Genomic DNA, 57,671 nt, shown 5'->3' with positions numbered 1-57,671 from the left:
ATCGACCGTCCCCTCGACGCGGCAGTCGCGGAACCAGGCCAGCGTGCCGGCCTTGCGCAGGTACAGCGTGTCCTGGTGTCCGAGCAGGTGCACGTCGCGGAACGAGGCCCGGGTGCCGTCGACGACCAGCGCCACCGCCTGGCCGACCGGCCCGGCATCGTTGGCGATGGTCAGTCGCTCGGCGTGGAAATCGTCGGCGCGCACGAACATCGTCGCCGAGCCGTAGGTACCGAAGGGTTGGCCACTGCGCGGATCGATCCGGCTGGCGTAATGGTCGTGGACGATGCGGGTCTGCGTCGCGCCGGCACCGATGAAGCGGAGCGCGGGTGCGTCCGGCGGCACGTCGACCACCCCGCGCCACGTCCCCGCAGCGATGCGGATGGTCGCGGCCTCGCCGCCCGCCGTGGCCGCATCGACGGCGGCCTGGACGCTTGCGAACGCGCCACTGTCATGGCCGACCTCCAGAACGCGATCGGCCATCGCCGCCGGGCTGAAGGCCAGCGACGACAGCATGCCCAGGACACGCCCCCACCCCCGCCGCCGGAGCGGCGGGAGCGGGCGACGCGGGGAGGCCTCAGAAGCGATAGCGGGCACCGACGTAGTACTGGCGTCCGGTCACCGTGTAGCGATCGGGCAGCATCAGGTCCGAATCGACATAACGACGGTCCGGCGTGTCGAGCAGGTTGATCGCCTCGAACGTCAGGCTGAGCTTGTCGTTGACCTTGAACGAGGTGTTGAAGTCGACGTTGCGCACGCTGTGCTTGCCGGTGACGTCGGCGGTGGCCAGCTGGTTGCCGTCGAGGTCGAACACGTTCTCGCGGCTCAGCACCTCGCCGATGTAGCCGTCACGGTAGCTGGTCGAGACGCGGGCGCTGAACTTGCCGTCGTCGTAGTAGAGCGTCGCGTTGTACGAGTTCGGCGACAGGTTCACCAGCTGGTTCTCGGTGATCTGGGTGACGATCGCGCTGTTGCTGCTGGCGGCCGTGCTGAACATGTACTCGATGTCGGAATCGACGTGCGTGTAGTTCATCTGCACGCCGAAGTTGCTCCAGAAGCCCGGCAGGAAGGTGAAGGGCTGCTGGTAGGTCAGCTCCCAGCCCTTCAGCGGACCGCCCGGGGTGTTGTAGTAGCTCTGCACGTTGAACACCGTGTCGGCGGTGAAGCCGGGCGGCAGCAGATCCAGCGAATAGCCCAGGTCCGACCACGTCGTCAGCAGGCGCGTGCGCTGCACGTAGCTTTCGATGTCCTTGTAGAACACCGCCGCCGACAGCAGGCCGCCTTCGGCGAAGTACCACTCGGCGCTGAGGTCGTAGTTGGTCGAGCGGAACGGATCGAGCTTGGGATTGCCCAGGTTGATCGAGTAGAAGCGGCCGTCGTCGAAGAAGTTCGTCGGTCCACCGCTGACGCTCGGCGACATGTAGGCCAGCGTCGGGCGGGCCATGGTCTTGGCTGCGCCGAAGCGCAGGATGAAGCTCTCGGTCAGGTCCCAGGACAGGTTCAACGAAGGCAGGACATCGGTGTAGCTGTGGCCGACGCTGGTCGGCAGCACGTAGCGCTCACCGGCATCGGCGGTCGCGCTGGCGACGCCGAAGACGCTGGTGCAGTTGGCCTCACCGCCGGTCGGGCAAGGCGCCCAGCCATTGGCTTCGATCTGCGTCTTGACCAGGCGCGCGCCCACGTTGCCGCGCAGCGCGCGACCGAACAGGTCGGTGTTGAAGTCGAGCTGGGCGTAGGTCGCCAGGCTGCGCTCGCTCACGTCGAAGTTGTTGTTCGACGAACCGAAGTGACCGATACCGGCGAGGCGGTAGTCGCCGCCCGGCACGCCGCTGTCGGCGTTGCTGTAGATGTCGAGCAGGCCGGCGATGCGGTCGAAGTCGGGAATCAGCCATGAGCCCGGCATGTTGCCCGAGAGGTTGTTGCCGAAGCCGTCGAGCGTGGTGCTCAGCTCACCGACCGTCACCCCATCCGGCAGCGCCTGCGGCAGGCGCCCGTAGCTGATGTGCCGGTACTCCTCGCTGCGCATCTCGTAGTCCTTGAACGCCAGACCGGTGCGGAACGTCAGGCTCGGGTTGATATCGAACGAGAGGTCCACCTTCGCGGAATCGAAGGCATTGCGCACGTAGCTCGGGTTCAGTCGCGCCTCGCTGATGTTGGCGCCGCGCGCGGTGCCGTTGCTGTTGACCGGAACCGCGCCGTAGCCGAGCCATTGCCAGGAGTCGGCGCTGCTGGTGTCGAAGGGGAAGGTCATGCTCGGCATTTCGGGATCGCCGCGCAGATCGAGCACGAAGCCGTCGAGGTTCGCATTGTCGAAGCTGACCATCGAGAACACCGGCCGCGCGTAGTCCGACGTCGAGGTGCCGACGGTGGCGTCGAGGCGCACGGCATCGTTGAAACGATGCTCGAGCTGCATGCTGAACTGCTTGAACTCGGTCGATTCCTCGATCTGGCTCGATTCGGTGCGGAAGTCGACGTTGTCGAACACGCCGTAACGCAGCCGGTTGCGCTCATCCACCTCGACCTCACGCACGACGATCTGGGTCTTGCCACCGAGGTTGGCCGCGCGGTGCAGGTTGGCGCCGAGCGAATCCTCGCGCTGATCCTTCTCCAGCTTGGAATACAGCGCATCGACGCTCAGCAGCGTGTCGTCGCTGATGCGGAACTGGAACGCGCCGGTGACACCGAGGCGCTCGATGTCGTGCTGGGTGCGGATGTAGCGCGGATAGCGCGGCAGCCAGGCATTGGTCGCGGTCTCGTAGGCGGCGATGTTCTCGGGCGTCGCGGCCGGACGCGCCAGGCCGGTGCCGCAGTTGTTGGCATCGATGCCATAGCTGCCCCAGCCGTTGTTGCGGTCCTGGTTGGCCTGGCTGCCGGTACCGGCAGGCGTCTCGTTGGAGAGCGGATTGCGCGGCGTCTGCGGGTCGTATCCGACCGGCGAACAGAAGCCGTAGGTGCCGTTGTTGCTGGCGTTGGACTGGTTGGAGTTGCGGTGGTTGCCGTGTTCCCAGCGGACCGGGTTGTAGCCTTCCTCGAAGATCGTGCGCTGGCTGTAGGACGCCGAAAGCAGCGCGCCGACACGGCCGTCGGCCCAGGTGTTGCTGATCAGGCCGGAGACGCGCGGATCGTTCTCTTCCGACAGTTCGTTGTAGCCGAGCTGGGCGCTGGCCGATGCGCGGAAGCCCTTGAAGTCGAACGGGCGCGAACCGCGCAGATCGACGGTGGAGCCGAGCGAGCCTTCGTCCATCTGCGCAGACTGGGTCTTGTTGACCTTGACCTGGCTGAAGAGTTCCGAGGCGAACGTGTTGAAGTCGAAGCCGCGCGAACGGTTGACGCCGGCGCTGCCGCTGCCGGCGGTCGCCAGTGCCTCGAGCCCGTTGAGACGCACGCGGGTGAAGTCCGAACCCAGGCCACGCACCGAAATGCGCTGGCCCTCGCCGCCTTCGCGGTCGATCGAGATACCGGCGATGCGCTGCAGCGATTCGGCCAGGTTCTGGTCCGGGAACTTGCCGATGTCCTCGGCGAAGATCGCATCGACCTGTTCAACGCTGTAGCGCTTTTCGTCGAGCGACTTCTGCAGGCTCTCGCGATAGCCGGTGACGGTCACCGCCTCCATGTCCACCGCGCGATCCGGGGCAGGCGCCGTCTGCGCCGCGACCGGCGCAGCGAGCGCCATGGCGATCGCGGTGGCAAGAATGGTAACCGGTGTCTTTTCCGCCCGTGGTGCAAACTTCATGCGTTCTTCTCCGAGGGTCGACCTGCGCGCCAGTACGGCGCCGATAGTGTGTAGGGACCACTCGGCGGACGCCGAAGGCCAATGACACCGATGGTCATTAAATTTCGAGCGCAAAAATAACAGCGACGTCACGCCCGGGCATCTTGCACTGCAGCACACACCCTTCGCGCCTGGCGGACATGGTGCTGTTCGGGCGCCGTCGGCGCGTCCTCAGGGCAGCCCTCTACACGCGCCGGCGCTGTACGCAGTCGTGCATCCGCACCGCGTATCGCACGGGTCTGGGCTCCCGGGGGTGTCGTTTTCATTGTCGACCGGCGCAAAAAAAAACGGGACGGCAGCTGCCGTCCCGTTCCGGACCCAAGGCGCTCTGCAATCAGAACTTGTAGCGCAGGCCCAGCAGGTACTGGCGACCGGTTTCGCTGTAGTCCAGCGGCAGTCGCGAGTTGGCACCGACCCACGACGCCGAGGGCTCGTTGGTCAGGTTGATGCCTTCCAGGCTGAGCTCGATCTGGTCGCTGATGCGGTAGCGCAGCGAAGCGTCGATCGTGGTGGTCCCGTCCTGGCCGTGCACGTCCTCGTTGAAGCCCTGCTCGGTGCCGGGCACCTGCAGCAGATAGTCGTCGCGGTTGGTCGCGGAGATACGACCCGAGAACGCGGTGCCTTCGTAGTACAGCGTCGCGTTCCACGCGTGCTTGGAGAGGCCGACCAGATCGGTTTCCAGCGAGCTTGCGCCCGAAGGGAGCACGTATTGGATCTGCGAGTCCACGTAGGTGTAGTTGAGCTGCGCGCCGAAGTTGCTCCAGATGCCCGACAAGAACGTGAAGGGCTGCGTGTAGTTGGCTTCGAAGCCCTTGAGCTCACCGCCCGGCGTGTTGAGCGGCACACTGAACACGAAGTCGTCATTGACCGTGGCGCCGGTGCCTTCGAGCAGGCTCGCCGGGAGGCCGCTCGATGCATAGCTGCGGACCTCGCGCGTGGTCTGCACGAAGGTCTCGATGTCCTTCCAGAACAGCCCCAGCCCCAGCATCGCGCCTTCGTCGAAATACCACTCGAAGCCCAGGTCCACGGTGTTGGCACGGATCGGATCCAGCGCCGGGTTGCCGCCGCTGACGGTGCGTGCGCCGCCGCTGACATTGACCGTGACACCGGGCGTCAGGAAGCCGAGGCCCGGACGCGACATGACCTTCGCCGCACCGAGGCGGACCAGGAAATCCGGAGACACTTCCGCGACCAGGTTCATCGACGGCAGTGTGTCGCTGTACTCGCGCGTCACGGTGGAGACCACCGGGCTGCCGCTGGCCGTCGCCGTACCGGTCGACGTCTGCTTGGTCTGCACGTAGCGCACGCCGAAGTTGCCGGAGAACGGAATCGCGCCGAGATCGGTCGAGAACTCGCCTTGCAGGTAGACGCCGCGATCTTCTTCCTCGACGCTACGGCTGTTGAGCGCACGTTCGCTGAGCGCGAAGGGGCCGGTACCGCTGTAGATGTCGTAGTAGTCGGCGATCCGGTCGTAGCTGGGGATGACCCAGGTACCCGGAGAGCCATTGATGCCGCTGAGGCTGGCTGGCGCGGTCAGGTCGGTCGGCACGATGTAGCCGCCGTTCGCGAAGGTCGGCACGCCGGTCAGGGCTTCGGTAGAACGGCGCAGTTCGCGGGTCGAGAACGTGTAGTCCTTGGCCTGCACGCCGCCCTTGAGGCGGAAGCCCGGGCTGATGTACCAGTTGAAATCGAGCTGCGCGGTGTCGAACTCGTTCTCGACGTACTGCGGACGGATGCGGATTTCCGCCAGCGTCCAGCCGGTCGGGTCGGTCGGATCGATGCCGTAGTTGAGGACCGGCCGGTAGTAGTCGCCACGGTAGTCGTAGCTGAAACCGTCGACGTTCGCCTTGTCCATGATGATCGTCGTCTGGATCGGATTCTCGTGCTCCGAAGACGACGTCCCGACCTTGCCCGAGATCGTGAAGTCCTCGGTCAGCTCGAACTTGCCGTCCAGCGTGAGCTGCTTGAATACCGTATTCCACTCGTCGTGGCGGCTTTCGGAGCGGATGTCGACATCGTCGAACAGGCCGTAGACCAGCGCGCCATGACTGTCGATCGCACCATCGCGCACGATCGTCTGCGGCTTGCCGGTGCCGCTGCGGCTGAACGAGATCGCCTCGATGTACTTCTCGTCGCGGATCGCGTCGATCTTCGAATAGAGACCGTCGAGCGAGAACTCCATCCGGTCGGTGGGCCTGAACTGCAGCGAGGCGGTGACGCCGGTGCGCTTCTGGTCGTGTTCCATCAGGGTGTAGCGCGGAAAGCGCGGATGGAAAGTGTCCGCCGACAGCGCAGGCGTATACGGAGACGCCGCATTGAAGCCGCCGTTGCTCGGTCCGTTGGCCCAGCGGCCGCTTCCCGAGCCTTCCTCGAGCGTCTGGCGCTCGGTGTATGCGACCGAGACCAGCGCACCGAAGCGCCCATCGGCCCAGGTGTTGGAGAGCAGGCCGGCGACGCGCGGATCGGCTTTCCCGGCCATATCGCTGTAGCTCGCCTGGCCACTGGCGACCACGGTCAGGCCGTCATAGTCGAAAGGACGCGCCGTGCGCAGATCGACGGTCGCACCAAGCGAACCTTCCTCGACTTCCGCCGAAGCGGTCTTGCGCACGATGAGCTGCGAGAACAGGTCGGAGGCGAAGACATTGAAGTCGAAGCCACGGCCGCGATTGGACCCGCCGCTCTGGTCCGATGCGCCGACGGTGGTCAGCGCTTCCATGCCGTTGATGCGCACGCGGGTGAAATCCGGGCCAAGGCCGCGGACCGAAATCGCGCGGCCCTCGCCGGCGTCGCGCGTGATCACCACGCCCGGGATGCGCTGCAGCGACTCGGCAAGATTGAGGTCGGGGAACTTGCCGATGTCCTCGGCCACGATCGCGTCGACCACGCCAGCCTCGCCACGCTTGATGTCGAGCGCGCGCTCGACACTGGCGCGGTAGCCGACCACGCTCACCGTCTCGAGCTGCGTGGCATCGGCGGCCGGCGCCGCGTCTTCTGATCCCTCGCTCGCGGCGGTCGATTGCGCGAGGACCGGCATGGCGACGGCCTGCAGCGCGATCGCGATGCTCATGGCCAGCAAGGTAACCGGTGTCTTTTTTGTACGGAGCAACAGCGTCATGCTCTCCCCTCCCAGGGTGCAAAGCGATCTTGGCGCGTCTTGACTGCCTCGGCGCGCTTGTTATGGTGTTGGACGGTGTCCGATGACACCGCGGGCCAAACGCTAGCAGAGCGGATTCTGCAACGCATGTTGCGCCGCCGCATCGCTGCCTGGCGCCGGCCCGGGCTTCCACTTCCCAAGGCATCGCAATGGGCAAACGTATCCTCTGTTTCGGCGAGCTCCTGCTTCGCCTCGGCGCGCCAGGGCGCGAATTTCTGCTGCAGTCGCGGCATCTGGACGTGCATGTCGGCGGGGCCGAAGCGAATGTCGCGGTGTCGCTCGCCCGGTTCGGCCACGAGGTGGCCATGGCCGGAACGGTTGCGTCGAATGCGCTGGGCGACGGCGCGATCGGCGAGTTGCGCCGGCATGGCGTCGACGTGTCGCGCATCGCGCGCGCAGCCGGGCGCATGGGCCTTTACTTCTTCGCGGCCGGTGCAGGCCTGCGGCCCAGCGATGTGGTCTACGATCGCGCCGAGTCCGCGTTTGCCCAGGCTCCCGCAGCCAGCTACCGCTGGCCGGAGATCCTGGACGGTGCCGAGTGTCTCCACGTTTCAGGCGTCACGCCAGCGGTCGGCCCCCGCGCGGCCGAAGCGGCACTGGCCGCGGTGCGGGCCGCGCGCGCGCAGGGCACGACCGTTTCGTTCGACGGCAATTTCCGCCCCAAGCTGTGGGCGGCCTGGAACGACGCACCTGCACCGCTGCTGCGAAGCCTGCTGGCCGAGGCCGACATCGCGTTCATCGATCACCGTGACATCGATCTGGTGCTTGGCACGGAGGACGGGGAAGCAGGGGAATATGCCAGCGCCGAGCGCACCCTGCAGGCATCCGCACGCGCATTCGCCGCGTTTCCGCATCTGCAGCGCATCGCATGCACGCAGCGCACCGTGCACAGCGTCGACCGGCATTCACTGGGTGCGCTGATGGTGCGTCGCGGCGGCGAGGTGCAGCGCATCGACCCCCTGCCCGTCGACGGCATCGTCGACCGTATCGGCGGTGGCGACGCGTTCGCGGCCGGGCTGCTGCACGGCGTGCTGTCGGGAATGGACGATGCACGGACGCTGGCATTCGGCCTGGCGGCGGCGCGGCTGAAGCACAGCGTGCCTGGCGACTTCAACCTGGTCGGGGCGGCAGATGTCGAAGCGCTCGTCGACAGCGGCCGGCTCGACGTGCGCCGCTGAGCGACGCGCGGCGCGCAGGCTCCCGGCACCAACGAAACGGCCCGCCAATGGCGGGCCGTTCGCGTTCTGCGGATCCGGTGGCTCAGAACTCGCAGAAGCAGTACGCGACCGCCTTGACCGGGCGGCCGGGCTGCGGCGAGATCACGCTCTCGAGCAGCTGCAAATCCTGTTCGGCGCGCGGCACCACCCGCGCCAGCAGTCCACGGGCGATGTCGCTGTGGCCGACCAGGGCGCCGCCCAGGCGGCCACTCACGAAGCCCGTCAGGAAGCGGCCGAACGGGGTCGCGGATTTTTCGATGTAGCGCACGCGCCAACCGTCACTCTCCAGACCACCGAGTTCGGCGGCCTTGGCGATCGCCACGCGCAGGCCGCCGAGTTCGTCGACCAGCCCGCGCGCGAGTGCCTGATCGCCGCTCCACACGCGCCCCCGCGCCACCAGATCGATCTCTTCCGCGCTGCGGCCGCGCGCGTCCGCCACCTTGTCGATGAAGTTGCCGTAGCCGCGATCGATGATCGCCTGGATCGCCTGTCCGGCTCCGGGCTGCAGGGGACGGGTGAGGTCGAACGCTCCGGCGATGGGCGTGGTGCCGACGCCGTCGGTGTGCACGCCGATCTTGGCCAGGGTCCGCGGGAAAGTCGGAACCACCGCGAAGATGCCGATCGAGCCGGTGATCGTCGACGCATCGGCGTAGATGCGATCGGCGTCCATGCTGATCCAGTAACCACCGGATGCGGCGACATCACCCATCGACACCACCACGGGCTTGCCGGCGGCCTTGAGCGCAACGACCTCGCGGCGGATCTGCTCGGAGGCGAACACTTCGCCACCGCCCGAATCCACCCGCAGCACCACCGACCTCACGTGCTTGTCCTCGCGCGCCTCGCGCAGCAGCGCGGAGGTGGACTCGCCACCGATCGCGCCCGGAGGCTGGTCGCCGCCGGTGATGTTGCCTTCGGCGACGACCACCGCCACCTGGGCGCGCCGGTCGACACCGGTGACCGGCGCCACCTGGGCGAGAAAATCGTCCATCGACACCTGGCGGAAGCCACCATTGGCGTCGTCATCGGCCACGCCGCGCTCGACCAGCAGCTGCTCCACTTCCTCGCGCGTCTTCAGGCCATCCACGAGCCGCTGCGACAACGCGTAGCGGGCCAGATCGCCCTGCGCCGCGACGATGCCCTGCGGCAGGGTGTCGATGCCCGCATTGAGCACCTCGGGCGCGATGCCGCGCACCCGGCCGATGTCGGCCACGAACCGCTGCCAGATATCGTTCATCCAGTAGAGGTCGGCCTCCTTCGCTTCGGGCGAAGCCCCGTCGAGGATGTAGGGTTCGGCCGCGGACTTGTATTCGCCCACCTTGAACAGGTGCACATCCACGCCGAGCTTGTCGGCCAGCGCCTCGTGGTAGTACTGGCGATAGCCGCTGATGCCCTCGAGCATCATCCCGCCTTCGGGATCGAGATAGACCTCGTCGGCCTGCGCGGCGAGCAGGTACTGCTGCTGGCCGAAGTATTCACCGAACGCGACCACCTGCTTGCCGGCCGCGCGCACCTCGGCAATCGCGTCGGCGACTTCGCGCATCGAGGCATAGCCGGAGAACGTCATGCGGTCGGTGCGCAGCAGCACCCGCTCGATGTGGTCGTTGGTCTTCGCCGCTTCCAGCGCGCGCAGCACGTCGCGCAGCTGCACCTCGCCGACGCCGCTGCCGCTGCTCTGCGCCAGCGCGCGCATGAAGGGATCGGTGCGGTACTGCTCGACCAGCAGTCCTTCCGGGGCGACGACCAGCGTGGTGCGTTCGAGCAGCGGCGCCTGGCGCCCGCCGCCGCCGACGATTGCGATCAGCACCAGCAATCCGACGAGCAGCACCAGCCCGAAGAACAGCAGGTTGAGGGTCAGCCGGCGGATGAAGTTCATCCCGTCCCAGATGCCGACGATGAAGCGCGTCAGCGGCGCGCGCGGGGGCTGCACAGTACTCATGGGTAGAACGACTCCATCGGAAGAAAGGCTGGCTGCAACTGCGGACAGCAGCGGTCAATGACCCGTCCGGACCGGCAGACTACCCGGGCCGGCGGTACGGCGCATGCGCAGGTCGTCATCGTGACGGCTGGACCGTGTACACGGCGGGCACGCGGTGGCTGCTGCGCAGGAAACGCCCCCCAAGCAGCACCGCGGCAACGGTGAGCCCGGCGATCAGGCCCACCCACATGCCCTTCGGTCCCCAGCCCAGTCCCAGGCCGAGCGTGGCGCCGAGACTCATGCCCACGCCCCAGTACGCGGCGGCGGCGAGAAACATCGGCACGCGGGTGTCCTTGAGCCCGCGCAGCGCGCCGGCCGACAGGGCCTGGATGCCGTCGGGAAACTGGAAGGCCGCGGCATAGAGCAGCAGTGCGCCGGCGAGCGCGGCCACCGCCGCATCGTCCGTGTAGATGCGCACCACGTGCTCGTGCCCGAGCAGCAGGGCGATGCCGGAGAGGGTTTGCGTCACCAGCACCAGGACCAGACCCGCGAAACCGGCGCGGCGGACCCCGGCGCTACCCAGGCCGCGCCCGATCGCGTTGCCCACCCGCACGGTGGTGGCCTCGGCCAGTCCGAACGGCACCATGAAGCAGAGTGCGGCCACGTTGATCGCGATCTGGTGCGCGGCCGCCTCGATTTCGCCGAGCCGCCCGATCAGCAAGGCGGTCACGACGAACAGGCTGCCCTCCATCGTCACGGTGACCCCGATCGGCAGGCCGGTGCGCAGCAGCGAGCGGATCTCGGGCCAGCGCGGCGGGTCGAACCGGGTGAACAGCGCATAGCGCGCAAACCGCTTCGAGAACGCCAGGTACACCGCGAATGCGGCCGACTGCATCCACATCATGATGGCCGAGGCCAGGCCCAAGCCCCCCGCGCCGCCTTCGGGAAACGGCCCCCAGCCGAACGCCAGCGCGTAACCCATCGGCACCAGCACGACGAGGCCCCCGAAGCCAAACATCATCGTCGGCAGCGTCCAGTGCAGGCCGTCGCTGAGGTAGCGCATGCAGAAGTACAGCGTCAGCGCCGGCACGCCCCAGCGGATGCCATGCAGGAAGGCGGTGGCGCCGGGCACGATATCCGCCGCTATCCCGAACGGACCGAGCGCCGCCGCCAGCAGGGTCAGCAGACCGAACAGCGCGATGCCCAGGCCGGCCGCCAGCCACAGCGCCTGGCGGAACAGCGGTCCCACTTCGGCATGGCGGCCCTGGCCGTCGAGCTGGGAGACCGCGGGCGGGACCGCCATCAGCGTGCCCATCGGCACCATCAGCGGCAGCCAGAAGATCGCCGTGCCCACCGCCACGGCGGCCAGCGTGGCGGTGCCGTGGTGGCCGGCAATGACGGAATCGACGAAGCCGATCAGGCCGGTGGCGACGTGACCTGCGACCAGCGGAGCGGCCAGAACGGCGGTACGCCGCACCTCGTGACCCAGGGGCGGCAGCGTGACAGCGGAAGACATGCGGGGGCTCGGGCGACTTCGGCCGCGCGGACGACGGATGCGTGCGCTGGCACCGGGGCGCGAAGAGCGTGCATTCTAGCGGCAGGCCGCACACGGGGCGTGACCCGCGGCCTCCCACTTCATCCCTTGTTCCCGGGTCCGCGGCCGTCGGGCCGCGCCTCTGTCAGGAATTCCGTCCGCGTATGTCTCGACCCTCCCTGCCTGCCGACGAGTTGCCGCGCAGCTGCGAAAACTGCGGCACCCTGCTCCAGGGCCATTACTGCCATGCCTGCGGCCAGTCCACGCACAGCCCCGTGCGGCATGTCGGCCACGCGGTGGAGGAAGTGTTCGAGTCGTTCTGGCATCTCGACGGCCGGATATTCCGGACGGTGCGCGACCTGTTCGTGCCTGGTCGCATCGCAAACCGCTATCTCGACGGCCAGCGTGTGCGTTACGTCGCGCCGATGCGGCTGTTGGTGATCCTGACGCTGCTGACGTTCTTCGTCGCGAAGTTCGTGATCCAGGACGCGATGCAGGATGTCGGGCCCGGTCAGCTGCGAACCGACCGGGTTGCGGTCGAGTTGGACCATGCACGGAGCGCCGACGAAGTGCGGCGCCTGCGCGGCGAGGCGCTCGCCGGCATCGCCGACACGCGCCGCACCGTGGGCGCCTGGCCTGGCGCGTCGCCGCAGCTCGACGTCGCCGAGGCGGAGGTGCGCGCCCATGCGGAGAGCCGGATCGCGGAACTCGGGGCCGAAGGCGCGGCCGCGGCCGAGGGCAATGCGGAGACGCCCGCCGAGGGCCGGGCAGCAGCGGCGGGGCCTGCGTCGGACGCCCCCGGCATCCGCACTGGAGCACCCGCCCCGCCGACCATCGGCGGCCCGATCGGCGAGCGCATCGAGCGCAACGTCGTGCGCCTGGGCGATGAGCCGCAACTCTTTGTGCGCGCGGTCCTCGGTGTTGCGCCGACCGCACTGTTCATCCTGGTGCCGCTGTTCGCGGTGCTGCTCAAGCTGCTCTACCTGTTCCAGCGCAGGCTCTATCTGGAGCATGTGGTGGTCGGCCTCTACAGCCACGCAGCGCTGATGCTTGGCCTGCTGCTGGTGTTCTGCGGCGCCCTCGCGGCGCCCTGGCTTGCGGCGCGTGCGCCTTGGGCCGCCGGCACCGTCCACGTCGTACAGACCGCCCTGCTGTGGGCGATGCCGGTCTATCTGCTGCTGATGCAGAAGCGCGTGTACGGCCAGTCGTGGCCGCGGACACTGCTCAAGTTCGCGGTCCTGGGCCTGCTGTACTTCGCGCTGTTTCTCAGTGTGGCGATCCCGATGGCCGGATATGCCCTCTATGCGTTGTAGCGCGGCCCCGATCCGCTCGACCTCGGCCGGCGGATCCGGCTTCCGGCAAACGCACACCTCTCGCTGGAAGCAGCGAGGGCACGCAGCCCGGCACAGCTTTGGCGCGTAGACGGCTTCTGCGGCAGCGGCCGCTCCGCTGCACGGTGCAATCCGCCGAGCCGTGACGACTCGCGGAACGCCGGGCGTCAGCTGCCGACGGTCCCCGGCGTGCCAGGGAACTCGATCATGGCGTCCCCGCCACCCGGGCACGCAGCCAGGCGTCTCGCGACTCGACCGGTACCGCCAGCCATGCACTGCGCAAGGCTGCGCGCTCGTGCGGCGGTGTGCGCTGGGCCAGGGCCGCCAGGTCCGCGCGTGCCTGCGGCGAGGTCGCGCGCAGGGCCAGCAATGCCGGCATGCGCTCGGCCTCGGGAATCGCCGAGAACAGCGGATGCAGGCCCGGCCAGTCCAGGCCCAGGACCGGCCCCAGCAACCAGCCGCGACGCAGCCCCTGGTCGAGCTGTTCGAATTCCAGTCGCAGGTTGCGCTGCTCAGCCTCGGGCAGCGCCGCGAAGTGGGTCGCGGCCTGCTGCAGACGCACGCGCTCGGCATGCGGCAGTGTCGCGGCTGCCTCATGGGCAATGCGGCGGCGTTGGCGCTCGGCCGCCGGCAGCGCCTGCCAGGCGGCGACGCGAGCGGAAAGTCTGGCGCGCTCGTCGGGCGTCATCCGGGCAAGCCGCGCGGCGCGCGCTTCGAGCTGCTCGCGCTCGGCGGCGGGGAGCCCGGCGGTCTGCAGGGCCGGCGGCAGCGCAGCCCACGCTGGCGGCATCGCCAGCAGCAGGCCGAGAACCGCCGCCACGCAGCGGATCCTGCGCTCAGAGCCCGGCATCGGCGGTCTCCAATCCAGCCTCGGGGGATTCCTGCACGCTGTCGAGATGGGCATCCCGGGTGTCGTCGATCGGACTCTCCAGGCGAGTCGACAGCCAGGCATAGAACGCCGGGTCGTAGCGCCAGACCGCGGTATCGGGTTCGGCCAGCAGGTCGAAGTCCGGCTCGATCAGCAGCGCGTCCGCGTCGTCGTAGGTGGCGGCGGGCGATTGCGCCGGCAGGGCCTCGATCCGGATCGGCGTGTCGTCGTCCACCCCGCCGTTCCCGGACCAGGCGTCGCGCCAGGTCATCGCCAGCGCAGCGGCGGTCGCCACCAGCACCAGGATCAGGGCCGGCCACATCCAGCGCGCCGGTGTCCGGTGCGTCGGCGCCTCGCTGACAGGGGCCTGTGCTTGCGCCTGGGCCTGCAACGGGAACCGGCGGAGCGGCGGCACCTGTCCGCGGAGCGCGGCTTCGCGCAGCCCGGCCAGTCGCGCAAGTCGATCGGGCGGCAGCTGACGGATCGCAGTCTGGGCAGCCTCGGCAATCCGCCTCCAGGCCTCCGGGTCCGGGCTGCCGTCCTCGCGGTGCGGCAGGGCCCGTTGCAGCCCCAGGCGATAGGTCGCCCGGGTCACGCCGAGTACCGCGGCAGCTTCGTGCTCGGGTAGCCCCGCAACCAGCCGCAGCAGCACGGTGACCCGCGGCCCGCCCGACAGGCCGGCCAGCGCCGGCAGGCCATCGCCCTCCTCGGCGAGCACGCCGGGCGCGCGCAGGGCGGGCGATGCCAGCAGTTGTGCCCAGAAGCGGCGCGGCCAGTCCGGGAACGGCGTCTGGGTCGCCATCCCGGCGAAGTCGGTCATCGCCACAGCCAGTGCGGCGTCGCCGGTGTCGATGTCTCCGCTCTGCCACTGGGCGAATGCAGCGGCCCGCCGCTCGATCCCGCGCAGGAATGCGGCGACGGCGGAGGACATGCCCTGGGGAGAGGATTGCGAAGGCGTGGTCATCTTGGCCCGCGTTTACGACGACGCATCATAACGATCCGCTGCCCGCACCCACACCTTGACAAGCCGAGCCCCAAACGTTCCACAGATGGAGCTAGAAGGGACTGGTTGTTCACAGGGTTCACAAATCTGTCATTGGGCTGAAGATTAACGAAACCCGGATCGCCATGAAACCGATGTTTCACGGCCAACCATTTGATATCAAAAGAAATTCAAGGCTTGGCACTTTTTTGTCCAATGCAGCGGCTTGCCCACTGAACACCGCATAACATCCCTTTCCATGAGCTTCATGCACAGACTTATCCACAGATCGTGTGGATAAGCCCCAATCCCTTTTCTTTCGGGCACTTGCGCAACCTTCGTGCCGATCCTCACAGCTTGGTGACGCAACTGACGGGGCAGTTGGCGAGCAAGCCGATAGACTTTGAGGGTGACCGTGCCCGCTACCTCGCCTTCTGTCCTGCGCGTCGCGCTGCCGGTACCGCTGCCGCGCCTGTTCGACTACCACCCGCCCCCGGGTTCGCCGGCCGTGCCCGGCGATGCGGGCCGCCGCATCCGGGTGCCGTTCGGGCCGCGGGAGCTGGTGGGCGTGGTCGCGGAGATCGGCGCGCCCGATGACCCCGCGCAGCCTCTTCGCGAGGCCCTCGAGTGGCTGGACGATGCCCCGCTCATCGCTGGCGAGCTGGCCGCCTCGTTGCGCTGGCTGGCGCGCTATACCCACGCCCCGCTCGGTGAGGTGCTTGCCACCGCCCTGCCCGCGTCGCTGCGCCGGGGAGAAGCCATGCCCGATACCCATGCCTGGGCCTGGCGGCTGACCGAAGCTGGCGCGACCGCGGCCGCGGGGCTCAAGGCCGGCGGGCGGCCGCAGCGGCTGGCGGCATTGCTGGCTGCCGGACCGCGCGACGAGGAAGCCCTTGAACTGGCGATGGAGGGCTGGCGTGCACCAGCGCGGACCCTCGCCGCGCGCGGGCTCGCGGAGCGGTTCGCGATTCCGGCCTCACAGCTGGCGCCGGCGCCGCAGGCGGGCCCGCCGCTGCATGACGAGCAGCGCCAGGCGGTCGAAGCCGTCGCCGCGTGCACCGGCTTCGCCGCGCTGCTGCTCGACGGCGTCACCGGAAGTGGCAAGACCGAGGTCTATCTGGCTGCGATCGCCGACTGCCTCGCGCGCGGGCGGCAGGCGCTGGTGCTGGTGCCCGAAATCGGCCTGACTCCGCAGACCCTTGCCCGCTTCCGCGCGCGGCTCGGCGTCCCGGTGCACGCGCTGCATTCGGGACTCGGCGACGGCGAACGGGCGCGGGTCTGGGCGGCCGCGGCCCGCGGCGAGGCGCGTGTCGTGGTCGGCACCCGCTCGGCGGTGTTCGTGCCGCTTCCCGACGCCGGCCTCGTCGTCGTCGACGAGGAACATGACGGCAGCTACAAGCAGCAGGATGGCATCCGCTACCACGCGCGCGATTTCGCGCTGGTGCGCGGCAAGGCGCTCGACGTTCCGGTATTGCTGGGCAGCGCGACGCCGTCGCTGGAATCGCTGCAGAACGCGGTTTCGGGCCGTTACGCGCACCTGCGCCTGCGTCATCGCGCGGGCGTTGCCAAGCCACCGGTGGTGCGCGTGCTCGACGTACGCAAGCGCCCGCTCGAGGCCGGCCTCTCGCCCGAACTGCTGGCCGCGATCACGTCGGCGCTCGCTGCGGGCGGCCAGGTGCTGGTGTTCAAGAACCGGCGCGGCTATGCGCCCGTGCTGCTGTGCCACGACTGCGGCTGGAGCGCGCACTGCCCACGCTGCAGCACGCCCGATCGGCCCCATCCGATGACCGTGCACGCGGGAGGCCGCCGCCTGCAGTGCCACCACTGCGGCCATCGCGCGAGCGCGCCGCCGGCCTGTCCGGACTGCGCGAGCCTCGGCCTGCAGCCGCAGGGCGTGGGGACCGAACGCATCGAGGAACTGCTCGCCGCGCGCCTGCCGGATGTACCGGTGCTGCGCATCGACCGCGGCAGCACACGGCGGCGCGATGCGCTCGAAGACCTGCTCGGCTCACTCGGCAACCGGCCGGGCGTGCTGATCGGCACGCAGATGCTGGCCAAGGGCCATGACCTGCCCAATCTGACCCTGGTCTGCGTCGTCGGCATCGACGAGGGCCTGTTTTCGGCGGATTTCCGCGCCGGCGAGAAACTCGCGCAACTGCTGATCCAGGTGGCCGGGCGCGCCGGGCGCGCCGACAAGCCCGGCCTGGTGCTGCTGCAGACCCATCATCCCGAGCATCCGCTGCTGCTGACGCTGATCAACGGTGGCTACCACGCCTTTGCCGCCGGAGAGCTGGCGCAGCGCGAGGCGGCAGGCTTTCCGCCGTTCGCGCCGCTGGCCCTGCTGCGCGCCGAGTCGCAGCAGGCGGAACCCCCGATGGCATTCCTCCAGGCCGCGCGGCGGGTGCTCGCAACGTATGCGACGCGCGATGCAGCCGGTATGCCGACCCTGCTGCTCGACGGCCCGGTGGTCGCGCCGATGCCGCGGCGGGCCGGCAGCTATCGCGCGCAATTGCTGATCGCCACCGACCAGCGTCCGCGCCTGCACGGCATCCTCGATGCCGCGCTGCCGGAGATCCATGCCCTGCCCGAAGCCCGGCGCGCGCGCTGGTCGCTGGATGTGGACCCGGTCGATCTGTACTGAACCGGGCGACGGCGCCTGCCGTCAGTCGGCCGCCGCCGGCCTCGTCCGGCGCCCGCGCTGCCGCGACGCGGTCTTGGCGGGGGCCGCCTTGGGTTTCTCGCGGATCTCCACCGCCTGGCCGTTTCGCCGCACCTCGAACAGGCCCATCGCATCGATCAGCGCACTGAGGTTGCGGTAGCCGTAGTTGCGGGCATCGAACGAGCCCTGGTTGCGCACGTGGCTCCCCACCTCGCCCAGATGCGACCAGCCGCCATCGTCGGCGCCGGCCGATACCGCATTGCGCAGCAGCTGTACCAGCTCCCGGTCGGCCTGCAGCTGCGCGCCGGTGCGGGGCCTCACCGTGGCACCGTCGTCGACGTCGTCGGCCGCCCGCAGCTTCTCCAGGTACAGGAATGTCGAACACGCCTTGACGAAGGGTGTCGGGGTTTTCTCCTGGCCGAACCCGTAGACCGCGTAGCCATCGCTGCGCAGCCGCATCACCAGCGGAGTGAAGTCGGCATCGCTGGAGACGATCGCGAATCCGTCGAGGTTGCGCGCATACATCAGGTCCATCGCGTCGATGACCATCGCCATGTCGGATGCGTTCTTGCCGGTGCTGTAGGCGAACTGCTGGATCGGCCGGATCGCGTACTCGTGCAGCACCTTTTCCCAGCTGCCCAGGTGCGGGCTCTTCCAGTTGCCGTAGGCGCGGCGCACGTTGGCGACGCCGTGGCGGGCGACTTCGGCCAGGATCACGTCGATCTTCGCGGCCGGGGCGTTGTCGGCATCGATCAGCAACGCAATTCGGGTTTCGTCTGGGATTCGGGTCTGGTCGCCCATGGCGATGCTCCGGTCGGGGCGCAGGCGCGCGCGGTACGGGGGACGGATGGCGTGTCAGGCGTCGTCGAACAATTCGCGCGCCATCACGATCGCGTCCTCGCGACCGTTGTGGGTGGGGTAATAGCGCGGACGGCGGCCGATCTCGTTGAAGCCCTCTGCGTGATAGAGCGCGACGGCGGCCGGATTGGACGGCCGCACTTCGAGGAAGACACGCTGCGCGCCGAGCTTGCGGGCAATGTCGACCAGCGCGCGGAACAGCCGACGGCCGTGACCGCGACCCTGCAGCTCGGGGTCGACGCAGACGTTGAGCACATGGGCCTCACCGGCAGCGATGCTCAGCACGCCGTAGCCGGCGATGCGGCCGTCGACATTCAGCAGCCAGGCCGGATACGCCGCGCGCAGGCAGTCGTCGAAGATGCCCCGTGTCCAGGGAAAGGGGTAGGCGCGCACCTCGATCGCCATGACCGCATCGAGGTCGGTCGCGCGCATCGGCCGCAAGGCCCACGCGGCCTCCGTCCCGCCGCCGACTCCGGGCTCAGCCGCCATGACGGCGGAACCGGCGCAGGCGGGGCCACAGCGCACGCTTGGCCGAGGCCGAGCGCAGGCCATCCAGCGGACCAAGACTGCTCAACAGCGCCTGCGCACTTTGGGAATCGCGGTCGAGACCGGCGGCGCGCAGCAGCGCATCCACCAGCGGATCGTTGGGCCATACCGACGCCGCGACCTCCACCCGGTAGCGGACATGCCCCAGCGCATCGAGCGCTGCCGATTGCAGCGCGTCCCAGGTCACGAGACGGTCTCCGCGCCTCCGCGCCGGCGCATCAGCCACAGCGTCGGCCCCGACAGTGCGTAGAGCACCGCGGCCACCAGCAGGGTCTTGGGCGGGTCGACCCACATCGCCACCAGGATCACCAGTGCGATGACCAACGCGACGAAGGGCACGCGATCGGCCTTCGGCCCGGTGCCGCTGCCCTTGAAGCTGGTGTAGCGGATCCGGCTGACCATCAGCAGGCCGCAGATCACCGTCACCGCGAGCGCGCCATAGCGCAATGCGTCGCCGGCGAAGCCGAGCTCGTGACAGGTCCACACGAAACTCGCCATCAGGCCCGCCGCCGCCGGACTCGCCAGCCCGACGAAGTAGCGCTTGTCCACGGTCGCCACCTGGCTGTTGAAGCGCGCCAGACGCAATGCCGCGCAGGCGGCATACAGGAATGCGGCAAGCCAGCCGACCTTGCCGAGCGTCGGCCCGTCCAGGCGCATGCCCATCAGCGACCAGTGATACATCACCAGGGCCGGGGCAAGACCGAAACTGATCAGATCGGCGAGCGAGTCGTACTGCACGCCGAACTCGCTCTGGGTATTGGTGAGCCTTGCGACGCGGCCATCGATGCCGTCGAGGACCGCGGCGACGAAGATCGCGATGCACGCGGCGCTGAATCGTCCCTGCGACGCCGCGATGATCGCGAAGAAACCCGCGAACAACCCGCCGGTGGTGAAGAGGTTCGGCAACAGATAAATGCCGCGGCCGCGGCGCGGAGTCGGGTCGGTCTGGCTCATGCGGGGCAGTGTAGCGCCTGCGCCGGTTGCGCGGTCCGCGCCGGGGTGCTGCAATCGCGCCACATTCGCGCCCCCGGAACCCGTCATGCGCCGCATCATCGTGATTGCACTCGCGTTGCTCGCCTCCCTGCCGGCGGTCGCCAACGAGGTCTACAGCTGGAAGGACGCGCGGGGCGTGACCCACTACTCGCAGACACCGCCACCTGCCGGTACCCGCTTCGAAGTCCGCAGAGTCGCCGCCGGCGCGTCTGCCACCACCGCGGCTCCGGCATCGCCCGCGAATGGCGCTGCGCCTGCCACCGCTGGTAGCGCCGCGTCGGGCGACAGCACACAGTGCGAGCTCGCACGCGGCAATGTGGCGGCGCTCAAGAGCGGGGGGGCGGTGCAGCAGATCGGCGCCGATGGCAAGCCGCGCGAACTCGACGCCAACGAGCGCGCGGACCAGCTCGCCCTGTCGGAAGCCGGGGTACGCGCGTACTGCCGCTGAGGCGCGCCCGCGCGGCAGGCCCGCGCGTGCTGCGTGGCACAATGGCGGTCCCGTTCCCAGCCAGATGCCGCCGATGCGCCTGTCGCAGTTCCACCTTCGCACCGAAAAGGAAACACCCGCCGACGCGGAAGTCATCAGCCACAAGCTGATGCTCAAGGCGGGCATGCTGCGCAAGCTCGGCGCCGGTCTCTATACCTGGTCGCCGCTCGGGCTGCGCGTGCTGCGCAAGGTGGAAGGGATCGTGCGCGAGGAGATGGATGCCGCCGGCGCGATCGAACTGCTGATGCCCTCGGTGCAGCCGCGTGAGCTGTGGGAAGAGACCGGACGCTGGGAAAAGTTCGGCGGCCAGCTGCTGAAACTGCAGGACCGCAAGGAAAGCTGGTATTGCGTCGGCCCGACCCACGAGGAAGTCATCACCGACTTCGCCCGCGCCGAGCTGGCCAGCTACAAGCAGCTGCCTGTGAATTTCTACCAGGTCCAGACCAAGTTCCGCGACGAGATCCGCCCGCGCTTCGGCGTGATGCGTGCCCGCGAGTTCCTGATGAAGGACGCCTACTCCTTCGATATCGACGAAGCCGGCATGGCGGCGTCGTACCAGAAGATGCATGCCGCCTACACGCGCATCTTCAGCAGGCTCGGCCTGGATTTCCGCGCGGTGCAGGCCGACTCCGGCGCGATCGGCGGTGATGCCTCGCAGGAGTTCCACGTGCTCGCGGAGTCCGGCGAGGACGCGCTGGTGTTCTCGACCGGTTCCGACTACGCCGCCAATGTGGAAACCGCGCACGCCGCGGCACCCGCCCCGCGCCCGGAGCCCGCCCAGACCATGCGCCGGATCGAGACGCCGACGCAGAAGACCTGCGAGGACGTCGCTGCGCTGCTCGACATCCCGCTGGCGCGCACGGTCAAGTCGGTGGCGCTGTTTGCCGGCGAGACGTTCGTGCTGGCGCTGGTGCGCGGCGACCACGCGGTCAACCCGGTCAAGCTGGCAAAGGTCGAGGGTCTGGCCGATTACCGCATGGCCACCGAAGCCGAGATCGCCGAGTACCTCGGCAGTACGCCGGGCTTCCTCGGCCCGATCGGCGCGGCGAAAGCCATCCGCGTCGTCGCTGACCGCGAGGTTGCGGCGATGGCGGATTTCGTCGTCGGCGCCAACGCCACCGGCTTCCACCTCGCGGGCGTCAACTGGGGCCGCGACCTGCCCGAACCCGATGTGGTTGCCGACATCCGCGATGTCGTGGCCGGCGAGCGCGCCGCGGACGGCGGGGAACTCAGGCTGGTCCGCGGCATCGAGGTCGGGCACATCTTCCAGCTCGGCCGCAAATATGCCGAGGCGATGGGCTTCAAGGTGCTCGACGCCAACGGCAAGGCCACCGTGCCTTTCATGGGCTGCTACGGCATCGGCGTTTCGCGCATCGTCGCCGCGGCGATCGAACAGAACCACGACAGCAACGGGATCCTGTGGCCGGCGGCCATGGCCCCGTGGCAGGTGGCGGTGTGCATCATCAATCCCAAGCACGAGGCGCACGTGGCCGAGGCGGCCGAGGCGCTGTATCTCGAACTGCGCGCCGCTGGCATCGACGCCGTGCTCGACGATCGCGGCCTGCGGCCGGGCGCGATGTTCGCCGACATCGAACTGATCGGCATTCCGCACCGGGTGGTGGTTTCGGCGCGCGGCCTGGAAGCCGGCACGTTCGAATACCGCGCGCGCACGGCGGCGGAATCGGAAAACCTCGAACGCCAGGCCCTGCTCACGCGCCTGCGCAGCTGAGGTTTCCTGCGCTTTTCCCCACCCCGGTTTTGCCGGGGATAAACTCCTGGCCGCGCAGCCAGCCGGGCAGCTGGCCTGCGCAGTGACGAACGGCATTTGTCGCGGCCGGATAAACGGGATTAAGATGCAGTCCATGCCAGGGACTGGTATCCCAATAATCAGCCGGAGCCGACTCACATGGCGTTTGACCTCAATGCATTTTCCCCCCAGCAGCTCGATGCGCTGATTACCCAGGCCAAGCAGCGCAAGACCACGCTGAAGAAGCGCAAGCCGATCGCGGCCGTGCGCAAGAAGCTCACCGACCTGGCAGCCGCCGAGGGTTACAGCATCGCCGAGCTGTTCGGTGGTGGCGCGCCGCGCAGCGCCGCGTCGGCGCCCGCTGCACGCACCAGTGCGACCAAGGGTCGCAAGCTCGGCAAGGTGCCGCCGAAGTATCGCAACCCTGCCAACAAGGCCGAGACCTGGACCGGCCGTGGCAAGCAGCCGCTGTGGCTCGCGGGCCAGATCAAGAAGGGCAGGAAGATCGAGGAATTCCTGATCGAGAAGTGATCGCAGCCGCGATGCCCGAGCGCCCTCCGCAAGGAGGGCGTTTTCGTTCGGGCAGCCGAAGGGACGGACCCGCTGCAGTCGAGGAGCAGCGCTTCCTTCAGAGATTCTTGTTCCGGGCCGGCACCACGACGTTGCCAAACAGCAGGCCCGCGATCAGCGCAAGCACGATATTCATGACGACCAGGGCGGCTTCCTGCCCGGCCGCCATGTCCTGCTGCTGCACGAGGTTCATCAGGCCACGCAGGCTGTTGCTGCCGGGCACCAGCATGATCAGCCCAGGCACGCGGATCAGCGCGCCCGGCCGGTCTGCCCAGCGCGCGTAACCGTTGCCGGCGGCGGTGGTGGCCAGCGCGGCGACGAACAGGCCGATATTGGACCCGAGCGCTGCGCCGACCCAGCGCGAGATCAGATAGCCCGAGACTGCGGCAAGCATCACCAGCGCGACGTCGCGGCGCGCGGCGCGGAACAGGATCGCGAACGCGGCCGACGCGGTCGCGAGCGCCGCCCACTCCACCCAGTCGGGCTGCGGGCGGAGCGCGCGGACGTTGGGCGTCACGCCCAGCATCTTTGCAAGCGTGAGGGCGATGATCGTGCCGATGGTGATCTTGAGCACCGTGGTCATGGCGCCGGCGAAGCGCGCCGTGCCCGAGACCAGGTGCTGCGATGTCAGCTCGTTGATGGCGTTCGTCAGCGCCATGCCGGGCAGCATCACGATCAACGAGGCGATGATCACGGTATTGAGGTTGAGCGGCACGACGAACGCGGACACCAGGATCGCGACCAGGCCGGCCACCATGCCGGCCAGCGCATCGCCAGCCTCCTTGAGCCGGGTGCCATCGCGCGTCGCCAGGTCGAGCAGGCCGATCAACAGGCCAATGACGCCCGCCGTGGCGATGTCCGCCCAGGGCAGTCGCCACAGCCCGGCGACCGCCATCGCGACCATCGCGAATCCCATGACCTGCAGCGCCTTGCCCCAGCGCCCGGGTTCGCGCGCATCGAGCGCGCGCAGCGCGGCATAGCCTTCGGCCAGATCCATCTCGCCGGCCATCACCTGCTCGGCGATGCGGTCGGTCTCGCACAGCTTGTAGAGGTCGACGTCGCCCGGCGACATGCGGATCACGCGGGTGGTGTCGCTGTCGCCCGGCGGCCGCAGCGGATCGCTGAAGGACAGCACCATGCCGGTCGGATTGACCCAGGGTTCGCAGTCCAGCCCCAATTGCTGGGTCACCGCGATCATCGCCCCTTCGAGACGCTGGGCGGTGGTGCCATAGGCATGGAGATGCTCGGCGAGCTCGACGACGAACGCGATGCGCGCGGCGTAAGTGGCAGAGGTGAGCGAAGTGGGCGCGGACATCGCGACAGGATCGCATGCACGCCCCGCGGTCGGTAGATCGCCCGCCCGTGACACGCGGTATCACGCCCGGATTGGGTATGCTCGTGCCCGTTTGCCCAACGCTCCCGAGACTGCATGGCCCTCCCCCGACCCGAGACGCCCAGCGCCGAATCCGGCGGCGGAGGGACGTTGCGGCTGCGCGGTCACTGGACCCTCGCGCATGCAGGCGACATCGAAGCCACGCTGCGGGCGCAGCAGGATCCCGAGGAGGTCGATGCCACGGGCGTCGAGCGGCTCGATTCGGTCGGCGTGCTGCAGCTGCTCCGTTTCGCCGACAAGCGCGGGCTCGATTTCTCGACGTTCCGGTTCCGCGAGGACCACCGCGCGCTGGTAGACGCGATCGAGGATGTCTCCGACGACCGACCCAAGAAAAAACGCGATTACGGCGTGAACGCGGCCCTGGCGCGGCTCGGCCGCAGGGTGTACGAAAACGGGCGAGAGTTCGTCTCGCTGGTGAGCTTCTTCGGCGAGACGCTGGTCAAGCTCGCCCGCCTGCTCGCATCGCCGCGACAGTTCCGGCTGACCTCGACCGTGCACCATATGGAGCAGGTCGGCCTCGACGCGGTGCCGCTGGTCGCGCTGCTGTCGTTTCTGGTCGGCGCGGTCATCGCGTTCCTGGGCTCGACCGTGCTGGCGGAATTCGGCGCCGTGATCTTCGTCGTCGAGCTCGTGTCGATCGCATTCCTGCGCGAGTTCGGCGTGCTGCTGACCGCAATCCTGCTGGCCGGCCGCACGGCCAGCGCGTTCACCGCGCAGATCGGTGCGATGGTCAGCCGCGAGGAAGTGGATGCGATCCGCACGCTGGGTCTGGATCCGGTCGAGCTGCTGGTCATCCCGCGGATCGTCGCCTTGCTGGTGATGCTGCCGCTGCTGACCTTCATCGCGATGATCGCCGGCCTCATCGGCGGCCTGACCGTCGGCGCCTTCGCCCTCGAGATTCCGCCGCAGGCCTATCTGGCGCGCATGTACGACACCATGCAGGTTCGGCATTTCCTTGTCGGCATGTCCAAGGCCCCGGTCTTCGCGCTGGTGATCGGCCTGATCGGTTGCCTGGAAGGGTTGCGGGTCCAGGGCACCGCGCAATCGGTGGGCGAACGCACCACCTCCAGCGTCGTGCAGACGATTTCGCTGGTCATCACGCTCGATGCCTTCGCCGCGATCTGGTTCATGGAGGTGGGCTGGTGACGACGCCAGAGCCGGTTTCCAACGATGTCCCTGCGCGCGACACCGCCCCGGATGGCGTCGCAGTGCGCGTGCGGGGCCTGGTCACCCGCTTCGGCAGCCAGACCGTGCATGACGGCCTCGACCTCGACGTGCGCCAGGGGGAGATCCTGGGCGTGGTCGGTGGCTCGGGCACCGGCAAGTCGGTGCTGATGCGTTCCATCATCGGGCTGCGGGCGCCGCAGGCCGGCACCATCGATGTGCTGGGCGCCGATGCACTCGCGCGCGATCCAGAACAACGCAGCCATATCGAGCGCAATACCGGGGTGCTGTTCCAGGACGGCGCGCTGTTCTCTTCGCTGACCGTCGGCGAGAACGTCCAGGTACCGCTGAAGGAACATCACCCGGACCTGAGCGACTCGCTTCGCTACGAATTGTCCTTGCTGAAGATCAAGCTCGCGGGCCTGCCGGCCGATGCGCTCGACAAGCTGCCCGCGCAGCTGTCGGGCGGCATGCGCAAGCGGGCCGGCCTGGCGCGCGCACTCGCGCTCGACCCACCGCTGCTGTTCCTCGATGAGCCCACGGCCGGTCTCGACCCGATCGGCGCGGCCGCGTTCGACCGCCTGATCCGCACCCTGCAGAAAGCACTGGGCCTGACCGTGTTCCTGGTCACACACGATCTCGACACCCTGTACGCTATTTGTGACCGGATCGCGGTGCTGGCCGATCGCCGGGTCATTGCGGCCGCCCCGGTGGAAGAGATCGAACGGATCGATCACCCCTGGATCCAGGAATATTTCCACGGGCCGCGCGGGCGCGCGGCGCGCGATGCGAGGGCCACTGGCCCGGGAGCCGACTGACCTCATGGAAACCAGAGCCAATTACGTGCTGATCGGCGCGTTCACGCTCATCGCCTCGATCGCGATGCTCGGCTTCGCGCTGTGGGCGGCGAAATACTCCTCCGACCGCAGCTGGAACGAGTTCGACGTGATCTTCCGCGAACCGGTCACCGGCCTGACCGAGGGCAGCAGCGTGCAGTACAACGGCATCGCCGTCGGCACGGTCGACAGTCTGCAGCTCGCCCCGGAGGACCCCCGCCAGGTGATCGCGCGCCTGCGGGTGCAGGCCAAAGCGCCGGTCAAGACCGATACCCGCGCACGCATGTCGATGACCAGCCTGACCGGCTCGCCGATCATCCAGCTCACCGGCGGCTCGCCCGAAGCACCGCCGCTGGTGTCGGAGCGGGAAGACCGTGTGCCGGTCATCCAGACCGAGGCCTCGGCGCTTCAGAACATCTCCGACACCGCGAACCGCCTGGTCGAACGGCTCGACAAGGTGCTCAGCGAAGAGAATGTCGCCCGCATCGCCAACACGCTCGAGAACATCGAGGGCATGACCGGCGCGGTCGCCGGCCAGCGCGAAGACCTGGCGGCGATCATCGTCAATGCGCGCAGATCCAGCGAGCAGCTCGAGCAGACACTGACGACGACCAATCGCGCCATGACCAATTTCGACCGCGAACTGGTGCAGAAGCTGCCCGGCCTAGTCGCCAACCTCGAAAGCACGCTGGCGCGCATGGATTCCGCTGCCGGCGGCGCCGACCTGATCCTCAACGAGAACCGCGCCGCGATCAGCAGCTTCGCCAACGACGGCCTCTCGCAGCTTGGCCCGACCCTGGGCGAGTTGCGATCGCTGGTCCGCGACCTGCGCCGTATCAGCGACCGCCTGGACGCCAACCCCGCGCGCTACCTGCTGGGTCGCGACGCGCCCAAGGAGTTCGAACCCGAATGACCGTCCACCCAGGTGTCGCCCGCCGGGCCCTGTCCCGCCTCGTCATCGCCTTCGCGCTCGTCATGCCACTCGCCAGCTGCAGCTCGTTGCTCGGCGGCGGGAGCGGCGACCGGGAGCGCTCGACGATCTACGCGCCCGACCCGCGGGTCGAAGCGAATCCCGCATGGCCGCATGCGGACTGGCAGCTCAGCATGAGCCCGCCGACCGCGGCCCGCATGATCGACAGCTTCCGCATCGCGGTGCGTCCGATCCCTGACGAGCTGCAGGTCTATCGCGGCGCGAGCTGGGCCAAGACGCCGACCGACATGCTCCAGGACGCGGTGCTGCGCACGCTCGAGGATTCCGGCCACCTTCCGGGGGTCGCGCGCCAGGGCGCGGGCATCACCGCCGACTACAAGCTGGTCATCGACCTGCGCCGGTTCGAGGCCGACTACAACGGCAACGCGTTGCCGTCGGCGACGATCGAGGCCAACGCCAAGCTGATCCACAACATCGACCAGACGGTCGTCGGCTCCCGCACCTTCCTTGCCGCACAACCCGCAGCGAGCGCCGAGGTTGCCCAGGTCGTCGATGCGTTCTCGAACGCGCTGCGGGATGTCAGCAGCGAGATGGCCGGCTGGATTCTCGAGTCGGGCAACGCGCACGAGGTCACGCACGATCGGCGCGTTCCGGAGTCGATGCCCGCCGTGCGCCGCTGAAGCCGGGCCCCTGCTTCCGCCCGCGTGCGTCCGGGGAGGTGGGCTGCGATCGCAGAAGCGGGCCGGCGCGGCGGCACGCGATCGACCAGCAAGACAAGCGACTGCGCACGCGTGGTGGCTGGGCGACGGGCGTAAGGACCGCCACCGCCCGATGCCGACAGGTCGCGCCCGCCGAGGCTCGCTATCGGGCGGAGTGGTCATTCGCCTGATCGAGGATCTTCCGGAACGTCAGATTGATTCTGGGCCCCGACGGGCGCGCGGTCCTTGGCAACGCATGGCGGTAGCGCGACTGCGTGTCGCCGCGCATCAGCAACAGGCTGCCGTGCGCGAGATGGAGGACGTGGCGCTGCACGGCAGCGTCGGCGTCCCGATGTTTCGCCTTGAGGACGAAGCGCCGGGTCGCACCCAGACTGAGTGAGGCAATGACCGGGCGCGGTCCCAACTCGGGCTCGTCGTCGCTGTGCCAGCCCATCGCATCGGCCCCGTCGCGATAGAAGTTGGCGAGCACGCTGTTGAATGCGACGCCCGCAGTCGCCGACACGGTCCGACGCAAGGGCAGCAGCACGTTCGGCCATGGCATCGGCTCGAAGCGCGTGCCCGAATACCGGTACGCCGCGCCCGGGTCGCCGATCCAGCAACTCAGTCGTGGCGCCTGCACCTCCCGCCCGAAGATCTTCAGGCGATGCGCGCTCCAGGGCAGAGCATCGCGCAGCGCCTCGAAGAGTGCGTCGGCTTCTCCCGCAGGCAACCAGGCCGGCATGAGTTCGAGTTCCGGACCCTGCTGCTGAAGGGCGCGAGGCGAATCGGGCATTGGGATTGCCTGCTGCGGGAGAGCTGCCAGTTTGCCGGCCGGGCATGGAACCCGCGACAATCCGCCGGTGAACCCGCAGCTCCCCCCCCGCCGGCCCTGCCGCCCTGCCTCTGCGTCAGCAGATGCCTTCGACATGCGCAACGCCGCAGCGTGATCAGTCGCCTGCTTGGATTGCTGTCAGCAGTGCGCCGCAGCGTTGAAGTCCGCGGCGGCGGCCTGCGCGGGCTGGGCGGAGTTGTGGTACGGGCCTGGCGCATGCAGCGCGCAATGGGCTTCCGCGGTATCGCAGCGCGCATCCGGATCGCAGGTCGCGCCCGGCCTGTCGCACCGACGCCCGAGACCGGATACCGGTTTCCGCCGCCTTCCCCGATCGATGCGGTGAGCCTGCGGGTCGGCGTGATGCTGCACCTGTTCTATTCCGATCTTGCCGACGAATTCGCCGCCGCGTTGTCGCGGATGCCGACCCCCTTCGTCCTGCTGGTTTCAGTGAGCGAGGCCGATGCCGTCGACGTTGTCCGCGGAGCATTTTCGGCGATACCGGGTGTGCAACGGCTCGAGATTGTCGTCGTGCCGAACCGTGGACGCGACATCGCGCCGCTGCTCGTCACCTTCCGCGAAGCGCTGCTCGAGCTCGATGTCATCGCGCATCTGCACAGCAAGAAGTCGCTGCACGCCGGCAGTGCACAGAACCGCTGGCGCGCATATCTGGTCGATGGACTGATGGGCAGTCCGCAGCGGATCGCGTGGCAACTGGGCATGTTCGACGCGGATCCCTCGCTGGGCATCATCTATCCGGAGAGCCACGAAACGGTTCCGCTGTGGGGACACACCTGGCTTGGCAACGTCGCCGATGGGTCCGCGATCGCCGCCCGGATGGGCTTTTCCATTGATCCGCAGGCCTACATCGACTTCCCGGCCGGATCGATGTTCTGGGCGCGGATCGATGCGATCCGACCCCTGCTTGCGCTACAGCTGCCGCTCGAGGCGTTTCCCGAGGAACGGGGGCAGCTGGACGGCACGCTCCAGCATGCGATCGAACGCATGTTCGTTGCGGTCGTCCGCGCCCGCGGCTTCCGCGCAGGTGTACTGCCACGCGACGGCAGCCTGTCGCTCACGAGCGAGGGTGACCGCAACTGGCAGGACTATTTCGCTACACCACTTGCGGGGCGCATCGCCGCTGCGTCGATCGACGCGACCCTGGTCTCGGTGGACATCTTCGACACGCTTGTGCAACGCCCTTTCTTGTCTCCAGCCGCCGCGCGTGCCTACCTGGCACGACTGGCGCAGCGCACGTTGGCAGTCGACGACTTCGCCGAACTGCGTGCACGTGCCGAAGCGCGCGCGCGTCATGCCGCAGCGCGCGACCCCACTCTGGCGGAAATCTATGACGTGATGCATGCCCTTGCCCCGGATCTTCCGGCGGAAGCGCTGCACGCGCTCGAGCGCGCGACCGAACGACGGCTGCTCCGTCCGCGGACAGCACTGCTCGATGCCCTTGCAGCGATACGTGCGCGCGGAACACGTCTTGTCGCGCTGTCGGACATGTATCTGGACGAGGCGACCCTCCAAGAGATCCTGCCTGCGCCCGTCGTCGACATCGTCGACCGGTGGTACGTCTCCTGCGATACAGGGCACCGCAAGGACGACGGTGCCGCGTGGCCGACCGTCGCCTCCGCCGAGCAGGTTGCATCCAAGAAATGGCTGCACATTGGCGACAACGAACATGCCGATGTGCAACAGCCCCACTGGCAGGGCATGCTGACGCCGGTGCACGTCCTGCGCGCTTCGGCACTGCTGGATGTCGTTCCGGCACTGCGCCCGCTACGCACAGCTCCCGATGCGCATTGGAGCGAACAACTCCGGCTGGGACTCATCGCCAACCATCTGAGCGATATCGCCGATGCTGCGCCGGAGATGTTGGCCGGCCGGCTCCACGTCAGCCCGCGAACCTTCGGTTACGCGGTGATCGGTCCACTCGTGCTGGACTTCCTCACCTGGCTGGTGCGTCTTGCCCGCGACCGCGAGGTGACCAGACTCCTGTTCCTGAGCCGCGAAGGCCATCTGCTCGTTGAAGCCTTCCACCGCCTGAAGGTCGCCGCGCCGGCCTGGACCGGCGAGATCGACGGCGTCTATTTCCTGGCGTCGAGGCAGGCGTGCGGGCTGGCCGCGCTCCGGGACCGCGACAGCCTCGCCACACTGCTCGACTGCAGCTACAACGGCACGCTTGGAGACCTCCTCGTTGCGCGCCTCGGCAACCGCGCGAAAGCCGTGCTGGAGTTGCGTCTCGGCGGTGCCGTGATGCACGAGCATGTGTTCCTGCCGGAGATGCATGAAGCCGTGGCGGACAGACTGGCGCCTGCGCACGACGCGCTCGAAGCCCTGGCCGCGTGCGCGCGAGCGCTCTACCGCGAGTACTGGGACGAGACGGTCGGCGATGCACGCGCCATGCTGGTGGACATCGGCTATGCCGGTACGATCCAGCGCCATCTGTCGAGCATGCTGGAGCAGCCGCTCGAAGGCGCATATTTCGCGCTCGACAGCCGCGCCGAGGCGCGGCTGCGGGGTGCCGGCAACGCGCGGGCCCGCTATCACGACGCGCGTCAGGAGTCGGGGCCTTCGGACGTGCTGGGGAACGATCTGCTGCTGGAAAGCGTGCTGACCGCGCCACAGCCGCAATTCACAGGCTTCGAGAACGTGGATGGGGCTCGGCAGCCGACCTATGCGACGCCGGACACCCAGCCGCGGCGCTGGTCGATCGTCGCTGAGGTGCAGGCCGCGGCGCTGGAGTTCATCGACGATGCGCTTCTGGCTGCAGGTCCGCTGGCTGACGAACTGGCCTTCGATCCCGACGCAGTGCAGGTTCCGCTCGCATGTATCGGCGCAGGGCGCTGGCATGCGCCCTGGCTCGCGGATATCGGCGTAGACGATGCGTTCACCGGACGCGGCCAGGTCGCTGCTGCAACGCCACCGCCCCCCTGAAAGGCAACAACAACTCCGCCAGTCCGCTAGCTCGCTGCGCGGAATGGGACACCGGTTGCGGCCTGCAGGTCGGCAGCATCGACCCCCTCGGCCATCTCCACGAGCACGAGCCCGTCGGCGGTCACGTCGAACACCGCGAGATCCGTGATGATCCGGTCGACCACGCCCACGCCGGTCAACGGCAGCGTGCATTCGGGGAGGATCTTGTGGCTGCCGTCCTTCGCGACGTGTTCCATCAGCACCACCACGCGCTTGACGCCCGCGACCAGGTCCATCGCCCCGCCCATGCCCTTGACCATCTTGCCGGGCACCATCCAGTTGGCCAGATCGCCCTTGTCCGTCACCTGCATCGCGCCGAGGATGGCCAGGTCGATATGGCCGCCGCGGATCATCGCGAACGAATCGTGACTGCCGAAATAGCTGGCGCCCGCGCGCGCGGTGACGGTCTGCTTGCCGGCGTTGATCAGGTCCGCATCGACCTCGTCCTCGGTCGGGAACGGGCCGATGCCGAGCAGACCGTTCTCGCTCTGCAGCCAGACATCCACGCCTTCCGGAATATGGTTGGCTACCAGGGTCGGCAGGCCGATGCCCAGATTCACGTACGCACCGTCGCTGAGTTCACGGGCGGCGCGGGCGGCCATCTCGTCGCGGGTCCAGGCCATTACTTCGCTCCTCGCACGGTGCGCTGCTCGATGCGCTTCTCAGGGGTCGCGTTGACGACGATGCGGTCGACATAGATGCCGGGCAGGTGCACGTGATCGGGATCGATCCCGCCCACCTCCACCAGCTCCTCGACCTCGGCCACGCAGACGCGGCCGGCCATCGCGCAGGCCGGATTGAAGTTGCGCGCGGTCTTGCGGAAGACCAGATTCCCGGCCGTGTCGGCCTTCCATGCTTTCACCAGCGCGACATCGGCGACCAGCGCCGTCTCGAGGACGTAGTGCTTGCCGTCGAACTCGCGGGTTTCCTTGCCCTCGGCGACGATGGTCCCGTAGCCGGTGGCGGTGAAGAACGCCGGAATGCCCGCACCGCCGGCGCGCAGACGCTCGGCCAGCGTGCCCTGGGGATTGAACTCGAGCTCGAGTTCGCCGCCCAGGTACTGGCGCTCGAACTCCTTGTTCTCGCCCACGTAGGAGGAAATCATCTTGCGGATCTGCCGGGTCTCCAGCAGCTGGCCGAGGCCGAAGCCATCGACGCCGGCATTGTTGGAGATCGCGGTCAGCTCCCTGACGCCGGAGTCGCGCAAGGCGGCAATCAACGCCTCGGGAATCCCGCACAGGCCGAAACCGCCGACCGCGAAGGTCTGGCCATCGGCAACGATGTCGGCCAGGGCCGATGTCGCGTCCGGGTACTGCTTGCCGCGTCGCGCGGCGGAAGGCTGCTCGCTCATCTCGGATCTCGTGGCGCAGTGGTCCGCCATTCTAGCGGCAGCCCATGGCCACGGCCCCTGGGCTGGAAGGCCCAACGGACCCGTGACGACGAACCGCTAGAATCGACGGCACCCCACGATATGGAGCGTCCGATGCCCCTGCCCGCCTTCAAGGCCTACGATCTGCGCGGCCGCGTACCCGACGAACTCAATCCCGACCTCGCCCGCAACATCGGCATCGCGTTGGCCGGACAGCTCCCGGAAGGTCCGATCGTGCTCGGCCGCGACGTGCGCCTGACCAGTCCGGAACTGCAGGCCGCCCTGTCGGAAGGTCTGCGCAGCCAGGGCCGGCCGGTCATCGACATCGGCCTGTGCGGTACCGAGGAGGTCTACTTCCAGGTCGACCACCGGGGCGCGGCTGGCGGGGTGATGGTCACGGCCAGCCACAACCCGATGGACTACAACGGGATGAAGCTGGTGCGCGAACACGCGCGGCCGATCAGTTCCGACACCGGCCTGTTCGCAATCTCCGACGCGGTCGAAGCGGGCAACCTGCCGGCGCCCGTGGCAACGCCCGGCACCGAAACCGCGTCGCCCGACAAATCGGCCTATATCGAACATCTGCTGGGCTATGTGGAGCCCACTGCGTTGCGCCCGCTCAAGCTCGTGGTCAATGCCGGCAACGGCGGCGCCGGCAGCATCGTCGACCTGCTTGCGCCGCACCTGCCGTTCGAGTTCGTGCGCGTGTTCCACGAGCCCGACGGGAGCTTCCCCAACGGCATCCCCAACCCCTTGCTGCCGGAAAACCGGCAGGCCACCGCGGATGCCGTACGCGCCCATGGCGCCGACTTCGGCATCGCCTGGGACGGCGATTTCGATCGCTGCTTCTTCTTCGATGAAACCGGCGCCTTCATCGAAGGCTACTACCTGGTCGGCCTGCTGGCCGAGGCGGTCCTCGCCAAGCAGCCCGGCGGCAAGGTGGTGCACGATCCGCGTCTGGTCTGGAACACCATCGAGCAGGTCGAGGCCGCCGGCGGCGTACCGGTCCTGTGCAAGAGCGGCCATGCCTTCATCAAGGAGAAGATGCGCGCCGAAGACGCTGTCTACGGCGGCGAGATGAGCGCGCACCACTACTTCCGCGAGTTCGCCTACGCCGATTCCGGCATGATCCCGTGGCTGCTGATCGCCGAACTCGTCTCGACCACTGGACGTTCACTGGGCGATCTGGTCTCCGAGCGCGTCGCGAAGTTTCCCTGCAGCGGCGAGATCAACTTCCGCGTGGCAGACGCGAAGGCCGCTGTCGACCGCGTGATGGCGCACTACGCCGCGCAGTCGCCGGCGATCGACCACACCGACGGTATCAGCGCCGACTTCGGCGACTGGCGCTTCAACCTGCGCAGCTCCAACACCGAACCCCTGCTGCGGCTGAATATCGAGACGCGCGCCGACCGCGCCCTGCTCGACGCCCGCACCCACGAGCTTTCCGACCTCTTGTCGGCGAACGCCTGAGTCCCGCCATGCCCTCGATCGTTCCGGTCCTGCTGTCCGGTGGCTCAGGCACACGCCTGTGGCCACTGTCGCGCGAAATGCATCCCAAACAGTTCCTGGCACTGGTGGGCACCGACACCATGCTGCAGGCCACTTGGCTGCGCGCCGCGCCGCTCGCCGGCGGTGCCGGGCCGATCGTTGTCGCCAACGAATCGCACCGCTTCGTGGTGGCCGAGCAGCTGCAGCAGGTCGGTGCGAAACCCGCGGCCATCGTCCTCGAGCCAGTCGCGCGCAATACCGCGCCCGCGATCGCCGCCGCCGCGTTCGAAGCGCTGCGTTCAACCCCGGACGCGGTGCTGCTGGTATTGCCTTCGGACCACGTCGTGCAGGCGCCGGAGGCGTTCCATGCTGCGGTCCGCGCTGCCCTGCCCGCAGCCGAGGCCGGCCGGCTGGTCACTTTCGGCGTGGTACCGCGCGGCCCTGAGACGGGCTATGGCTACATCAAGGCCGCCGCGCACTGCGGCGAGGGTCCGGCACCGGTCGAAGCCTTCGTCGAGAAGCCGGACCTGACGCGGGCACAGGCCTACGTCGCTTCCGGCGACCACTTCTGGAACAGCGGCATGTTCCTGTTCCGCGCCGATGCATACCTCGCGGCGCTGGAACGGCATGCGCCGGCAATACTCGCAGCCGTGCGCGCATCCTGGTCGGCCGCGCGCACGGATGTGGACTTCACCCGCCTCGATGCCGAGGCATTCGCCGCGAGCCCATCGGATTCCATCGACTATGCGGTGATGGAGAAGACCGATGCGGCGGTGGTGATGCCGCTGGACGCAGGCTGGAGCGACGTGGGTTCATGGGCAAGCCTGCGCGAGGTCTCGCCGCAGGACGCGAACGGCAATGCGCATCACGGTGAGGTCGTCTCGATCGACTGCCGCAACACCTATGCCTATGGCGAGCGCCTGATCGCGATGATCGGACTGGAGGACACCATCGTCGTGGAAACCCCCGACGCGGTCCTGGTCGGGCGCAGCGACCGCATCCAGCAGGTCAAGGACGTGGTGGCCGATCTCAAGGCCCGCGGCCTGCCGCAGGCCGCTTGGCATCGCAAGGTCTACCGCCCATGGGGCGCCTACGATTCGATCGACAACGGCCCGCGCTTCCAGGTCAAGCGCATCACCGTCAAACCGGGCGCGACACTCAGCCTGCAGATGCACCACCACCGCGCCGAACACTGGATCGTCGTCAGCGGTACCGCCGAGGTCACGCGCGGCGACGATGTGCTGCTGCTGACCGAGAACCAGAGCACGTACATTCCGCTTGGCGTGACCCACCGGCTGCGCAACCCGGGCAAGGTGCCGCTGGAACTGATCGAGGTGCAGTCCGGCAGTTATCTGGGCGAGGACGACATCGTGCGTTTCGAGGACACGTACGGGCGCACCTGATCTACCCGATCGCTTCAATGCAGAACGGCGCCCGAGGGCGCCGTTTTCGTATGGGGTCGCCGTCAGCGCTGCGAGGCGGCCAGCGTATCGAGAACACCATCCAGGGCCGCTTGCCAGCTCGGCAACGCGATCCCGAAGTCACGCTCTAGCGACGAGATGTCCAATCGCGAGTACGCGGGGCGCTTGGCCGGCGTCGGATAGTCGGCAGTGGTGATGGCTTCGACCTTCGGCGCGCGCGCAAGCAGACCGCGCTCGACCGCACCTGCAAAAATCGCCTCGGCAAAGCCATGCCAGCTGGTCTCGCCAGTCGCCGTCAAATGCCAGGTGCCGGATGCCGGGTTATCGGCACGCAGAACCCGAGCGGTCACGTCCGCGATCAATGCTGCTGGTGTCGGCGTACCGATCTGGTCGGCAACCACGCGCAGCACGTCGCGCTCGGCACCTACACGCAGCATCGTGCGTAGGAAGTTCTGCCCATGCGCGGCATACACCCATGCGGTGCGGAAGATCAGATGACGTCCCCCCGCGGCGCGGAGCGCTTGCTCGCCCGCGAGCTTGCTGATCCCGTAGACACCGAGAGGCGCGGGATCATCGTCGGGGCGATACGGTCGCGTGCCGCTGCCGTCGAATACATAGTCGGTCGAGTAATGCACCAGCGGCACACCGTGCGCGGCGCACCAGCGCGCGATCGCGCCGGGGGTCTCTGCATTGGCCGCCTGCGCCGCCTCGGGCTCGCTTTCGGCCCTGTCGACCGCGGTGTAGGCGGCAGCATTGATCACGCGCATCGGCCGCGTCGCGTCGAGCAGTGCGACCACCGACGCGGGATCTGAAAAGTCCGCGGTCAGGCAGGCACCGCCCTCTGGCAGCGTGCCGCCACGGGTGGTGCCAACCACATCGCCCAGAGGCGCGAGCGCGCGCAGCAGTTCCTGGCCGACCTGCCCGTTCGCACCGAAGACCAACGAGCTCATGCGGCAAATACCGGCAGCCGATCCTCGGGGATGTCGGCCAACAGCGGCGCGTTGGCATCCTTGTCGGACAGCAATGGCGCGTCGATCTGCCACTCGACGCCGATCGCCGGGTCGTTCCAGCGCACCCCGGCATCGGCTTCCTTCACGTACACGTCGGTGCACAGATAGCTGAAGACCGCCATTTCCGAGAGCACTGCGAAGCCATGTGCGAAGCCTTCCGGGATCCAGAACTGGCGCTTGTTTTCCTCGCTAAGAATCACGCCTTCCCACTGCCCGAAGGTCGGCGAGCCGCGACGGATGTCGACGGCAACGTCAAGCACCTCGCCCCGCAGCACGCTGACCAGCTTGCCCTGCGGCCGTGGCCACTGGTAATGCAGGCCACGCAACACCCCCTTGGCCGAGGACGACACGTTGCTCTGTACGAAGTTCGTCGGCAGGCCGTGCTGGCCGAAACGCTCGGCATTCCAGGTTTCGAAGAAGAAGCCACGCGCGTCGCCGAATACGGCAGGCTCGATGACGACGGCGCCGGGCAGTTTGGTCTCGATGATCTTCAACGCACGACTCCCCGCTTCACGAGCGACATCAGGTACTGGCCGTAGCCGTTTTTGGACAGCGGCTTGGCCAGCGCGGACAACTGCTCGGCATCGATCCAGCCATTGCCGAACGCGATCTCTTCCGGGCAGCACACCTGCAGGCCTTGGCGATCCTGGATGGTCTGGATGAAGTTCGAGGCCTCGTGCAGGGACTGGTGCGTACCGGTATCAAGCCAGGCATAGCCGCGGCCGAGCTGCTCCAGATACAGCGCATCGTCGTCCAGATAACACCGGTTGAGATCGGTGATCTCCAGCTCCCCACGTGGCGACGGCTTGAGCCCGGCGGCGTAGTCGCTCGCGCGGCCATCGTAGAAATACAGCCCGGTGACGGCGTAGTTCGAACGCGGTTCTTCCGGCTTCTCTGCAATGTCGATGACCTTGCCCGCATCGTCGAATTCAGCCACGCCGTAGCGCTCGGGATCGTGAACCCAGTAACCGAACACCGTCGCCCCTTCGTCTCGCGCATCGGCGCTCTTCAAGGTGTCGGTGAGGCCATGGCCGTGGAAGATGTTGTCGCCCAGCACCAGGCAGCTCGGCTTGCCGCCAACGAAGTCCCGGCCAATGAGATAGGCCTGCGCCAGACCGTCTGGACTCGGCTGCACGGCGTACTGGATGTCCATGCCCCACTGCGAACCGTCGCCCAGCAGGGCCTGGAACAACGCCTGCTCATGGGGCGTATTGATGATCAGCACCTCGCGGATGCCGGCCAGCATCAGGACGCTGAGCGGGTAGTAGATCATCGGCTTGTCGTACACCGGCAACAGCTGCTTGCTGACGCCCTTGGTGATCGGATACAGCCGCGTGCCGGAACCGCCGGCAAGGATGATGCCCTTGCGCGCGGTCATGCCTCGGCCCCCATGCGCTCCAGACGATAGCTGCCGTCGAGGATGCGCTGCACCCATTCCTGATTGGCGAGATACCAGTCAACGGTGAACTCGATGCCGCTCTCGAAGGTGTGCTCCGGCTTCCAGCCGAGTTCACCCTGCAACTTCGACGCATCGATCGCGTAGCGACGATCGTGGCCGGGGCGGTCCTTGACGTAGGTGATCTGGCTGCTGCGAGGCCGGCCATCCTCCCGCGGCCGGCGGACATCGAGCAGGCGGCAGATCGCCTCCACAACCTCGATGTTCTGGCGCTCGGAATCGCCGCCGACGTTGTAGGTCTCGCCGACCCGGCCCTTCTCGAGCACAGTGCGGATCGCCGCGCAATGGTCCGTCACGAACAGCCAGTCGCGCACCTGTTTGCCGTCGCCATAGACCGGCAGCGGCTCGCCGGCCAACGCCTTGGCGATCACCAGCGGGATCAGCTTCTCCGGGAAGTGATACGGCCCGTAGTTGTTCGAGCAGTTGGTGGTGAGCACCGGCAGCCCGTAGGTGTGGTGGAACGCGCGCACCAGATGATCGGAGGCGGCCTTCGATGCCGAGTACGGCGAGTTCGGCGCGTAGGGCGTGGTTTCGGAGAACTTGCCGGTCTCGCCGAGCGTGCCGTAGACCTCGTCGGTCGAGACGTGCAGGAAACGGAAGGCCTCACGACGGCCGTCAGGCAACGCCTTCCAGTAGTCCCGCACCGACTCGAGCAACCCGAGCGTGCCGACAACATTGGTCTCGATGAACGCGGCGGGGCCGTCGATCGACCGGTCGACGTGGCTCTCGGCGGCGAAGTTCAGCACCGCGTCGGGCCGGTGCTCGGCCAACAGGCCCGCCACGAGCGCGCGGTCGCCGATGTCGCCGTGCACGAACACGTGGTTGGGATCCGATTCGATCGACGCCAGCGTATGCAGGTTGCCTGCATAGGTCAGGGCATCGAGATTGATCACGCGGACGCCGCGACGCACGGCTTCCAGCACGAAATTGCCGCCGATGAAACCGGCGCCGCCTGTAACGAGCCAAGTGGGCACGCATTCACTCCTGGAAGACGATGGGGGCTGGCGGCAGAGGATACCGGCTCATCGCGGGAATTTCGGCACGAACATGAATGCCCAGACGAACGGACGGCTATTCGCGTGCCGGGAGGAGGCCCGTTAGAATCGGTGATTGCCCCGCGCCCAGCCCAACGCGGCCGGGTGATCCAAAACGCACAAGGAATGCCGCACCGATGAAGATCCTCGTCGCCTACAAGCGCGTGGTGGACTACAACGTCCGCATCCAGGTCAAGCCGGACGGGTCCGGCGTGGTCACCGATGGCGTCAAGCTGTCGGCCAACCCGTTCGACGAGATCGCACTCGAGGAAGCGCTGCGCCTGCGCGACAAGGGCATCGCCACCGAGGTCATTGTCGCAACGATCGCCCCGGCGGATGCCCAGGCGCACCTGCGCAACGGCCTTGCCATGGGCGCCAATCGCGCCATCCACGTGGTCTGCGACCAACCGATCCAGCCACTGACCGCCGCCCGCACCCTGCTCAAGCTGGTCGAGAAGGAGCAGCCCGATCTGGTGATCCTCGGCAAACAGGCCATCGACGACGACGCGAACCAGACCGGCCAGATGCTCGCCACGCTGTGGGGCCGGCCGCAGGCGACCTTCGCCTCGAAGGTCGAGGTCGCCGACGGCAAGGCCACGGTGACGCGCGAAGTCGATGCAGGGCTCGAAACGCTCGAGGTCGACCTGCCGGCCGTCGTCACGACCGACCTTCGCCTCAACGAACCGCGTTTCATCAAACTGCCCGACATCATGAAGGCGAAATCCAAGCCGATGGAGTCGATTCCCTTCGCCGACCTCGGCGTCGAATCGGCCGACACGCTCATGACCACGCACTACGAGGCGCCGGCCAAGCGCAGCAAGGGCGTCATGGTCAAGGATGCCGCCGAGCTGGTCGCCGCGCTGAAGGCCAAGGGCCTGCTCTGAATTCCGCGCCTTCCGCGCACGCGGAGGGCCCCCGTGACGTCCGGCCCGGTCCGGAACGCTGGAGAACCTCATGTCCAAAGTCCTTGTTATCGCCGAGCATCTCGACGGCAAGCTCAACGCCAGCGCAACCGCCAAGACCGTGGCTGCCGCGCAGGCGCTGTCGCCCCAGTCCATTGACGTCGCTGTATTCGCCGCCGATCCGGCCGGGGCAGCCACCGAAGCCGCCACGATTGCTGGCGTGTCGAAGGTGCGCGCCGTCGCCAATCCGGCCAACGCACAGGCGCTCGCGCAGGTGTTGGGCCCGCAGATCGCAAAGCTTGCCGCCGGTTACAGTCACGTCTTCGCGCCGTCAACGACATTCGGCAAGGACATGCTTCCGGTCGTCGCTGCGCTGCTGGGTGTGAACCAGATTTCAGACCTGATGACGGTGGAGAGCAGTCACGTCTTCAAGCGTCCGATCTATGCGGGCAATGCCATCGTCACCGTCGAAGCCCCGGCTGACCAGCCGGTGGTCGCCACGGTGCGCACGGCGTCCTGGCAGGAAGCGGCACGCAGCGGCAGCGCGACGGTGGAGACGACCAGCGTGGACGCCGAGCTGCCAACACACACCCGCTTCATCGGTCTCGCAGCAGGCAGCACCGACCGCCCCGATCTGCAGAGCGCCAAGCGCGTGGTCTCGGGCGGTCGCGGTGTCGGCTCGGAAGAGAACTTCAGGATCGTCTTCGACTTCGCGGACAAGATCGGTGCCGCGGTGGGCGCCTCCCGCGCGGCGGTGGACGCCGGCTACGTGCCCAACGAACTGCAGGTCGGCCAGACCGGCAAGATCATCGCGCCCGAGCTCTACATCGCGATCGGCATTTCCGGCGCGATCCAGCACCTGACGGGCATCAAGGACGCAGGCACGATCGTGGCCATCAACAAGGATCCCGATTCGGCGATCTTCGAGATCGCGGACATCGGCCTCGTCGGCGACCTGTTCAAGGTGCTGCCGGAGCTGGAAGCGGCGCTGGCTTGAAATGAAGACTGGATCCCGGAGGCGGTAAATCAGGAGGCGGTCGGCGACCGCGCATAGAGAACCTGCAATTCGTGGTACGGGAACCAGTCTCCTATCAGGCGGAGATCACCTGGGAAATAGCTGTTTTTCATGGGACGGAATCCCGTCCCAGCCAAGCCCGCTCCGTCGGTCAGCATCTGCAGGTCCACGAATGTCAGGTGCGTGGGATCGATACGAAACCCGGCCTGTCCGGGAACAATCACCAGCACCCGCTGGATGTCGAGACGTGCTGCGGCGTGCAGGAGCTTCTCGAAGACCATCATCGGATTCTCGAGATGCTCGAGCACATGGCTGATCACCATGCTCCGGAATTTCTGCCCGGCCGGGAAGACCGTCAGACTCCAATTATCGGAAAACCCATCGTAGGCGGACACATCCAGAGCCTGGCTACGACAGTAGTCGACTGTCGCGGCGTTGTATTCCAATCCTTTGGATCCTTGGGGGAGCTTCTTCAGCAACTCACCGATGCCACATCCGAAATCCAGCGTCGGCCCCTCCACCAATGAAGCGGCTCGGCTCAGATAGAGCTGCCTCACCCACTTGCGTAATGGACTGCGCTCCAACTGGTACTGCGTGTAACGCGAGTCAAAATTACTGGACATCCCGACGCTCCTCTGTCTCAAGTACGCCAATCGTCGCACAGGCCAGGCATGGTTTCAGCGCAGTAACCGATGGATAGCGCGGCGGGGCACCGAGGCGATATCGAACGCCAAGAAACCCAGCAGAAGCTGCAAGCCGAGGATCACCGGCAACGCAGAAAGCATGACCCGCCCTGCGGAGGCAGGTACACCCATGCTTGATGCTTCGACCCAGAACCAGGCGCCAGCGACGAGGCCGCCGAGCACCAGCGCGACGCCGCCGACCAGTTCGATGGTCGCAAGCGATACATCTCGCAGGAAATAATTGTAGAAAATCCGCTTTCCGGTATTGCGGAGGTGCTTGGAAAGAAAGTCAAATATTACCCGTCCTATCTCCAAACCACTTTCTTCATCACCGTACTTCGCATCCATCGGCACATCCACGACGACCGCACGAAGCGTGTTCAGCCGGAACAGGATGTCGGTCTCGAAGAAATATCGGCGACTGATCTTGTCCATCGGCAACTTCGACACCACCCTTGCGTGGATCGCGGTGTATCCGTTGGTCGGATCGAAAATATCCCAATAACCCGACGAGATCTTTGTCATGAAGGACAAGCCGGCATTTCCGAAGATCCGGATGCGTGGCATCTGCCCGATCTGCGTCAAATCGTAGAAGCGATTGCCTTTGGTGTAGTCGGCATCGCCCGAGGCGATTGGCTCGATGAAGCGTGGTAGCAACGAAGGGTCCATCTGCCCATCGCCATCCATCTTGACAATGATCTCCGCACCGTCGGCTGCGGCGCGCGTGTAGCCGGCCATGACGGCTCCGCCCACGCCTAGATTCATCTCATTGAAGACAACGACCACACGCGGATCCGTGCACTGAGCCTCAACCAGCTGACCACTGTTATCGGGACACCGATCGTCGACGACATAAATTCGCCAAATCCAGTGCGGAAGTCCTGCCAGTACCCCGAGTATGTGGCGAGTTACCCGATACGAAGGGATGACGACCGCCACGCGGTCATATGCCGAGGCGATAGAGCCCGAGATTCCGGACTGTACTTGATCAGGAGAGGCGGAATCAGGCATGACCACCCTCCTCGTACGACAATGCATAGGCACGCGCGAGCAAACGCGCAACTGGCGCTGGCCAGAGGGTCCCGAACATCTCCGCGTCCTCGCGCGCGCGCGCGCCGTCGCGGACGCCCGCAGTCGTCTCACTCGCTCCATGGATGCGATGGAGCATCAGGCGCTCTCGCACATAACAGAACGCACCTGGCAACAGGGCCGCCCGGATCCAGGCCTCCCAATCCAGATCGACACGCAGATCCTCCCTGAAGCGCAGTTTCGACAGCGGAGGACCCAATGTCACTGATGGGCAGGCCACGGGACAGCCGAAGCGTAGAAGACGGGTCTTGGAACTTTGTGCGGCGACTGCATGACGACCGAGGAAGCCGAGTTCCAGCAGCACCGATTTGATTCTGAGCATCTTTGAACGCTCACGCACCCGGCCTTCCAACATCTCCGAATAGCCGGTCATCACTAGCGACGCTTTTGGCGTCCGCTCAACCGCCGCCATGGTGAGTTTCACAAAATCCGGCAGGTAGACATCGTCCTGGTGCGCGATCGTGACCCAACCGCGGCTAGCGCAATCCAGCGCTGCGTTCCAGTCACGGCCGATTCCGCCATTCGGTCCGTGCACCCGCAGGCTCACGGAGAACCGTTCGGCAAGACGCGACAGGTCGTCAGACGGCGTCGAAGTGCACAGGACGATCTCAGACCCCTGCGCAGTCTGCGACTTCAAGGACTCGAGGCACTCGACAAGATGCGGCGAGCAGCCATACGCAGGAATGACGAAGCTATGGTCCATGGAAAGGCTCCTCAGGCCGGCTTGCCGGTGAGCGTCATCAGCAGCACGCCGCTAGAGACGAGGACCAGCCCCAGCCATTGCAGCAAACTCAGCCGCTCCCCGTAAAGTAACCAGCTTGCAGCGGCGATCAGGATATAAAAGAACGAACCGGAAATCGCGAACGCCAGCCCCAGCTTGACCCGGCTGACCACTACGACCCATACGATGAATCCCACCCCCTGGATTGCGACCGCAGTAATGACTCCCGGCGAGAGACAGGCCGCGATTAGCCATTGGAATCCGGCGGGTACTGGATCGCGCAAGGCGATTTGCGTTACTGCGCGCTTGACCAGCAGCTGGCTGCCCAGCGTCGAGCAGGTCACAAACAGGATCATCAAGATTTCACGAATCATTTTGGCTAACTGTCTTAAGGGTAGTAACGGGTAATCAGCGCAAACAGTCCGTCGACGAGTGCATACATCAGAACGAGAGGGACAACCACGGATAGACAGGCGCGCACCCTTTGGTCGCCACCACGCGCCAGAAAGCAGGCGGCGAATGCGATGCATGGCAGGAAATAGCGCCCTTGCAATCCCATGACGACATTGGATTCGTGAAAGGTCCAAAAGATGAACAAAGGCAACGCCAGCATGAGCGCTGCGCCGCCAGAGAAGAGCACGGCCGCTCCGGAGACCCATGTCGGCAGGCAGCGGCTTCCGTCAAGCCCCATCCAAAGCGAGGCTAAAAGACAAAGCGAGAGGCCAAGATAAGTGAAGCTTGAGAGGTAGACGTCAAGCCAGCCGAGTACGCCAAGCGCGGACTTCCAGATCCAGACGCCATGAGGGCCGAAGAACGTCTGCCCGAATACCGCAGCCGCCCCCAGCGGATCACTATGCAGGCGCTGAATGTTCGCAGCCGGATCGACGCCGTCTAAAGGTGCAGCCGAGCCACCCGCGTAGATGACCCACAGCAGATGAGCCAGAAGCGGCAGAACAAGTAACAGGACGCCCGTCGGCCAGAACCTCCCCGTTTCACGAAGGTACAACGGACGGGTAAACAACAAAGCAACCAGCACCCAGGCCGCGCCTGGCTTTGAAATTGCAAGGGCGAGCGCCAGCGGCGCGAGGAACCATTTCGCTTTCGCGATTGGAATCCTGCCCTCGATCAGCCCGCATATGACTCCAATCCAAGCGAACGATAACGCTATGTACAAAGAGTCCGCAGATAAGGACGCCACCTGATAGACAGTCATTGGTAGCAGCGCGCAGACGAATAGTGCCCAACGCGCGCGGCGCGTGGCCCATAGACCAAGCGCGATCAGCAATGTCGCGATTAACAGGTTACCTAGACGCCCGATGAGAAAAAACGCGCCTGTGTCGAGCCCGACCGCGCAGCTTAACGCGTAGGACGCGGCTGGCGCCATATAAAGATGTGGCGCATAGCTGTCGGCTCCAGACGGCAAGGCAGCCGTGGTCGGCGCGCAGGGCACTGGCGTCTCGAGTTGCGCCAGGAGCTGCGGTTTTGAAAAATGGACGCCGGGATCCAAATAGCCATTGAACGCACCATACATCTCGAAGATGTTTGGAAAAAGGCGGTCCCCAGTGGCACCCACCAGAACTCCTGACGATACTTTGACCGCTTTCGTTACATGGGCGTACTCGTCCGCCACCGCACCTGGAGGCGTAACTACCGCGTATGCAAATCCGGCCAACAGCGAAAGCAGAAAATAGATCGCGACTAGCGAGCCGCCGACGCGATCTGCAAATGATTCAGCAACCGCCGGCTCACGGCTGCAAAGGATCCATGCAGCGAACAGTAACGCCAGCACACCTGCCACCGCCACTCCGACCGCAGAAATCAGATCGGGCGACGGCGCGTGCTCGGATGCGTTAGCAGACGCGAGCAGGACTTGGGGATCGTTACCATCTGCCAGCGGTATGACAGTCAGGCACGCCCCCTCCTGTCGCACTTCCTGGATGTGGTGAAGCCCAGCGAGACGATAATCACCTAACGACCTGGTCGACGCGCCAGAAAAATCCACGTTAAGCCGGCAAATAGACACGGCGACACCCGGCGGGGGGTCGATCCGCAGCGTCTCAGCCTGACCGACAGGCACCGAGATACGCCAGACCGCCTTTTCTTCGAGAAGGGTGGATGACCGGCGCTCGGAGAAGTCATTCGCCTGCGCGAAGAAAAGCTGTGTGCCGACGACCGGCGAACCGCCGAATTCGACTTCGATGGAAGCGGTCTCTTGATCCGCGGCAATATAAAGCGCCCAGCCCCAGCTCGCCAAAGCGAAACCGCACAGGAAAAACGCAAGCAGATACTTACGCATCGATCCTGCGGCCGATCGCTGAGGGTGCAGGCACGCGCGGCGGGTAAGCCAATGTATAAGGCGCATTGACCAAGCTGAAATTCGGGTTGTAATACGGATCGTTATCGAGCACCTCACCCCAGCGCCGCTTCATAAAAGCCTCCTCCCGCTTGAATCGCGCAATTTTCTCAGGAGTGTTCTCGTAACCGCGCGAAGCGGACTCGTGGTGATAGAGCTCGGCAAAAGGAGTCCAAAGATTGCGGTAACCGGCCTTGCGTACGCGTATGCAGAAATCGACGTCGTTGAACGCCACTACTAACGATTCGTCGAGCCCACCGACCTGTTCAAACACCTCACGTCGCACAATCGCGCAGGCGGCCGTGACCGCACTCACATTCTGGACAAGCCCAGCGCGATGCTTATCTCCCGGGTACCCTCGTGGCATGCCGGCATAACAGTGGCCAGCGACACCACCAATTCCAAGCACAACCCCCGCATGCTGGATGGTGTCGTTGGGGTAGTACAACATCGCGCCAACCACGCCAATTTCAGGCCGCTGCGCGTGCGAAACCATTTCCGTGAGCCAATCGCGGCTGATCACTTCGATGTCGTTGTTGAGGAGACCAATGATCTCCCCTTCGCTATGTAGGGCACCGAAGTTGTTTATTTCCGAATAATTGAACGGCGCATCGTAGTCCAGCACCCGGACGTTCGGCAGAAGCGCGATGCGCTTGAGATAAGCATGAGTCTCGGCCTCGATCGAACCATTATCCAGGACCACAATCTCGTAGTTATCGTAGTTTGTACGATCCAGAATTGAATCAATACACTGACGCAGCAGATCCACGCGGTCTCGCGTTGGGATCAGAAGGCTGACGCGGGGCTTCTGCTCAGGCAAAGCATGAGCAATATGGTAGTAACCGCTGTAACCCGGCATTTCCTCTACTTTTGCCGAAACTCCCGTACGGTCAAAATGATCCTGGATCGCCCGCATCGCGGCAAAATGCGCGTAGCTTTTTTCCCCGGGGGCAAGCGCTGTTGAACCTTCGATCATCCGCCAATGATAGAGAACCTTTGGAATATGACCGATCTGGTCGTGGGTTAACTTCTCGGTGGCACGGAGCGCAAGATCCCAATCCTGCGCCCCATCGAAGCCAGGCCGAAAACCACCGATCGACTCCACAAGATCCCGCGCATAAACACCAAGATGACAAACGCAGTTCTGGGACAGAAAGAGGTCCGGGTTCCAGTCCGATTTGAAGTATGGATCACTCCGCCGGCCGTGCTCGTCGATCTTGTCCTCGTCAGTGAACAGCATGCGCCAGCTTGGATTCCGCTCAAGCTCGAGGGCACACCACTGGAGGGCAAGAGGATGCAACGCGTCGTCGTGATCCAGCAGTGCGATGTAGTCGCCCGTGGCCAGAAGTAGCGCACTGTTCGAAGCTGCTGCGATGTGGCCATTGCTTTCGCGACGAACAGCCTTGATCCGCGAGTCTGCGACAACAAAAGATTGGATGAGCTCCCAAACGTCGGGCGACGGGGACGCGTCATCCGCGATACACAGCTCCCAGTGTCCATAGGTCTGCGCCTGCAGACTTTCGATGCAGGCGCGTAGCCAGCGCAGGTCGGTGTTGTACGTCGGGAGAAGAACCGAAAACAATGGCGACGAATCAAGCGGCGGCATCGAATCAAGCGCGAGCGCGATACCTTCCGGCGTGCATTCATCGTAGAAGTCGAGCCAGACATCGTAGTCGGACAGATCGTTAGTGGTTGCACCTGCGGAATATCCGGCGTACAGCCGCTCGGCCATCCTTCGTGGCCCCTGGATCAGATCCATCAGGGTTCGACCGACTAAGCGAACCCGACCCGCCCCATCGCACCTATCCCACAGGGACTCGAGCATCGATCGGGCAGCAGCCCCCTTATCGACTCGCGTTAGAGAGAACTCTAAAATGCGAAACTCTCCAGGAAGCAGAGTGGGGTCGAATCGTAATCCTGTCACTTCCGCAATGAAACGCACCAGCCGCCTGATACGATACCGACCACTGCGTGCGTTGTGCAGTGGAATGGCGATACTCTCGTTCTCCACGACATACCCACGACCATAATCCGGATACAGAACCGGCGCGTGCACACGCCCGCGCAGCACCTCTACCTCGATATCGACGAAGTACCAACCACCCTGAAGATTTTCAGACGGCAACCTCGCGTCGAAAAAAGGGTCGCTCCCTGTCGCGCGCCAGCGCGGATTCTCGTCTGTTTCACCAAGACGGAGGAGTTGCTGGGCGGGCAGAAGCTCGATATTCATCGTTTGATCAAGGACCTATTGGAATGAAGTATGACGCGAAAACCCTGGGAGCGACTATGCGCCCGCTCTGGATTTGAAACACAGTACAAAAACGCCACCGCGTGAGCGCGCTATGCGTGCGAATCAAACCAATCGCGCTCCTGGGTCTGCTGCGATCCAACAACCACCTGGATCAATAGCAATCGAAGCAACCTGTACTGCGGTCGCGACACTGCATGTTTCCCCGCGTCGCGTCGCGTCGCGCCACGACAGGACGCTGCACTAGCCGCCAGCTATCGTCAAGCTGACATCAAAATGGCACACGGAAGGACTTGACTCCCCCATCAGGATGTAGACGCGATACATGCCGGGCGCCACTGCCAGCGTGGTTGATACGCCAAATCCGGCGTTTTCCAGCCCCGGCTTTCCGAGCGCCGCCACGACGTCGGGACGTGCAATGCCTACTTGGACAGGTGCGCTGTACGATCCACCTTCTCCCTCCAGAATAAGTCGGCCATCCTGTGGGACGCGCCCCTCAGCATTCCCGACCCACCCCACAAAAGTGGCGGCATCCCCCACCTTCAAAGAGGCGGCAGCAACTCGCTGGCCATTTATCGTGTCGAGGCTGCAATTGCCTTCTTGCGTGGCATCTACACCGGCAGGCAACTTCTCAAGAGTCACCGCAGGCAAATTCGGGGCAGCTTCAGGTGCGGCCGACGCGTTCTGCGGTTGCTGGCTACAGCCTGCAACAAGAAGCACCAATGCCGCAGGAATCGCACCCCGGGCCCTCATCGAACTGAACATTCTGTGCTCTCCTGGAATCCACAACGGCCAAAACGTGTTGAGTCATCTGGTGCTTGCGTTTGCTGCCCGCATCTTCTGGATGAACGTCCGTGCCAGCTGACGGAAGGACTTTATTTTGACAGGGCACCCGTCAGGCGGCGCCACCAGTAACCCAGCGACCGGCGTCGCGCCCACACTGAGACAAGCTCCTGCTGTTCCCGTATCGACGCCAATTGCGTCTGCATATTGCCGATGGACTCCGCGAGAGCATGCGAGCGCGCATCCAAGGCTGCAACAGCGAGGCCCGCCTGCAACTGTCGCTCAAGAACCTGAGGAACGACTTCCATGGCTCGATCGATCCGAGCCTCCTGCTCACTCAGTTTGCGAACGGCCGCGCCGACCTGCGACTGCCACTCGGCGAGCTCCCGAGCATGTGACACCAGGGATTCGCGATAGTCCTCCAGGTACCCACCCACTTCCGACATTACGGTTTCAAAACGGTATTCCACCCGCACACGCCGCCCATCGTCCGCCGCCCCAATACGTTTCAGAGTCCGGGCATCGAATACGAAGTGCGGATCATCACCGAGCGCAGCAAATCTCACGATATCGCTCGGGCGCATGGTAGGTACCGGGCGCTCATTGACCCCTTGGATCAGCGCAGCCAGAGACGCCACCGTTTCCCCGTCCACCGACACGGACTCGATCGCGTAAACGCCCGGCACATTGTCTGGATCGAATCGGAGATAATCGAAGCTCGTGCCCGGAGCAAGCTCAAAGGTCACCACACGCCGTGCCCCAGAGACCTCGGGGTATGCAGACACCGCTTCTGCTTCGCCGAAATTCGCACCTTCCGATCGATAGTAAAGACGGGCCGATCCCGGCTCACTGGCTGGCAAAGCCGGCCGCCAGAGTTCACGCAATGCAGCAAGCTGCATTGTCGCATTCAGCTGAGCCTGATCCGAACGCTGGCGCTCTATTGCCTGCTCCAGTTGCAATGGCGCTTCCAAGTAGCGAGCCGCCAGAGGACGAAGGCGCTGCGCCACGTCATCGAACTGCACTTCGATGTCACGTATGTCCATCGATGCGCAGCGAAGGGCCAGACCATAGAGCTCGACCGCGAGCGACTCGAAAGGTGACGTTTCGCTTACACCTGCGGTCGCCTCGTGACGGCGCAGGGAAAGATCGAGGAAGGCGTCGATCTCCTCCTCTACCCCCACCGAAGGCGCGGGAAGCATGTTGCCGAGCCCTGCCGCGCGCATGCTTTCAAGCATGCCGCGCCAGTCCGCAAGCAGCGTCTCGTAGGAAAGGAAGGCGCGCGGCACGCCGCGTGTCTGGCGTTCGGCCTCCAAGAGGTACACGATCCACAGAAGATGCGCGCGCGCATACGAAAGGCCATCGCGCTTGTGCAGAGAGGCTGCGACCTCGGTGGGGTGGCGCACCATGAGAGCGGCACCGAGGTCCATGCGCGCCGCCCGGGCGACATCCACCCATAGAGATGCGACCCGACAGGCTCTCGGATCCTTCACTGCGACGAGGTCCGCTTCCGAAGCCATCGCCCCCAGAAGCTGAGACAGAGTGTCATGCGCATCATCGGCCGCAGCCGTGGTGCGCCAGCCGTCGGGAAGCGACCTTGGGTTCTGCCAACTGCAGCCGAGAGAAGCGAGTAGTGTTTCGTGCGCCGTTACGACGTCCTGGTTCTCGAAGTAGCCCTTCGGGTTGTCCCGGGTCGGCGGCAGCAGGTTGCTTCCGAGTTCCGCGCCGAGCTTGTGCAGAAGACCGGTCAACGCCGAGGTGCCGCTACGGTGCATGCCGAGCACCAGAAAGAGCGCAGGACGGCTGGCGCGCGTCGCGACGGGTGCTGGGTGCGTTGGAAGGGCTGACTGGCTCAAAGCAGCGGGGACAGAGTGGAAAAACAGCCGTGGAGTATAGCGCCGGCGAGGCTGCGGCGATGACCACGTCTCTGGAAAAGCAGTCCACCCGGACCATCGCCCACTTCTACATCGTCATTTCCAGCGAAAGATCAGCCATACCGAAGAAATCAGCGCCCATCACCTGGAAATGGATGCTGTCGAAACGGCGATCGTGCGGCACGACCTCGGCCTCGTTGCGGCTGGCTACACCCACCGAGATGAAATAATCTCCGTCGGCCAGTCGACAATCATAGGCAAGTGTTACTTCGGTCACGCTCCCCTCTTCGCCGAGAGCCGCAAACTCCGGCATGGGTTTGTACTCGGTATTACTGGCATAAACCACAACCCCTTCCTTGGTCTTGACGAAAAATCCGAGGATGGGACGGACAACCTGACGCTCGAAAACGATCCGTAGTGTCAGCCGGATTCTTTCGCCCGACTTGAGCGTGACGGGGTAATGCATCGTGTCAGAGCACAGCTCGAAATCCACGATACGCGCAGCGCCATCACCCCATCTGTACTCGTGAGGATTGTAGTTGGGCCGCCCTTCGAAGCCGCTGTCGCCCCCACTGAAGCGGCCCACCTGCACAGCCCCCACCAATGGCGGCTGCCTTTCTGCAACTGCGTCCGGCTTGTCTTTCCCGAACAACAGATCGAGGTAGCGATTCACGACATCTCTGGGCTTGCCACTGCAGACCGCCCTTCCGCCGTCGAGCAGTAGCGCATGATCGCAATGCTGGACGATCTGGTCGGTGGCATGGCTTACCAAGAGAATCGCGGTGCCCTCTTCTTTCAGCTGCTTCAGGCGCGCAAAGCACTTGGCCTGGAATTTGGCATCGCCCACCGCAAGCGCTTCGTCGACGATCAGCACCTGGGGCTGCACCTGGGCCTGTACCGCGAATGCAAGGCGCAGAGCCATGCCGCTGGAGTAGTTCCGGACAGGCTGGTCGATGAACTCACCAATGTCGGCAAACGCCAGGATTGCATCGAGTCGCGCCTCCACCTCGCTTCGCGAAAGACCAAGAATGGACGCGTTGAGGTAGACGTTCTCGCGCCCCGTGAAATCAGGATTGAAGCCACTACCCAATTCCAGCAGCGCGGCTACGCGCCCTTGTATGCGCACGCTACCCTCGGTAGGCGTCAATGTGCCCGCGAGCATCTGCAACAGCGTTGATTTGCCCGAGCCGTTGCGGCCCACCACACCCACGGTCTGGCCGGGGCGAATCTGAATGTTTACGCCGCGCAGCGCCCAGAACTCGCGGTAGTACCGTTTCTTGGCGCCCACGAGCCCCTGCATCAACCGATGCGATGGATGCTCGTAAATGTGATAACTCTTGCCTACATCACGTACGTCAATCGCAAGATTTTCGCTCACCGCGAGCACTGCTCCAGAATCAGAGAACATCGGCAAAGCCCCGGCGCAACTTCTGGAACAGCGCGTGAGACAAATAGGCAAAGACCAGAGCACCAACCGCATACAGACACAATCCGCTCCAGTCCGGCATGCGCCCCCAGAACGCTACTTCGCGTGCCTGGTCGATGATAAAGGTCAATGGATTCGCCCGAAATATCCACTGGTAGTTTTCAGGCAACGTCTCGACGGGCACGATCGCCGACGAGAGGAAAAGCAGAGCTGTCGTCAATACGCCGGTGACCTGTGCGATATCGCGCAGAAAAACGCTCAATGCGGACACCAACCAGCTCACGCCCAAAGCCGCGATGACCAATGGCAGCAGCACCAGCGGCAGCAGGGGCAAAGTGGGTACCAGCTCGCCGCGAAGCGCGTAGTTCAGCACGACAAATACCAGCGAGTTCGCCAGAGCGTGGAACAATGCCGACAGCACGATAGTCCAAGGCAGAACCTGCAACGGGAACACGATCCGTTTGACCAGATTGGCGTTCGATACGATCAACATCGGCGAGCGGTTGAGGCACTCGGCGAGAAATCCATGCACGATCAAACCCAACGACAACAACATGGCGAAGTCCGCCATGTTGCCGCTCGTACCGGGCCAACGTGCCTTGAGCAGATAACCGAAGGCAAGCGTGTAGATCAGCAGCATGAAGAACGGGCTGATCAGCGACCACAGGAGACCGAAGTTGGCGCCCCGATAACGCCCCAGGACGTCGCGCCGGGTCATCTCCCAGGTCAAGTTGCGGTGGAGCAGCCAGGCGTCGAATGGGCCAGCCAGGCGGAAGGCCGACTTGCCAGCGCACGAAGCGACCATCTCAGCGCTCCAGGGCCCGCTGCAGGTCTTCACGCAGATCGTCGACATGCTCGACACCCACGCTCAGCCGAACCAGGCCATCACCCATCCCGAGCTGCGCGCGACGCTCGGCGGGCACCGAGGCATGCGTCATCACCGCCGGGTGGTTGACCAGACTTTCCACACCACCCAACGACTCGGCGAGCGTAAACAGCGTGGTGCGCTCGCAGAAGCGCTTCGCAGCCTCGAATCCACCCTCGAGGACCACGGACACGATCCCGCCGAAGCCAACCATCTGCCGGGCGGCCAACGCATGCTGAGGGTGCGACTCAAGCCCCGGGTAGATCACTCGCTCAATGCCTGGACGGCCCTCCAGCCAACGCGCCAGTGACAGCGCATTATCGCAATGAGCCTGCATTCGCAGCGCGAGCGTCTTGAGCCCGCGCAGGGCGAGGAAGCTGTCGAAAGGCCCCTGCACAGCACCTACGGAGTTCTGCAAGAAGGCCAGCTGCTCGGCAAGCTCGGAGTTGTCACCCACCACCAGCATTCCGCCCACCATGTCCGAATGGCCATTGAGGTACTTCGTGGCCGAATGCATGACGATGTCGGCGCCAAGCCCGATCGGGCGCTGAAGGATCGGCGATGCGAAGGTGTTGTCGACCACGACGATCAGGCCGTGCCTGTGTGCAATGTCAGCGATCGCGCGGATGTCGACGATCTTGAGCATCGGGTTGGTCGGGGTTTCGATCCAGACCAGTTTCGTCTCCGGCCTGATCGAGGCCTCGAAGACCGCAGGATCCGTCATGTCGACATAACTGAAGGACAGGCCGGCACTGCGCGTGCGCACACGGTCGAACAGGCGGTAGCTGCCGCCGTACAGGTCGTCCATTGCGATGACGTGATCGCCACTGTCGAGCAGCTCGAGCAGGGTCGCAGTGGCTGCCATGCCGGATGCGAACGCAAAGCCCCGGGTACCGCCCTCCAGCCCCGCGATGCAGCGCTCGTAAGCGAAGCGGGTGGGATTGTGTGTGCGCGAATACTCGAAACCCTGATGCTCGCCCGGACTGGACTGGGCGTAGGTCGAGGTCGCGTAGATCGGCGGCATCACCGCACCGGTCGACGGGTCGGGCGACTGCCCGGCGTGGATGGCGAGTGTTGCGGGGCGAAGTGTCATCGGGTGTGTGCGCCGGGTTGAAAACCGGGCGATTATAGCGGCCGCCGGTGTATTCCCCCATAACGCACACCCTGCCAGGGACGCTCCAGCGCAAGATAGGACAGTGCTGACACGGCCAACGCCGCGATCAATGCCCACATTGCTGCCCACGGCTCCCCAGGCTGTACCAGGCCGGATGCTCGCAGACCGCCCAGCACCGGCAGATGCCACAGATAGAGACTGAAGCTTATTGCGCCCACCCAGCGCAACGGCGCCCACGCGAAAGGTGCCCGGAGCCAGGCTGGCCCATGCAGCACGGCGAGCAGCAGCCCCGCCCATACAAGTCCCCAGAACACGAAAGCCTGCTGCCCCGTGCCTGCATCGAAAGCGGTGGCGGTGACCTTGGACCACACCGCGGGCATGCCGAGCAGTGAGGCCAGCAGCGCAACCAGTCCGACCGCCGCCCACAACGCGGCCCTGTTTGGACGTCCGCGAATCCCCAGGTCGAGGGCTGCCGCGAATACGCCGCACAGGAACACCGCCGCGTAGGGCCCCAGGCGCACATCGTTGGGCAGGCTTTCCGCGGGCGGCCACAGCAGTGCGGCGCCGCCGACGAGCAGCGCGAAGATCACTGCCTGTAGCCACAACCACGCGTGTCGACCGCGCAGCCAGATCACGATCAGCGCCAATGGTGGCAGCCAGAAGTAGAAGGTAAATTCCACAGGGATGCTCCACAGCACACTCACGCCCTCGCGCAAGGTGAGGTGCCGCCACAGGGCCGGCGTGTCGATCTGGTAACGCCACCATGCCCAGCCCGTTCGCGTCGCCCACCAGCTGGCGATCAGGACGACCAGATACAGCGGCCAGATCCGCAGCACGCGGCGCAGCGCATAGTCGATCCACAACGAGGCATTGCGCAGCTCGCTGGGATCACGGCGCAACAGCGCGGCCGTCAGCAGGAACGCGCTCAGGACGAAGAACAGGTAGACCCCACTCTTGCCCGCGCCAGACAGGCCCGGTCCTGGCAGCAGCCCATTGTTCGAGAAATGCGACAGCACCACGATCAGGACCGCCACGCCGCGCAGACCATCCAATGCCTCCGCGCGGCCGCTGTCGGGCAGGAACCACCGCAACCAACCGCCACGCACTTCGGCGTTGCAGTGTCCGGGCGCAACATCGGCACGATGCGTCCTTCCAGGCGTCGTGCTCATGTCAGCCCGGCCGAACTGGAACGCGCAGCGCGCAGCGCCAGGGCCCGGTGGTACAGGGCCATATCGCGCGCGTGGAAGGCCTCGATCCGCTGACGCAGCTCGGCGTGCACCTGCAGCGACGCTCCACGCTCACCGGCGGCGCCGACGTTCAGTCGCATCGGCGCGGAAGCGCCCCCCATGTATCGCCGGGAGAACATCTCGAAGTCGGCCTCGTAGTGCTCGGTGATACCGATGAAATCGAAGGTTTCCAGCGGGAAGGCCCAGAGGAACTGGGTATAGACATCGCGCAGCTCCGGCGCGAGGCAGAAGGCCTCAAGCGACCAGTCCTCGGCATGCATGCGCCAATGCAGCGCATGCGCGGGCGAAGGCGGCGGGTTGCGCCGCCAGAAAGCGTAGTGGGACACAAGCCGCTCTACCGGATGCCGCATCCAGGTCATGAAGCGCAGCTCGCGATGGGCCGCCAGCAACAAGTATTTCACCGGCAGGAAATGGCCGTGCACGCAGGCCGTCGAATCCGGAAATCCCCCGGCGATGTCGAGGCTTGCCTGAAGTGCCAAGCGGTTGCGCACGCGTGGCGGCGTATTCAATGGCAGGTCGCCGTAGTCACGCAGCAGCGCACCACCGAAATGGGCGTCCAGCGCGGCGCCGAAGCTGGTGCCGGCGGTCTTGGGCAGGTGCAGGGAGACGAGCATGGTCGGCAAGGATAGAAGAAACCTGCAATGCCGGACCACGCGTTGCGGCCCGACACACAAAAAGGGAGGCCCGCTTGCGCGGGCCTCCCGGGTACTACAGCTGCCTCAGGTCAACCGATCGAAGGATCAGTTGGTGCCCGGACGCACCATCACGTGGTTGGTGATGCTGTTGGACTGCGTGTTGACGATCTGCAGCAGGCCCTGGATGGTGCCGGCGCCGACAGCGTCGGTCGCTTCGGCCTGGACCACGATCGTGCCACGACGACGGCTCATGTCCTTGAAGCTGGTCATGATCGGCTGCAGGTCGACGACATTGGTGCCCGGGGCGATGGTGCAGGGCACGCTGCTCGGACCGGTGTAGTTGGTGTTGCCGTCTTCACTGAGGAACGTGATCGTGCAGGCCACCGTGCTGGAGCTGGTGTTGGTGACGACCAGACGGCTGGTCCATGCCGGCGGCACCTGGACGAACGGGGCCTGCAGCTCAAGACCATTGCGACGGATCGCGCCGGCCGTCGTCAGGGTCAGCGGAGCGACCTCGTAGCCCGCAGCCGCAACCGGGGTGAAGGTGGCCGTGAACGTGCTGGCCGGAATCGAGCGGTTACCCGGAACAGTGTAGAGCAGCGAACCACCAATGACGGTCGGCAAGCCCGTCCAGGTCAGCCGGTTCGGGAAGGTCGGCGGGGTGCCGGCCGCAGCCTGCGCCGGAGCGGTGCCGCCCAGGGTCACAGCGGTCGCCGCAGAGAAGTTGCCTTCCACCGCGATCGACGAGCCGGCCGTAAACAGATCGGTGAGCGTGATCGGCGCACCAGCAGCGTTGAGCGCTACCTGAGTGCCCGGCCTGCTGGGATCCACGTCCGGCCGGATGACGATCGACAGGTTGTTGTTCAGCGTGCCAGCAACGGGGGTCGTTGCCGGAGTGGTGGTGGTGTCCGCCAGGAAATTGCCATAACGCGTGGTGGGCGTAGCGACGTCGGCGACAACGGTGTTGCCCGATTCATTCGCGAACGCATAGCTGCGCACGAACGACAGGAACGGGGTTTCGTCGTAGGAGCCGATCTGGAGCAGACCGGTGCTGCCACCGGCCTGGGCCTGCGAGGCCTGGTCGTAGAGGCTGACCTTGACCGACACGCTGCCCTTGCTGCGGATGACGATCTGGTTCGCCAGCGGCAGGTTGAAATCGCTGGTGCCGGTGATGTCACCAGCCGACGTGACGGAGAACGTGATGACGCTGGTGCCCAGGCCGTTGACCGCACCAACGCTGCCAGCAGCGACGCCGGCGTTGCTGACAGTCGGCGCCGTGGTCAGCGCGCTGGCGAAGGTCGCGCCGGTCAGCTCGACGCGGACGTACTTGACTTCACCGCTCGAGTAGTTGTAGCCGGACTTCCAGCTCAGAGCCGGAGCCGCCGTCGGCACCAGGCCAGCGGCCGGGATCACGATTTCCTGGGCGTAATACTGCGGGGTGACAACGAGCGGCGCAGCAACGGCGGCGCCGCTGG

At 65.9% G+C, this 57,671-nt stretch carries 48 protein-coding genes (2 of these 48 cut by a window edge); 15 read left to right on the top strand and 33 right to left on the bottom strand.

The window, feature by feature from the left end; translation table 11 throughout:
* The 3 genes from EGK76_RS01025 to EGK76_RS01015 form a co-directional block, all read right to left on the bottom strand.
* Positions 1 to 513, bottom strand: partial view of a pectinesterase family protein gene (locus EGK76_RS01025; protein WP_123831252.1) — the 5' portion only. It extends 402 nt beyond the left edge of the window; 513 of the gene's 915 nt are visible here — the first part of the coding sequence; the start codon lies at positions 511 to 513; the stop codon falls past the left edge of the window.
* Between the two features lie 61 nt (positions 514 to 574).
* Complete coding sequence (locus EGK76_RS01020) at positions 575 to 3,730, bottom strand: TonB-dependent receptor (RefSeq protein WP_096299927.1); 3,156 nt, start codon at positions 3,728 to 3,730, stop codon at positions 575 to 577.
* Between the two features lie 373 nt (positions 3,731 to 4,103).
* Positions 4,104 to 6,884, bottom strand: a complete 2,781-nt coding sequence (locus EGK76_RS01015; RefSeq protein ID WP_179948196.1) for a TonB-dependent receptor — start codon at positions 6,882 to 6,884, stop codon at positions 4,104 to 4,106.
* A gap of 188 nt (positions 6,885 to 7,072) precedes the next feature.
* Here EGK76_RS01015 and EGK76_RS01010 point away from each other — a divergent pair, with 188 nt between their 5' ends.
* Positions 7,073 to 8,101 (top strand): sugar kinase, encoded by a 1,029-nt coding sequence (locus EGK76_RS01010; RefSeq protein WP_096299929.1) that lies wholly within the window; start codon positions 7,073 to 7,075, stop codon positions 8,099 to 8,101.
* Between the two features lie 82 nt (positions 8,102 to 8,183).
* Here EGK76_RS01010 and sppA read toward each other — a convergent pair whose 3' ends face one another.
* Both sppA and EGK76_RS01000 read right to left on the bottom strand, forming a co-directional pair.
* Positions 8,184 to 10,079, bottom strand: coding sequence for a signal peptide peptidase SppA (sppA, locus tag EGK76_RS01005; RefSeq protein ID WP_123831250.1), 1,896 nt, complete (start codon positions 10,077 to 10,079; stop codon positions 8,184 to 8,186).
* Between the two features lie 115 nt (positions 10,080 to 10,194).
* Positions 10,195 to 11,574 (bottom strand): MATE family efflux transporter, encoded by a 1,380-nt coding sequence (locus EGK76_RS01000; RefSeq protein ID WP_123831248.1) that lies wholly within the window; start codon positions 11,572 to 11,574, stop codon positions 10,195 to 10,197.
* Between the two features lie 182 nt (positions 11,575 to 11,756).
* Between EGK76_RS01000 and EGK76_RS00995 the strand changes: the two genes are divergently transcribed.
* The gene (locus EGK76_RS00995) at positions 11,757 to 12,905 is read left to right on the top strand and encodes a DUF3667 domain-containing protein (protein WP_123831247.1); all 1,149 of its coding nucleotides are present in this window, start codon (positions 11,757 to 11,759) and stop codon (positions 12,903 to 12,905) included.
* A gap of 223 nt (positions 12,906 to 13,128) precedes the next feature.
* Here EGK76_RS00995 and EGK76_RS00990 read toward each other — a convergent pair whose 3' ends face one another.
* Both EGK76_RS00990 and EGK76_RS00985 read right to left on the bottom strand, forming a co-directional pair.
* A complete protein-coding gene (locus tag EGK76_RS00990; RefSeq protein WP_158613425.1) occupies positions 13,129 to 13,743 on the bottom strand; it encodes a DUF3106 domain-containing protein in 615 nt (204 codons plus the stop codon).
* 16 nt (positions 13,744 to 13,759) lie between these two features.
* On the bottom strand, positions 13,760 to 14,722 hold the full coding sequence (locus EGK76_RS00985) for a hypothetical protein (RefSeq protein ID WP_123831243.1): 963 nt from the start codon (positions 14,720 to 14,722) through the stop codon (positions 13,760 to 13,762).
* A 466-nt stretch (positions 14,723 to 15,188) separates the two neighbouring features.
* Here EGK76_RS00985 and EGK76_RS00980 point away from each other — a divergent pair, with 466 nt between their 5' ends.
* Positions 15,189 to 17,414, top strand: coding sequence for a primosomal protein N' (locus EGK76_RS00980; protein WP_199730861.1), 2,226 nt, complete (start codon positions 15,189 to 15,191; stop codon positions 17,412 to 17,414).
* A gap of 21 nt (positions 17,415 to 17,435) precedes the next feature.
* Here the strand turns inward: EGK76_RS00980 and EGK76_RS00975 are convergent, their stop codons facing one another.
* From EGK76_RS00975 to pssA, 4 genes are read right to left on the bottom strand one after another with little or no spacing between them, the layout of a single operon-like run.
* The gene (locus tag EGK76_RS00975; protein WP_096299939.1) at positions 17,436 to 18,233 is read right to left on the bottom strand and encodes an NYN domain-containing protein; all 798 of its coding nucleotides are present in this window, start codon (positions 18,231 to 18,233) and stop codon (positions 17,436 to 17,438) included.
* A gap of 54 nt (positions 18,234 to 18,287) precedes the next feature.
* Complete coding sequence (rimI, locus tag EGK76_RS00970; RefSeq protein ID WP_123831240.1) at positions 18,288 to 18,779, bottom strand: ribosomal protein S18-alanine N-acetyltransferase; 492 nt, start codon at positions 18,777 to 18,779, stop codon at positions 18,288 to 18,290.
* The gene (locus EGK76_RS00965; protein ID WP_096299943.1) at positions 18,769 to 19,023 is read right to left on the bottom strand and encodes a hypothetical protein; all 255 of its coding nucleotides are present in this window, start codon (positions 19,021 to 19,023) and stop codon (positions 18,769 to 18,771) included. The genes rimI and EGK76_RS00965 overlap by 11 nt, the downstream gene beginning before the upstream one ends.
* Positions 19,020 to 19,790 carry a CDP-diacylglycerol--serine O-phosphatidyltransferase gene (gene pssA / locus EGK76_RS00960; protein WP_096299945.1) on the bottom strand — a complete coding sequence of 257 codons (771 nt, stop codon included), beginning with the start codon at positions 19,788 to 19,790 and terminating at the stop codon, positions 19,020 to 19,022. Before pssA ends, EGK76_RS00965 begins: the two co-directional genes overlap by 4 nt.
* Before the next feature lie 85 nt (positions 19,791 to 19,875).
* Here pssA and EGK76_RS00955 point away from each other — a divergent pair, with 85 nt between their 5' ends.
* The 3 genes from EGK76_RS00955 to EGK76_RS00945 all read left to right on the top strand — a co-directional run bounded on the left by EGK76_RS00955 (position 19,876) and on the right by EGK76_RS00945 (position 22,594).
* The gene (locus EGK76_RS00955; protein WP_158613424.1) at positions 19,876 to 20,277 is read left to right on the top strand and encodes a DUF4124 domain-containing protein; all 402 of its coding nucleotides are present in this window, start codon (positions 19,876 to 19,878) and stop codon (positions 20,275 to 20,277) included.
* Between the two features lie 73 nt (positions 20,278 to 20,350).
* A complete protein-coding gene (locus EGK76_RS00950; protein WP_123831236.1) occupies positions 20,351 to 22,045 on the top strand; it encodes a proline--tRNA ligase in 1,695 nt (564 codons plus the stop codon).
* Positions 22,046 to 22,222: 177 nt separating this feature from the next.
* On the top strand, positions 22,223 to 22,594 hold the full coding sequence (locus EGK76_RS00945; protein WP_096299949.1) for an H-NS histone family protein: 372 nt from the start codon (positions 22,223 to 22,225) through the stop codon (positions 22,592 to 22,594).
* A 97-nt stretch (positions 22,595 to 22,691) separates the two neighbouring features.
* Here the strand turns inward: EGK76_RS00945 and EGK76_RS00940 are convergent, their stop codons facing one another.
* Positions 22,692 to 23,948 carry a threonine/serine exporter family protein gene (locus tag EGK76_RS00940; protein ID WP_096299951.1) on the bottom strand — a complete coding sequence of 419 codons (1,257 nt, stop codon included), beginning with the start codon at positions 23,946 to 23,948 and terminating at the stop codon, positions 22,692 to 22,694.
* Positions 23,949 to 24,062: 114 nt separating this feature from the next.
* Between EGK76_RS00940 and EGK76_RS00935 the strand changes: the two genes are divergently transcribed.
* The 4 genes from EGK76_RS00935 to EGK76_RS00920 are packed head-to-tail and all read left to right on the top strand — an operon-like array spanning position 24,063 to position 27,637.
* A complete protein-coding gene (locus EGK76_RS00935) occupies positions 24,063 to 25,172 on the top strand; it encodes an ABC transporter permease (RefSeq protein WP_123831234.1) in 1,110 nt (369 codons plus the stop codon).
* The gene (locus EGK76_RS00930) at positions 25,169 to 26,008 is read left to right on the top strand and encodes an ABC transporter ATP-binding protein (protein ID WP_233580121.1); all 840 of its coding nucleotides are present in this window, start codon (positions 25,169 to 25,171) and stop codon (positions 26,006 to 26,008) included. Before EGK76_RS00935 ends, EGK76_RS00930 begins: the two co-directional genes overlap by 4 nt.
* 4 nt (positions 26,009 to 26,012) lie before the next feature.
* Complete coding sequence (locus EGK76_RS00925; RefSeq protein ID WP_123831232.1) at positions 26,013 to 26,939, top strand: MlaD family protein; 927 nt, start codon at positions 26,013 to 26,015, stop codon at positions 26,937 to 26,939.
* On the top strand, positions 26,936 to 27,637 hold the full coding sequence (locus EGK76_RS00920; RefSeq protein WP_123831230.1) for an ABC-type transport auxiliary lipoprotein family protein: 702 nt from the start codon (positions 26,936 to 26,938) through the stop codon (positions 27,635 to 27,637). The genes EGK76_RS00925 and EGK76_RS00920 overlap by 4 nt, the downstream gene beginning before the upstream one ends.
* A 181-nt stretch (positions 27,638 to 27,818) precedes the next feature.
* Here EGK76_RS00920 and EGK76_RS00915 read toward each other — a convergent pair whose 3' ends face one another.
* On the bottom strand, positions 27,819 to 28,397 hold the full coding sequence (locus EGK76_RS00915) for an alpha-ketoglutarate-dependent dioxygenase AlkB (RefSeq protein WP_123832019.1): 579 nt from the start codon (positions 28,395 to 28,397) through the stop codon (positions 27,819 to 27,821).
* Positions 28,398 to 28,703: 306 nt separating this feature from the next.
* On the opposite strand from EGK76_RS00915, the gene EGK76_RS00910 reads away from it, so the two are divergent.
* Positions 28,704 to 31,427 (top strand): rhamnan synthesis F family protein, encoded by a 2,724-nt coding sequence (locus EGK76_RS00910; protein WP_123832018.1) that lies wholly within the window; start codon positions 28,704 to 28,706, stop codon positions 31,425 to 31,427.
* Between the two features lie 26 nt (positions 31,428 to 31,453).
* Here EGK76_RS00910 and EGK76_RS00905 read toward each other — a convergent pair whose 3' ends face one another.
* The gene (locus EGK76_RS00905; RefSeq protein ID WP_123831228.1) at positions 31,454 to 32,089 is read right to left on the bottom strand and encodes a CoA transferase subunit B; all 636 of its coding nucleotides are present in this window, start codon (positions 32,087 to 32,089) and stop codon (positions 31,454 to 31,456) included.
* Positions 32,089 to 32,817, bottom strand: a complete 729-nt coding sequence (locus EGK76_RS00900) for a CoA transferase subunit A (protein ID WP_096299961.1) — start codon at positions 32,815 to 32,817, stop codon at positions 32,089 to 32,091. Before EGK76_RS00900 ends, EGK76_RS00905 begins: the two co-directional genes overlap by 1 nt.
* 132 nt (positions 32,818 to 32,949) lie before the next feature.
* Here EGK76_RS00900 and EGK76_RS00895 point away from each other — a divergent pair, with 132 nt between their 5' ends.
* Together EGK76_RS00895 and EGK76_RS00890 are read left to right on the top strand one after the other, a co-directional pair.
* Positions 32,950 to 34,305 carry a phosphomannomutase gene (locus tag EGK76_RS00895; protein ID WP_123831226.1) on the top strand — a complete coding sequence of 452 codons (1,356 nt, stop codon included), beginning with the start codon at positions 32,950 to 32,952 and terminating at the stop codon, positions 34,303 to 34,305.
* Positions 34,306 to 34,313: 8 nt separating this feature from the next.
* A complete protein-coding gene (locus tag EGK76_RS00890; protein WP_123831225.1) occupies positions 34,314 to 35,726 on the top strand; it encodes a mannose-1-phosphate guanylyltransferase/mannose-6-phosphate isomerase in 1,413 nt (470 codons plus the stop codon).
* Positions 35,727 to 35,788: 62 nt separating this feature from the next.
* Here the strand turns inward: EGK76_RS00890 and rfbD are convergent, their stop codons facing one another.
* The 4 genes from rfbD to rfbB are packed head-to-tail and all read right to left on the bottom strand — an operon-like array spanning position 35,789 to position 39,184.
* Positions 35,789 to 36,694, bottom strand: coding sequence for a dTDP-4-dehydrorhamnose reductase (gene rfbD, locus EGK76_RS00885; protein WP_123831224.1), 906 nt, complete (start codon positions 36,692 to 36,694; stop codon positions 35,789 to 35,791).
* Positions 36,691 to 37,248: a dTDP-4-dehydrorhamnose 3,5-epimerase gene (gene rfbC, locus EGK76_RS00880; RefSeq protein ID WP_123831222.1), complete on the bottom strand. Its 558-nt coding sequence runs from the start codon at positions 37,246 to 37,248 to the stop codon at positions 36,691 to 36,693. Before rfbC ends, rfbD begins: the two co-directional genes overlap by 4 nt.
* Positions 37,245 to 38,132 (bottom strand): glucose-1-phosphate thymidylyltransferase RfbA, encoded by an 888-nt coding sequence (gene rfbA, locus EGK76_RS00875; RefSeq protein WP_123831221.1) that lies wholly within the window; start codon positions 38,130 to 38,132, stop codon positions 37,245 to 37,247. The genes rfbC and rfbA overlap by 4 nt, the downstream gene beginning before the upstream one ends.
* Positions 38,129 to 39,184, bottom strand: a complete 1,056-nt coding sequence (rfbB, locus tag EGK76_RS00870) for a dTDP-glucose 4,6-dehydratase (RefSeq protein ID WP_123831219.1) — start codon at positions 39,182 to 39,184, stop codon at positions 38,129 to 38,131. Before rfbB ends, rfbA begins: the two co-directional genes overlap by 4 nt.
* A gap of 197 nt (positions 39,185 to 39,381) precedes the next feature.
* On the opposite strand from rfbB, the gene EGK76_RS00865 reads away from it, so the two are divergent.
* Entirely contained in the window at positions 39,382 to 40,128 is a 747-nt protein-coding gene (locus tag EGK76_RS00865; RefSeq protein WP_123831217.1) for an electron transfer flavoprotein subunit beta/FixA family protein, read from the top strand.
* A gap of 70 nt (positions 40,129 to 40,198) precedes the next feature.
* Positions 40,199 to 41,143, top strand: coding sequence for an electron transfer flavoprotein subunit alpha/FixB family protein (locus EGK76_RS00860; RefSeq protein ID WP_123831215.1), 945 nt, complete (start codon positions 40,199 to 40,201; stop codon positions 41,141 to 41,143).
* Positions 41,144 to 41,172: 29 nt separating this feature from the next.
* Here EGK76_RS00860 and EGK76_RS00855 read toward each other — a convergent pair whose 3' ends face one another.
* From EGK76_RS00855 to EGK76_RS00790, 14 genes are all read right to left on the bottom strand, one after another.
* Positions 41,173 to 41,784: a methyltransferase domain-containing protein gene (locus EGK76_RS00855; RefSeq protein WP_123831213.1), complete on the bottom strand. Its 612-nt coding sequence runs from the start codon at positions 41,782 to 41,784 to the stop codon at positions 41,173 to 41,175.
* Between the two features lie 54 nt (positions 41,785 to 41,838).
* Positions 41,839 to 42,855 (bottom strand): glycosyltransferase family 2 protein, encoded by a 1,017-nt coding sequence (locus tag EGK76_RS00850; RefSeq protein ID WP_123831211.1) that lies wholly within the window; start codon positions 42,853 to 42,855, stop codon positions 41,839 to 41,841.
* On the bottom strand, positions 42,848 to 43,636 hold the full coding sequence (locus EGK76_RS00845; protein ID WP_123831209.1) for a glycosyltransferase family A protein: 789 nt from the start codon (positions 43,634 to 43,636) through the stop codon (positions 42,848 to 42,850). Before EGK76_RS00845 ends, EGK76_RS00850 begins: the two co-directional genes overlap by 8 nt.
* A gap of 11 nt (positions 43,637 to 43,647) precedes the next feature.
* Positions 43,648 to 44,028, bottom strand: coding sequence for a hypothetical protein (locus EGK76_RS00840; RefSeq protein ID WP_123831207.1), 381 nt, complete (start codon positions 44,026 to 44,028; stop codon positions 43,648 to 43,650).
* A gap of 14 nt (positions 44,029 to 44,042) precedes the next feature.
* Positions 44,043 to 45,950 (bottom strand): DUF2142 domain-containing protein, encoded by a 1,908-nt coding sequence (locus tag EGK76_RS00835; protein ID WP_158613423.1) that lies wholly within the window; start codon positions 45,948 to 45,950, stop codon positions 44,043 to 44,045.
* On the bottom strand, positions 45,943 to 48,237 hold the full coding sequence (locus EGK76_RS00830) for a glycosyltransferase family 2 protein (RefSeq protein WP_123831203.1): 2,295 nt from the start codon (positions 48,235 to 48,237) through the stop codon (positions 45,943 to 45,945). The genes EGK76_RS00835 and EGK76_RS00830 overlap by 8 nt, the downstream gene beginning before the upstream one ends.
* 261 nt (positions 48,238 to 48,498) lie before the next feature.
* Entirely contained in the window at positions 48,499 to 49,020 is a 522-nt protein-coding gene (locus EGK76_RS00825; protein ID WP_123831201.1) for a hypothetical protein, read from the bottom strand.
* Positions 49,021 to 49,130: 110 nt separating this feature from the next.
* The gene (locus EGK76_RS00820; protein WP_123831199.1) at positions 49,131 to 50,786 is read right to left on the bottom strand and encodes a hypothetical protein; all 1,656 of its coding nucleotides are present in this window, start codon (positions 50,784 to 50,786) and stop codon (positions 49,131 to 49,133) included.
* A gap of 211 nt (positions 50,787 to 50,997) precedes the next feature.
* Positions 50,998 to 52,317, bottom strand: a complete 1,320-nt coding sequence (locus tag EGK76_RS00815; protein ID WP_123831197.1) for an ABC transporter ATP-binding protein — start codon at positions 52,315 to 52,317, stop codon at positions 50,998 to 51,000.
* Positions 52,307 to 53,140, bottom strand: a complete 834-nt coding sequence (locus tag EGK76_RS00810; RefSeq protein ID WP_123831195.1) for an ABC transporter permease — start codon at positions 53,138 to 53,140, stop codon at positions 52,307 to 52,309. Before EGK76_RS00810 ends, EGK76_RS00815 begins: the two co-directional genes overlap by 11 nt.
* Position 53,141: 1 nt before the next feature.
* Positions 53,142 to 54,293 (bottom strand): cystathionine gamma-synthase, encoded by a 1,152-nt coding sequence (locus EGK76_RS00805; RefSeq protein WP_123831193.1) that lies wholly within the window; start codon positions 54,291 to 54,293, stop codon positions 53,142 to 53,144.
* Positions 54,294 to 54,325: 32 nt separating this feature from the next.
* Positions 54,326 to 55,483, bottom strand: coding sequence for an acyltransferase (locus tag EGK76_RS00800; protein WP_123831191.1), 1,158 nt, complete (start codon positions 55,481 to 55,483; stop codon positions 54,326 to 54,328).
* Complete coding sequence (locus tag EGK76_RS00795; protein WP_148087421.1) at positions 55,480 to 56,175, bottom strand: hypothetical protein; 696 nt, start codon at positions 56,173 to 56,175, stop codon at positions 55,480 to 55,482. The genes EGK76_RS00800 and EGK76_RS00795 overlap by 4 nt, the downstream gene beginning before the upstream one ends.
* Positions 56,176 to 56,301: 126 nt before the next feature.
* Positions 56,302 to 57,671 carry the 3' portion of a hypothetical protein gene (locus EGK76_RS00790; protein WP_123831187.1) on the bottom strand. It continues 91 nt past the right edge of the window, so 1,370 of the gene's 1,461 nt are visible here — the last part of the coding sequence; the start codon falls outside the window, past its right edge; its stop codon occupies positions 56,302 to 56,304.

Origin of the sequence: Luteimonas sp. 100069, from assembly GCF_003813845.1 — a bacterium.
Taxonomy (GTDB): Bacteria; Pseudomonadota; Gammaproteobacteria; order Xanthomonadales; family Xanthomonadaceae; genus Luteimonas; species Luteimonas chenhongjianii.
This window is presented reverse-complemented; position numbering and strand designations above follow the sequence as displayed.

Coding starts and splice junctions, on each gene's coding strand:
- EGK76_RS01020 (WP_096299927.1), bottom strand. CDS start 3,730: ATGAAGTTTGCACCACGGGCGGAAAAGACACCGGTTACCATTCTTGCC.
- EGK76_RS01015 (WP_179948196.1), bottom strand. CDS start 6,884: ATGACGCTGTTGCTCCGTACAAAAAAGACACCGGTTACCTTGCTGGCC.
- EGK76_RS01010 (WP_096299929.1), top strand. CDS start 7,073: ATGGGCAAACGTATCCTCTGTTTCGGCGAGCTCCTGCTTCGCCTCGGC.
- sppA (WP_123831250.1), bottom strand. CDS start 10,079: ATGAGTACTGTGCAGCCCCCGCGCGCGCCGCTGACGCGCTTCATCGTC.
- EGK76_RS01000 (WP_123831248.1), bottom strand. CDS start 11,574: ATGTCTTCCGCTGTCACGCTGCCGCCCCTGGGTCACGAGGTGCGGCGT.
- EGK76_RS00995 (WP_123831247.1), top strand. CDS start 11,757: ATGTCTCGACCCTCCCTGCCTGCCGACGAGTTGCCGCGCAGCTGCGAA.
- EGK76_RS00985 (WP_123831243.1), bottom strand. CDS start 14,722: ATGTCCTCCGCCGTCGCCGCATTCCTGCGCGGGATCGAGCGGCGGGCC.
- EGK76_RS00975 (WP_096299939.1), bottom strand. CDS start 18,233: ATGGGCGACCAGACCCGAATCCCAGACGAAACCCGAATTGCGTTGCTG.
- rimI (WP_123831240.1), bottom strand. CDS start 18,779: ATGGCGGCTGAGCCCGGAGTCGGCGGCGGGACGGAGGCCGCGTGGGCC.
- pssA (WP_096299945.1), bottom strand. CDS start 19,790: ATGAGCCAGACCGACCCGACTCCGCGCCGCGGCCGCGGCATTTATCTG.
- EGK76_RS00955 (WP_158613424.1), top strand. CDS start 19,876: ATGCGCCGCATCATCGTGATTGCACTCGCGTTGCTCGCCTCCCTGCCG.
- EGK76_RS00950 (WP_123831236.1), top strand. CDS start 20,351: ATGCGCCTGTCGCAGTTCCACCTTCGCACCGAAAAGGAAACACCCGCC.
- EGK76_RS00945 (WP_096299949.1), top strand. CDS start 22,223: ATGGCGTTTGACCTCAATGCATTTTCCCCCCAGCAGCTCGATGCGCTG.
- EGK76_RS00940 (WP_096299951.1), bottom strand. CDS start 23,948: ATGTCCGCGCCCACTTCGCTCACCTCTGCCACTTACGCCGCGCGCATC.
- EGK76_RS00935 (WP_123831234.1), top strand. CDS start 24,063: ATGGCCCTCCCCCGACCCGAGACGCCCAGCGCCGAATCCGGCGGCGGA.
- EGK76_RS00925 (WP_123831232.1), top strand. CDS start 26,013: ATGGAAACCAGAGCCAATTACGTGCTGATCGGCGCGTTCACGCTCATC.
- EGK76_RS00920 (WP_123831230.1), top strand. CDS start 26,936: ATGACCGTCCACCCAGGTGTCGCCCGCCGGGCCCTGTCCCGCCTCGTC.
- EGK76_RS00915 (WP_123832019.1), bottom strand. CDS start 28,397: ATGCCGGCCTGGTTGCCTGCGGGAGAAGCCGACGCACTCTTCGAGGCG.
- EGK76_RS00910 (WP_123832018.1), top strand. CDS start 28,704: ATGCAGCGCGCAATGGGCTTCCGCGGTATCGCAGCGCGCATCCGGATC.
- EGK76_RS00905 (WP_123831228.1), bottom strand. CDS start 32,089: ATGGCCTGGACCCGCGACGAGATGGCCGCCCGCGCCGCCCGTGAACTC.
- EGK76_RS00900 (WP_096299961.1), bottom strand. CDS start 32,817: ATGAGCGAGCAGCCTTCCGCCGCGCGACGCGGCAAGCAGTACCCGGAC.
- EGK76_RS00895 (WP_123831226.1), top strand. CDS start 32,950: ATGCCCCTGCCCGCCTTCAAGGCCTACGATCTGCGCGGCCGCGTACCC.
- EGK76_RS00890 (WP_123831225.1), top strand. CDS start 34,314: ATGCCCTCGATCGTTCCGGTCCTGCTGTCCGGTGGCTCAGGCACACGC.
- rfbD (WP_123831224.1), bottom strand. CDS start 36,694: ATGAGCTCGTTGGTCTTCGGTGCGAACGGGCAGGTCGGCCAGGAACTG.
- rfbA (WP_123831221.1), bottom strand. CDS start 38,132: ATGACCGCGCGCAAGGGCATCATCCTTGCCGGCGGTTCCGGCACGCGG.
- EGK76_RS00865 (WP_123831217.1), top strand. CDS start 39,382: ATGAAGATCCTCGTCGCCTACAAGCGCGTGGTGGACTACAACGTCCGC.
- EGK76_RS00860 (WP_123831215.1), top strand. CDS start 40,199: ATGTCCAAAGTCCTTGTTATCGCCGAGCATCTCGACGGCAAGCTCAAC.
- EGK76_RS00855 (WP_123831213.1), bottom strand. CDS start 41,784: ATGTCCAGTAATTTTGACTCGCGTTACACGCAGTACCAGTTGGAGCGC.
- EGK76_RS00850 (WP_123831211.1), bottom strand. CDS start 42,855: ATGCCTGATTCCGCCTCTCCTGATCAAGTACAGTCCGGAATCTCGGGC.
- EGK76_RS00845 (WP_123831209.1), bottom strand. CDS start 43,636: ATGGACCATAGCTTCGTCATTCCTGCGTATGGCTGCTCGCCGCATCTT.
- EGK76_RS00840 (WP_123831207.1), bottom strand. CDS start 44,028: ATGATTCGTGAAATCTTGATGATCCTGTTTGTGACCTGCTCGACGCTG.
- EGK76_RS00835 (WP_158613423.1), bottom strand. CDS start 45,950: ATGCGTAAGTATCTGCTTGCGTTTTTCCTGTGCGGTTTCGCTTTGGCG.
- EGK76_RS00830 (WP_123831203.1), bottom strand. CDS start 48,237: ATGAATATCGAGCTTCTGCCCGCCCAGCAACTCCTCCGTCTTGGTGAA.
- EGK76_RS00825 (WP_123831201.1), bottom strand. CDS start 49,020: ATGTTCAGTTCGATGAGGGCCCGGGGTGCGATTCCTGCGGCATTGGTG.
- EGK76_RS00815 (WP_123831197.1), bottom strand. CDS start 52,317: ATGTTCTCTGATTCTGGAGCAGTGCTCGCGGTGAGCGAAAATCTTGCG.
- EGK76_RS00810 (WP_123831195.1), bottom strand. CDS start 53,140: ATGGTCGCTTCGTGCGCTGGCAAGTCGGCCTTCCGCCTGGCTGGCCCA.
- EGK76_RS00805 (WP_123831193.1), bottom strand. CDS start 54,293: ATGACACTTCGCCCCGCAACACTCGCCATCCACGCCGGGCAGTCGCCC.
- EGK76_RS00800 (WP_123831191.1), bottom strand. CDS start 55,483: ATGAGCACGACGCCTGGAAGGACGCATCGTGCCGATGTTGCGCCCGGA.
- EGK76_RS00795 (WP_148087421.1), bottom strand. CDS start 56,175: ATGCTCGTCTCCCTGCACCTGCCCAAGACCGCCGGCACCAGCTTCGGC.